The organism is Pantoea cypripedii, from assembly GCF_002095535.1.
Classification (GTDB): Bacteria; Pseudomonadota; Gammaproteobacteria; order Enterobacterales; family Enterobacteriaceae; genus Pantoea; species Pantoea cypripedii.
Window position 1 is genome coordinate 1,668,777 of sequence record NZ_MLJI01000001.1, and the last position, 56,314, is coordinate 1,725,090.

Sequence of the window (56,314 nt, forward strand, 5' to 3'; positions counted from 1 at the left end):
TTGAGAGCGTACTCGAGAAAGTTCGCGCGGAATTTGGCGAAGTGGACATTTTAGTCAATAATGCAGGCATTACGCGTGATAATTTGCTGATGCGCATGAAAGATGATGAATGGGCGGATATCCTGGATACCAACCTGACATCAGTTTTCCGTCTTTCTAAGGCGGTTATGCGTGCCATGATGAAAAAACGCGTGGGCCGAATCATCACCATTGGTTCTGTCGTTGGAACCATGGGTAACGCGGGTCAGGCAAACTATGCTGCAGCAAAAGCAGGTTTGATTGGCTTTAGCAAATCACTGGCGCGAGAAGTCGCGTCACGTGGTATTACCGTGAACGTCGTTGCACCGGGCTTTATTGAAACGGACATGACGCGCGCACTGAACGAAGATCAACGTTCGGGCATTTTGGCAGAAGTTCCGGCAGGTCGCTTAGGCAACCCGCAGGAAATCGCCAATGCAGTAGCATTCTTAGCCTCTGACGAAGCAGCCTACATCACAGGTGAAACGCTGCACGTTAATGGCGGCATGTATATGGTCTGATAATCACGAAATCATTTGCATTATTTGCGGCAAAAACCGCAGAATAGCGTAAAATCGTGGTGCGACCGGCCGGGATTTTGTTGCATCTTTTTCAACATTTTATACACTACGAAAACCATCGCATAAAGCGAGTTTTGATAGGAAATTGAATAGCATGAGCACTAAAACTATTGAAGAACGCGTTAAGGATATCATTATTGAGCAACTGGGATGCAAAGAGGAGCAAGTGAACGGTCCTGCTTCTTTTGTTGACGACCTGGGCGCTGATTCTCTTGACACGGTTGAACTGGTGATGGCTCTGGAAGAAGAGTTCGATACTGAGATTCCAGACGAAGAAGCTGAGAAAATCACTACCGTTCAGGCAGCGATCGACTACATCACTAGCCACCAAGGCTAATGAATATCTTCAGGCGGTCGCTCGACCGCCTGAGTTTTATTGTTTGCCCCACATAGTTTTTTTACCCCTCCCTGGAGGACGAACGTGTCTAAGCGTCGTGTAGTTGTGACCGGTCTTGGCATGTTGTCTCCTGTCGGCAATACCGTAGAGTCTACCTGGAGTACTCTCCTTGCCGGTCAGAGCGGCATTACCCTGATCGACCATTTTGATACTAGTGCCTATGCAACACGTTTTGCTGGTCTGGTAAAAGATTTCAATTGCGATGAATTCATCTCGCGCAAAGATCAGCGCAAGATGGATGATTTCATCCAATACGGCATTGTTGCCGGTATACAGGCTATGCATGACTCCGGTCTGGTAGTCACTGATGAAAACGCCAGTCGTGTTGGTGCGGCGATTGGTTCTGGCATCGGTGGACTGGGTTTAATTGAAGAAAACCATAGCTCGCTGGTGAATGGCGGTCCGCGCAAAATCAGCCCGTTCTTTGTGCCTTCCACCATTGTAAATATGGTCGCAGGTCACCTGACGATTATGTTTGGTCTGAAAGGTCCAAGCATTTCTATCGCTACAGCTTGTACTTCAGGTGTTCATAACATCGGCCATGCGGCACGCATCATTGCTTACAACGATGCTGATGTCATGCTTGCCGGTGGCGCAGAAAAAGCCAGTACGCCGCTGGGCGTGGGTGGATTTGGCGCGGCGCGTGCGCTCTCAACCCATAACGAAAACCCGCAGGCGGCAAGTCGTCCCTGGGATAAAGATCGTGATGGTTTTGTGCTGGGCGATGGCGCAGGTATCGTGGTACTGGAAGAGTATGAGCACGCGAAAAAACGCGGTGCGAAAATTTATGCTGAAGTGGTTGGCTTTGGCATGAGTAGCGATGCTTACCACATGACATCACCACCGGAAAACGGTGCAGGCGCGGCGCTGGCGATGGCTAACGCACTGCGCGATGCGCAGCTGAACCCGGAACAGATCGGCTATGTCAACGCGCATGGCACTTCAACGCCAGCCGGTGATAAAGCCGAAGCTCAGGCGGTGAAATCGATCTTTGGTGCTGCAGCCAGCTCCGTTATGGTCAGCTCAACCAAATCGATGACCGGCCACCTGCTCGGTGCAGCAGGCGCGGTTGAGTCGATCTACTCGATTCTGGCACTGCGCGACCAGGCGATTCCGCCGACTATCAACCTCGACAACCCGGATGAAGGTTGCGATCTGGATTTCGTGCCTCACACCGCACGCCAGGTCAGCGGCATGGAATATACGCTGTGTAACTCCTTCGGATTCGGTGGAACCAACGGTTCGCTGATCTTCCGCAAGGTGTAAATCGTTTTGCCCGGAACAGAGGCCCGCAATGCGGGCCTTTTTTTATATTTTGTCACGTAGTCGCGTGGAATCTTACGGCCTTCAATGGTATTCAAAGCAAGGTCAATTCATTGAGGTCGTTATGATGTGGATAAATGGAGCAGAACAGACGCAGCTTGCAGCGCGCGATCGTGCTGTACAGTTTGGCGATGGCTGTTTCACCACCGCTGCGGTGATAAACGGTCAGATTCAGTTGTTACCTGCTCACCTGCAACGTTTAAAACAGGGTTGTGAACGCCTGCTGATGGCGGAACCTGACTGGCAACAACTCGAAGCAGAAATGCTGACTGCCGCACAAGGGCAGGAGCGGACGGTGTTAAAAGTGATTCTGACGCCCGGTGCTGGCGGACGTGGCTACAGTCGGCATGGATGCAGTCACCCCACGCGCATTATCTCCCTCTCACCCTGGCCCCACCATTATCAGGCACTGCAACAACAAGGCGCACGACTGGTGACCAGCCCGGTACCGCTGGCACGCAACCCGCTGCTGGCCGGAATTAAACACCTCAACCGGCTGGAGCAGGTACTGATTCGCCACCATCTTGACCAGACGGAGGCCGACGAGGCGCTGGTGCTTGACACTGAGGGGACGGTGGTGGAATGCTGTGCGGCCAATTTATTCTGGCGTGAGGGCGATAAGATATTCACGCCATGTCTCGATCAGGCTGGCGTTGCTGGCATTATGCGGCGTTTTCTGATGGCGCAGATGGCGGCTACAGGCAAGGCTTGTCAGCTGATTGACGGTAACAGGGATCGCATCCTTGCCGCAGATGAAGTGGTGATATGCAATGCCCTGATGCCGGTTTTACCCGTGCGAAGTATTGACGACGTCTCGTTCACCGCACGTTCGCTGTACCAGCAACTGCTCGCCAGTTGCCAGAAAATGGAAGCACCATGACCCGAATGAAAAAAATTGTCGCTGGCGCCGTGGCGATCATTGGCCTCGCGGCGGCCTTTAGTTATTGGCAGATTGAACGTTTCGCCGATACACCTTTAACCCTGCATCAGGAAACCATTTTTACTCTGCCAGCAGGGACTGGCCGGGTGGCACTGGAAGCACAGCTGGAAAGTGAGCATGTGATTGCACCGAGCCTGTGGTTTGGTCCGTTGCTGAAACTGGAGCCAGAGCTGGCGCGTTTTAAAGCCGGTACTTATCGCCTCGAAAGCAATATGACGGTGCGTCAATTGCTCGAATTGCTGGCAAGTGGCAAGGAAGCGCAGTTCCCGTTGCGTTTTGTCGAAGGTTCCCGCCTGAAAGAGTGGCTGGAGCAACTGCGCGCGGCCCCTTATCTCAAGCACACCCTGCAAGATGATCAGTTTGCCACGGTGGCAGCAGCGCTGAAACTCGATGCCAGCCAGCTGGAAGGTGGCTTTTATCCTGATACTTATCTCTACACCGCCAACACCAGCGATGTGGCACTGCTGGAACGCGCCCATGCGCGCATGAACAAACTGGTGGATGAGATCTGGCAGAACCGCATGGATAACCTGCCTTATAAGAAAGAGCAGGACCTGGTGACGATGGCGTCGATCATCGAGAAAGAAACCGGCGTCAGCGAAGAGCGTGCGCGGGTGGCTTCGGTGTTTATCAACCGCTTGCGGATTGGCATGAAGTTGCAGACCGATCCGACGGTGATTTACGGCATGGGTGATAGCTATACAGGCACGCTAACACGTAAAGATCTCGACACGCCAACCGATTACAATACTTATACCATTAGCGGCATGCCACCGGGTCCGATTGCCATGCCTGGCCGGGCTTCTCTGGAAGCGGCGGCGCACCCGGAAAAAAGCAATTACCTCTATTTTGTGGCGGATGGCAAAGGTGGTCACACCTTTACCACCAATCTGGTCAGCCATAATAAAGCCGTGCAGGCGTATCGGCTGGCAATGAAGGAAAAAAATGAAAAGTAAGTTTATCGTCATCGAAGGTCTGGAAGGGGCGGGCAAAACCACGGCGCGTGATGCGGTGGTTGCAGTGCTACGCGAGCAGGGCATTGATGATCTGGTCTTCACGCGTGAACCGGGCGGTACACCGCTGGCGGAACAGCTGCGTGTGCTGGTCAAGCAAGGGATTGATGGCGAAACGCTCACCGATCAAGCGGAATTGCTGATGCTCTACGCTGCGCGTGTCCAGCTGGTGGAGAATGTGATCAAGCCTGCCCTGGCGCGGGGTGCCTGGGTGATTGGCGATCGTCATGATCTGTCATCGCAGGCCTATCAGGGCGGCGGACGCGGCCTGGATACTCAACTGATGAGTACCTTACGTGACGCGGTGCTGGGTGAATTCCGTCCGGATTGTACCCTGTATCTCGATGTCACCCCGGAAATTGGTTTGCAGCGGGCGCGGGCGCGTGGCGAGCTGGACCGTATCGAGCAGGAATCGCTGCGCTTTTTTGAACGCACCCGTGAGCGTTATCTGGTGCTGGCTGCGCAAGATCCCACCATCATCACTATTGATGCCACGCAGTCGTTGCCACAGGTGACGCAGTCAATCCAGTCCGCCGTACGTCACTGGCTGGCAGGTCAAACGGCATGAACTGGTATCCGTGGCTAAACCAGCCGTATCGGCAAATTATTGCCCGTCATCAGAGCAATCAGGCGCACCATGCGCTGTTAATTCAGGCTATTGATGGCATGGGGGACGATGCGCTGGTTTGGGGTGTCAGTCGCTGGCTGATGTGCCAGCAACCCGAGGGATTAAAAAGCTGTGGTCACTGCCACGGTTGCCATTTGATGCAGGCACATACCCATCCTGACTGGTATCGTCTTGAGGCCGAGAAGGGCAAATCCTCGCTGGGGATTGATGCGGTGCGTGATGTCACGGAAAAACTGTACCATTTTGCCCAGCAGGGTGGGGCGAAAGTGGTGTGGCTGCCTGACGCGGCACAGCTGACTGAAGCCGCTGCCAATGCGTTGCTGAAAACCCTGGAAGAACCGCCCGCCAATACGTGGTTTTTCCTGAGTACCCGCGAACCGTCACGTTTGCTCGCCACATTGCGCAGCCGCTGTATGACCTGGCATCTCTCACCTCCTGAGGAGGTTCATAGCCTGCAATGGTTGCAAAAACAGATTTCCCAGCCAGAAGAAACGCTGCGTGCGGCGTTGCGTTTGAGCAACGGGGCACCCGCAGCAGCGCTGGCGTTGTTGCAGCCTGAGCGCTGGCAGGTTCGTCAGGCGCTGTGTGATGCATTGCCTGGCGCATTATCGCAGGATGTGTTGCAACTGCTGCCATCGTTAAACAGTGATGATGTCGCCGACCGTCTGGCCTGGCTGCTCTCGCTGCTGGTGGATGCGATGAAAGTGCAGCAGGGGGCAAATCGCTGGTTAAGCAACGGTGATCGTCCGGATGTGGTGACGATGCTGGCACAACAGCTCAACAGCAGCGCCCTGAATGCCAGCGTGCAGATGTGGATGCAGTGCCGCGAGCAACTGCAGCAGGTGGCAGCGCTCAATCGTGAATTAATGTTGACCGATCGTTTGTTGAGCTGGAGCCGTCTGCTGACACCAGCGACGCTCGGCTAAGCGTAAAAAGAGAGAAGTATGTTTATTGTCGATTCCCATTGCCATCTTGATGGCCTGGATTACGAAAAGCAGCACCGCGATCTGGATGAGGTGATTACCAAAGCAGCGGCGCGTGATGTGAAGTTTATGCTGGCGATTGCCACCACGTTGCCAGATTACTACACGCTGAAAGCGCTGGTCGGCGAGCGTGAAAACATCGCGCTGGCTTGTGGTGTTCATCCACTGAATCAGGAAACGCCTTACGATGTTGAGGAATTCCGACGCCTGGCGGCGGAGGAGCGTGTGGTGGCGCTGGGTGAGACCGGGCTGGACTACTTTTACCAGCAGGAAACCAAAGCGCAGCAGCAGGCTTCGTTCCGTGAACATATCCGCACCGGAATAGCACTGAACAAGCCGATCATCGTACATACCCGTGATGCGCGGGAAGATACGCTGGCGATCCTGCGTGAGGAGCAGGTTGAGAAGTGTGGTGGTGTACTGCACTGCTTTACCGAAGATAAAGAAACCGCGGCAAAACTGCTGGATATGGGCTTTTATATCTCCTTCTCCGGTATTGTGACGTTCCGTAACGCGGAGCAAATCCGTGATGCGGCACGCTATGTCCCGCTGGATCGTATGCTGGTGGAGACCGATTCCCCCTATCTGGCACCTGTACCGCACCGCGGCAAAGAGAACCAGCCAGCGTTCACCCGTGACGTGGCCGATTATATGGCGGTGCTGAAGGGCGTCGATATTGAGACATTGGCGGCAACCACTACCGAGAATTTCTCCCGTCTGTTTCATATCCCGATGAGCCGTCTCGGCGGTTAACGCACTTTATTTCAAACTCTGTAATTAATCAGAAATCCATCCGATGTGTTGCGCCCTGAGGGGCGCAGCCAGTGCTTTTTTGCGGTAAATATCAGCAAGTCAGTGAGAATTAACTGAAAGCCAGACGGTGTGATGAGCGAAACGTGATAGCCGTCAAAGTAAGAAAATTCTATTTATTTTACTCTTCGTAATAAATCAAAAGACGCTCAGCGTCATCCCGGTAAAGGGTCCTCCCCCCGTTACCACGCGCACTGCGCGAAATGCACTCATACTCAGGAGCTTCAGGCTATGTTCAAAAACGCATTTGCGAACCTGCAAAAAGTAGGTAAGTCGCTGATGTTACCGGTATCGGTTTTGCCGATTGCCGGTATTTTATTAGGTGTGGGTTCAGCTAACTTTAGCTGGTTGCCTGCCGTGGTTTCGCATGTGATGGCTGAAGCAGGTGGTTCGGTATTTGCCAACATGCCGCTGATTTTTGCCATCGGTGTGGCGCTCGGCTTTACCAATAACGACGGTGTGTCCGCACTGGCGGCGGTGGTGGCTTACGGCATCATGGTGAAAACCATGGCGGTAGTTGCTCCGCTGGTGCTGCATCTGCCGGCTGCTGAGATCGATGCCAAACATCTGGCCGATACCGGGGTACTGGGCGGGATTATCGCCGGTTCCATCGCGGCGTATATGTTTAACCGCTTCTACCGTATCAAGTTGCCGGAATACCTTGGCTTCTTTGCCGGTAAGCGCTTTGTACCGATCATTTCAGGACTGGCGGCTATCGTGCTGGGTGTGCTGTTGTCCTTCATTTGGCCGCCGGTCGGTTCCGCCATTCAGGACTTCTCACAATGGGCAGCCTATCAGAACCCGGTTGTCGCCTTCGGTATCTACGGCGTGGTTGAGCGTTCACTGGTGCCGTTTGGTCTGCACCATATCTGGAACGTACCTTTCCAGATGCAGATTGGTGAATTCACTAACGCGGCTGGCCAGGTGTTCCACGGTGACATTCCGCGTTATATGGCGGGTGACCCAACCGCAGGTAAACTGTCAGGCGGCTTCCTGTTCAAAATGTACGGTCTGCCTGCTGCTGCCATCGCTATCTGGCACTCTGCAAAACCGGAAAACCGTGCCAAAGTGGGCGGTATCATGATCTCCGCTGCGCTGACCTCGTTCCTGACCGGTATCACCGAGCCGATCGAGTTCTCCTTCATGTTTGTTGCGCCGATCCTGTACGTGATCCACGCGATTCTGGCTGGCCTGGCATTCCCGATCTGTATCCTGCTCGGCATGCGTGATGGCACCAGCTTCTCACACGGTTTGATCGACTTTATCGTGCTGAGCGGCAACAGCAGCAAAATCTGGCTGTTCCCGATTGTGGGTATCATTTACGGCCTGATTTACTACACCGTGTTCCGTGTACTGATTGTCAAACTGAACCTGAAAACGCCGGGCCGTGAAGATAACGCCGTTGAGCAGAGCAGCGCGACCGGCAGTGAAATGGCGGGCAAACTGGTCACCGCATTCGGTGGTAAAGAAAACATCACCAACCTCGATGCCTGTATCACTCGTCTGCGCGTTAGCGTGGCGGACGTGGGTAAAGTGGACCAGAGTGAGCTGAAAAGCCTTGGTGCGCGTGGTGTGGTGGTAGCCGGTTCGGGTGTTCAGGCAATTTTCGGCACCAAGTCGGATAACCTGAAAACCGAGATGGACGATTACATTCGTAATATGTAAGTCACAGCGGCCCCTGACGGGGCCGTTTTTTTATAAATACACCCGCAAATACTCCGTCAGACATAGCAGCGCCATCGCCTGACCATAAGGCATTGAGGTCAACGGCACCTGGCGGTAATAATCCAGATCGCTGCCCATCGCGGTACCAAACGAAACCTGTTTCAGTTCCCCGTCCTCGTCAATGTTGGCAATCACCCCGCGCAGGGCTTTTTCTGCCAGCGGCAGATAGTCGCGCGACAAATAACGTTTACGTACCGCCTTCAGAATGCCGTAGGCAAAACCGGCAGTAGCCGAAGCCTCGGGGTAACTGTGCGGATCATCCAGCAGGGTATGCCACAGGCCGCTGCTGTGCTGGCAACCGGCCAGCGCTTTCACCTGATTCTCCAGCACCTGTTGCAGAAAACGGCGGGTAGCATGCTGTTCCGGCCAGTTCATCATTTCAAGGAAGTCGGGAATGACGATGGTGACCCAGCTGTTGCCACGCGCCCAGCGCGCATGGGCAAAGTTATGGCGACCATCGAAGTTCCAGCCGTGGAACCACAAGCCGCTGTGGCGATCCATCAGGTATTGGGTATGAAGCAGAAACTGATAGCTGGCCTCTTCCACAAACTCCGGGCGCTCCAGCAGTTGACCGATCTTCGCCAGCGCCATCACGCTCATCATCAGCGTATCGTCCCACAGCTGCTGGGTATTCTCGTTGTTATACACGATATGTTGCAGTCCGCCGCTTGCGGTGCGCGGCATGTCAAACATGACCCATTCTGCCCAGCGTTCCAGCACCGGTCGCCACGCCGGGTTGCGCGTTTCTTCATAGCGGTACGCCAGTGTCAGAAAAGGGCAGACGGTATTGACGTTTTTGGTTGGCGTCCCCTCGGCCAGCCGGGTGCTGAACCAGTCGTCAATGATCTGTAACGTGGCCTGATCCCCGGTCTGCTGGTAATAATGCAGCATGCCATACAGCCCGATGCCATGTGTCCACTCCCAGCCAGCCCAGCCTTTGGTATCAATAACGCGGCCATCATCGAGGCGCAGCAAAAACTCGCCGCTCTGGTCGGTAATATTCACCAGATTCTGCGTAAGTTGATGGATCAACTGCACCAGCTCCTTGCGCGGCAGCAGATACTCCGGCTGGCGTAACAGGTCACTATGCTTTACAGGGAATACCGTCATGATTCATTCCTATCGTTTTGAAGAGGCAGGCAGGGGATGCAAGGTGCCCTGCTTACGGGGTAAGGGTGGCGCAGCGGGGTGATGGCGATTGAGGTAGCCCACGTTGTTGTTGCCCCACAGATTCTCATACGGCATACCGGCAAGGGTTTCGACAATCTCGCGTGCTTCCGGGGTGATGCGTTCCGGTACCACGCGTCCGGCTTCGCGCATCTTCAGCGTCTCGGCGCGCAGCACCGTGTGGGTATGCAGATTGAGTTTAAAGCGCAGCGACACCAGAAAGCCGCAGGTGAGCACGCAGACGGTACCAATACTGAGGATCGCCAGGATGGTATGACCCACTGCCGGGACCTGGATGGCCTGACCGGAGACAAAACCCGCCAGTTGCAACACGATGCCGACCAGCATCACGGCACCGGCCTGGGACGCTTTACGCGTCAGGGTCATAATGCCGGCAAAAATACCTTCACGGCGCTGGCCGGTGATCACTTCATCCACGTCAGCGATATAGGTGTAGGTATTCCAGGGAACATAGTTGATGCCGCCACGCCCCAGCCCGGCCAGGCCGGAAATCAACACCAGCAGCGTCATGCTATTGTTCATCCCGGCATACCACAGCCCGGCGTAGGACAGGGCGCTAAGGCCGAACAGCACCACCACCAGACGGTAGGCCGGGGCCGGTCCCAGACGGATGCACAGCGGAATCATCCCCATCACCGCAATGAATTGCAGCACCGCCATGGTGCCCATCAGGCTGGAGGCGATTTGCGCGCTTTGCATCAGCACAAACACCACATACCAGGTAAAAACCGCGTTAAACACGTCCTGCGCGATATAGCCGCCGAGGTACATGCCGAGATGCTGACGGAAGATACGAATGCGCAGCGTTGAGGCAAGTTCGATATACAACCGCTTCAGACTTTGCAGCAGCGTAAGCTGGGATTTCTCCTGTTCGGCACGCAGTGATTCCGCGGAGAAGTCCTCCGGGTGCCGCTCCCAGGTAAAACGCCACACCAGCGTCAGTACCAGCGCGCAAATCACTGAAAACACCAGGCTGGCATAAAAGAATGATAGTGGATTCCCTTTGCCGAACCAGCCAATCAGGATGCCAGGCAGAAACGCCGCCAGAATGGCGGACAGCTGTGCCAAAGCGATACGTGCGCCAGAGAAACGGGTTTTCTGTTTAAAATCATCGGTCATCTCCGGTACCAGCGTCTCATAGGGCACCAGAATCATGGTGTAGACGATGTCGAACAGCAGATAGGTCAGCAGATACCACCAGAAATGCATATCGGCGATCCACATCAGGCTATAGCTGAAGACGCAAGGGATGCCCAACAGGATAAAAAACTTACGACGGCCAAAGCGTTTACCGAGCCATGTCGAAGCAAAATTGTCGGTCAGGAAGCCCATTAACGGGCTGACCAGCGCATCCAGCACCCGGGCAGCGGCAAAGATAAAGGTCGCTTCGATGGGTGTCAGCCCACAAAACGTGGTGTAGAAGTAAAGCAGCCAGGCGGCGGTTAACGCCGTGGTGCCAGCACCGAGGAAATCCCCGGAACCATAGGCCAGGTAGTGGCCCAGACCAATCTTACGAGAGCGCATTGCAGGTTCTCCCTGAGACAAATGTGGTGTACATCCCTCATCACTCCGGACAACTGACTCGGATTGGTTAGAAAGTAGAGCGGGAAGAGGTGCCAAACCTTCGTGATTTGGCAAGGTTGTCTGCACAAGTGGCAAAATCGCAAAGAAACAGCCGTGATAAATCTAATTTATAAAACAGCGTTTCATTTTTGTGGTGGAAAGGATGTCAGAAATGCGAAGCAGACCACATCGTGGTAAGCAGGAAGCAAAAAGTGGTGTAAACGCAGCCATTTAATGTAAGAAAAGTGGTCCTGAGGTTGAAAGAAGCAGAATTCCTCCCGCATACTGCCTGACTGAACTCCAGGCTTAAGGAAATGCATCATGGCTGAAGAAACCATTTTCAGTAAAATCATCCGTCGCGAAATTCCCGCCGACGTGGTTTATCAGGACGAACTGGTCACCGCCTTCCGCGATATCGCACCCAAAGCGCCCACGCATATTCTGATCATCCCTAACGTTTTGATTCCCACCGCCAACGATGCGCAGGCTGCTCACGAGCAGGCGCTGGGGCGCATGATTACCGTCGCGGCCAAAATTGCCCGTGACGAGGGGATCGCCGAAGATGGCTATCGCCTGATCATGAATTGCAACCGCCACGGCGGCCAGGAGGTTTACCACATCCATATGCATCTGCTGGGCGGCAAACCGCTTGGACCGATGCTGGCTGGCTAACCCTCAGGCGGACCTTGCTATGCGTCAATGGCTGAGCGGCCTGTTATTGCTGACCCTTGCGGGCTGCAGCAGTGACAAGCCGATGATCAATACTTCGCAGTCGCTGGTGATGGAAGCGTCGGTGCTGTCCGCAGGCATCATTACCGATGAGCCAACTCTGGCCTCGCGTGATGGGCAACTGCGTGCGTCGAGCGTGCTCTATAATCAACGCGAAACGCCGGTTACCCTGCACTATCGTTATTACTGGTATGACGACAAGGGGCTGGAAATTACTCCGCGCGAACCGGCGCAAACGCTGACGGTGCCCGCGCATGGCAGCATTGAAGCGGCTTCGCAAATCGGTAATCCGACCGCCAGCAAGGTGCGTCTCTATCTTTATCTCTGAGGAGTAATCCGTGATTCGCAGTTTACAACGTTCCGGCGCGCTGTTATTTGCGCTGATGCTGACCGGCTGTGTGATAAAACAGCAAACCCCGGCCCCGGTGGAACCCACCACACCGACCACGCCGACCCAACCTGTTCCGCCGCCGACGCCGCCGCAACAGCCACCTCAAACCGTGCCACAGCCGCCGAAGTTGAAAACCATCAACTGGAACGCCAGTGTGCAGCCGCTGGTTGCCAATATGGTGCAATCGGCCGGAGTCAATCCGGGTAGCGTGCTGCTGGTGGATCGGATGAAGAACAACACCAATGGTTCGCTGCAATCTGACAACGCCACCGATGCGATCCAGAATGCTCTGGCGAATAACGGCAAATTCACGCTGGTGACGCCGCAGCAGTTGACGCAGGCGAAGCAGGCGCTCGGGCTGTCGGCTGACGATAGCCTGAACTCACGCAGCAAGGCGATAGGCCTGGCGCGCAACGTTAATGCGCAATACGTGTTGTACAGCACCGCGCAGGGCGATGTGAAAACGCCGACGATTCAGATGCTGTTGATGCTGGTGCAGACCGGCGAAATTATCTGGTCAGGTAACGGTGTCGCACAACCCTGATCCACAGCTGCAATATCTGATTCAGCAACAATGGCCGACGGCGCAAGCTGCCGGTCATTTTTTCACGTTGCCAGGGCTGAGCGGACAGAGTGCGCGTATCACCAGCGAGCAGGGGACGTTACTGGCGCGACGTGCGCCACAGGCTCCGATTCCGTTTGTTGAGCGTCAGCGTGAGTACCGTCTGCTGCAAAAGTTACAGGCTTCGCAGCTGGCTCCGCGCACCTTCGGCTGGCGCGATCCCTGGTTGTTGCTGGAGTGGCTGCCGGGTGAGATGCTGCCGGTATCCGCCTTCAGCCAGCAGCGGGCGGCGGTGGTGGCGTTGCTGCAACGCCTGCACCAGCAACCGCTGACCGGGTATCGCCTGACCCTGACGCCGCTGTTGCAACGTTACTGGCAGCTGTGCCAGCACAAACACTGGCGCTGGCAGCGCCGTTTGCAACGCCTGATAGCGGCGGGTGAGCCGCATCCGTTGCGCCTCGCGCCGATTCATATGGATGTCCACGCGGGCAATCTGATTGTCACCACGGACGGCTTGCGCCTGATCGATTGGGAATATGCGGCGGATGGCGATGTGGCGCTGGAACTGGCGGCCATTTGCGCGGTCGATCCCCATCAACAGACGGAATGGGTCGCGGCCTATGCCCAGACCATGCAACTGACACCGGCCCGGTTGCAGCAGCAAATTCGTCGCTGGCAACCCTGGCTACACCTGCTGATGGCCAGCTGGTATCAACTGCGTGCCGAGCAGACCCAGGATGAAACCTTACAGCAACTGGCTCGCGCCAGCTGGCAAGACCTTTAATATCGCGCGCTTCATTCGCGCTACAGGATTGATGTTATGACGATGAATACACCCGGACCGCTGATGCTGGATGTCGAGAGCTATGAACTCGATGCCGAAGAACGGGAGATTCTGCAACATCCGCTGGTTGGCGGCCTGATTCTGTTTGCCCGTAACTACCATGATCCGGCACAGCTGGCTGAGCTGGTGCGCCAGATTCGCGCCGCATCCCATACCCGGCTGGTGGTGGCAGTGGATCAGGAAGGGGGGCGTGTGCAGCGTTTTCGTGATGGCTTCACCACCTTACCGGCGATGCAATCTTTTGCGGCGTTGCACGATCTGCCCGCCGCCGGTGAACTGGCGCAGCAGGCAGGCTGGCAAATGGCAGCTGAGATGATTGCGATGGATATCGACATCAGTTTTGCGCCGGTGCTGGACATTGGGCATATCAGCGCCGCTATTGGCGATCGTTCTTTCCATACCGATCCGGCGATTGCTTTGCAGGTCGCGCGGCGCTTTATCGCCGGGATGCACGAAGCGGGCATGAAAACCACCGGCAAACATTTTCCCGGCCATGGCGCGGTGAGTGCCGATTCGCACAAAGAGACACCGCGTGACCCGCGCGATGCCGCGACTCTGCGTCAGCATGATATGGAGATCTTTCAGCAACTGATTGACGAGCGCGCGCTGGATGCGGTGATGCCTGCCCACGTTATCTATACTCAGGTGGATCCACTGCCTGCCAGTGGCTCCCCTTACTGGCTCAAAACCGTGTTGCGTAACGAACTGGGTTTTGACGGGGTGATTTTCTCCGACGATCTGTCGATGGAAGGTGCCGCGGTGATGGGCAGCTATGCCGAGCGTGCGCAGCAGTCGCTCAACGCCGGATGCGATATGATTCTGGTGTGTAATCACCGCCAGGGTGCCATCAGTGTGCTGGATAATTTGACCCCGATCGGGGCGACACGGGTGGCACAGTTATACCATCAGGGACGATTCACGCGTCAAAGCCTGCAGGAAAGTACCCGCTGGCAGCAGAATCAGCGCCAGCTGAGCGAGCTTCAAAGCCGCTGGCTGGCACATAAAGCGTCGGGCAGATAACAACGCCACTGCCCGGAACGTTCACCACGCTGAGGATAATCATGATCATCTATTTGCACGGTTTCGATTCAAGCAGTCCGGGCAACCATGAAAAGGTGCTGCAACTGCAGTTTATTGACCCGGACGTCAGGCTGATCAGTTACAGCACGCTTCACCCGAAGCATGACATGCAGTTTCTGCTGAAGGAGTCTGACAAATTGTTGCAGCAGGCTGCCGATCCGCGACCGCTGATTTGTGGTGTCGGGTTAGGCGGCTACTGGGCCGAGCGCATCGGTTTTCTCTGTGGTATCCGGCAGGTGATCCTCAATCCCAACCTGTTTCCCGAAGAAAACATGGAGGGCAAAATTGATCGCCCGGAAGAGTATGTTGATATCGCCACCAAATGCGTGAGTAACTTTCGCGAAAAGAACCGCGACCATTGCCTGGCGATTCTGTCGCGCCACGATGAAGCGCTGGATAATCAACGCAGTGCCGCAGCGTTGCACCATTTCTATGAAATTGTCTGGGATGAAGAGGCCAGCCATAAATTCAGGAATATCGCACCGCATCTTCAGCGGATCAAAGCCTTCAAAACATTGGGTTAATCCTGCCTGCGCCGCGCTCTGCGGCGCAATGTTTATGTAACATTCTGATAATGCCGCTGAAAGATTGATGTACATCAATTTTGTTGTGATATCCCGATCTCACCATGATATTCTGCCCTCAGCTCGCGATTTAACTTCGCCAACCCTATGTTTATTAAGGTTTTTAGTAACCATTAATTAACTTTTGGTTTACAACTTTGAGGGGGTCTTTGTTGACTACATCTATGAAAAAAATCGTTATTGTCGGCGGTGGTGCCGGCGGCTTAGAGCTGGCCACCCAGCTCGGACATAAGCTGGGCCGGAAAAAGAAAGCCGAGATCATTTTGGTTGATCGTAACCACAGCCATTTGTGGAAACCGCTGCTGCATGAAGTTGCCACCGGTTCGATGGACGAAGGGATTGATGCGCTCAGCTATCTGGCGCATGCACGTAACCACGGTTTCCAGTTCCAGCTGGGTTCACTGACCCAAATTGACCGCGATAACAAAACCATCGGGCTGGCCGAGATTCTCGACGCCGAAGGAGAAGTTTTAGTCCCGCAGCGCGAGCTGGCGTATGACACGCTGGTGATGGCGCTGGGCAGCACCTCGAATGATTTCGGCACGCCAGGCGTGAAAGATCACTGCATCTTCCTCGATAACCCGCACCAGGCGCGTCGTTTCCACAATGAAATGCTCAACCTGTTCCTGAAATTCTCCGCCAGCGAAGGCCGTCTGGATAAAGTAAACATCGCGATTGTCGGTGGTGGCGCGACCGGCGTTGAACTGTCGGCAGAGCTGCACAACGCGGTGAAACAGCTGCACAGCTACGGTTACAAAGGGCTGGATAACTCGGCGCTGAACGTGACGCTGGTGGAAGCGGGCGAGCGTATTTTGCCTGCGTTGCCCCCGCGCATCTCGGCGGCCGCGCATAATGAGCTTACCAAGCTTGGCGTACGTGTGCTGACCCAGACCATGGTGACCAGCGCCGATGCCAATGGCCTGAATACCAAAGGTGGCGAATTTATTGCCGCCGATTTGATGGTGTGGGCTGCTGGTATCAAAGCGCCAGACTTTATGAAAGAGATTGGCGGGCTGGAAACCAACCGTATCAATCAGCTGGTGGTGAAAGATACGCTGCAAACCTCGCGTGATGAGGACATCTACGCCATCGGTGACTGCGCGTCCTGTGCACTGCCGTCTGGTGGCTTCGTACCACCGCGCGCGCAGTCGGCACATCAGATGGCGTCGCTGGCGCTGGAAAATATCCTTGCCCAGATGAAAGGCAAGCCGCTGAAGGCTTATGTCTATAAAGATCATGGTTCACTGGTGTCGCTGTCGCGCTTCAGTACTGTCGGCAGCCTGATGGGTAACCTGATGCGTGGATCGATGATGGTGGAAGGGCGTATTGCCCGTTTCGTCTACATTTCCCTGTATCGCATGCACCAGATTGCGCTCCACGGTTATTTCAAAACCGGTCTGATGATGCTGGTGGGTAGCCTTAACCGCGTACTGCGCCCACGCCTCAAGCTGCACTGATGTATTTCGGGCGGCACTTGCCGCCCAATCCTCGTAGTATCCGCCTTAACCCATTGAAAATCATAAGCCTGTCTGATGGGAAAGGGCGGTTCCCGCTACTCTCAGAACTCTCCGAAAAGCTGGCCCTGGCGGCTTTGCGCTGCGTTTCCTCCATTAATCTGATGTTGCAAAATCGGGCCATCTGTAAAACTTATCTCAACAGACACGGCGCGTCGCGCACGCCGGTTATGTCCCAGCTGCACAGGATGCTGTGCGCGGCAGGATTGCGCGGTAACAACTTTTCAGGAGGACATTCCTGTGAACAAATCAATGTTAGCGGGTATCGGTATCGGCGTAGCGGCGGCCTTAGGTGTTGCAGCTGTCGCCAGCATGGATGTCTTTGACCGTGGCCCGCAATATGCTCAGGTGCTTTCAGCGACGCCGATCAAAGAAAGTATCAAGCAGCCGCGACAGGAATGTCGCAACGTGACCCTCACCCATCGTCGTCCGGTACAGGATGAGAACCGTCTGACCGGTTCGGTGCTGGGCGCGGTAGCGGGTGGTGTGCTGGGTCACCAGTTTGGTGGCGGACGTGGCCGCAGTGTGGCGACGGTGGCGGGTGCTCTGGCCGGTGGTTACGCCGGTAACCAGGTGCAGGCAGGTATGCAGGATCGTGATACCTACACCACCACGGAACAGCGTTGTAAAACGGTGTATGACAAACAGGATAAAATGCTGGGTTATGATGTGACCTATAAAATAGGTGACCAGCAGGGCAAAATCCGTATGGAAAAAGACCCTGGCACCCGTATTCCGCTCGACCGTAATGGTCAGCTGATCCTGAATTCGAATCAGGCCTGATTGGGCAAAGACATATCACAGCGTAAAGGCAGCCTTTAAGGCTGCCTTTTTCATATTCTGTCTCGCCTGATGGCGGGAATGAATAAATATTATTGACGCCTTTTGTCAAATGATGGCTTAAAAAACAGATTGGTTTTTATCGACGTTCTGGTGCTATGGGTGTTTTTATTATCCGGGGTGGTGGTGGGGGCGTTTTAAATATTTAATGTCGGGGGTTTCATATATTTACGCCTCATCCCTGAGGCTCAGACAGATAATCGATTTTATTATAAATCAGATACCTGAATTATTGGTTAACCCACTCAGGGTTGCGCCAAGACCACTAACCACTCCGCCAACGGTACTCAGGACAGAGCCAAGCAGGCCAGTAAGCGTCGTGGTGAGGCCACCTATGGTGCCACTCACATCAGCGACTCCAGGAATAGAAAGTGCTCCGCCACTAACTTGTGAAATTTCCTGTTCAGATAGCTCACGCATTGATTCGTTCATAGTCAGACTCCAGATTGTCAAAATGGTGGACTGGATAATAACGATCTTCAGGAATCGGCTTTCATATTTAAAAGCCTCATATTCAGGATAGACGGCATTCTCTGGATTAAAAGATGGTACTGAAAAATAGTTGTTACGACATATAACTCTTTGCTGCATGGAAGAAAATAAATTTTAATTCAGGCCCAACCGTTTCGATATAAGTGGCGCTGAGGAAACAACTATTCAGGGAGAAACTCAGAGATCACCTAAATAATTTATTTCCCCGCTGGCCACGTCGCCATATCAATCACCCGGTCTGCCGAAGCTATCGTGGATGGCCGATGGGCAATCATCACGCGGGTAATATTCAATGCCCGAATGGCGGCATTTATTCGCGTCTCATTATCCACATCAAGGTGGCTGGTGGCTTCATCGAGGAATAACACCTGGGGCCGACGATATAACGCGCGGGCAATCAGCAGCCGCTGCTTCTGCCCCCCGGAGAGGCTGCTGCCCAGCTCACTGATCAGTGTCTGATAGCCCATCGGCATCGCCAGAATATCCTCATGGATTTGGCTGAGGCTGGCACACTTCTTGATCCACTCATCGTCTGGCTGCGTATCAAACGCGCAGATATTTTCCGCTACGGACCCGGCCAGCAGCGTGTCCTCCTGCAAGACACAAGCGATACAGGCCTGCCAGTTCGCTACGCCACTGGTGCGGATATTGATGCCATTGACATAAATTTCCCCGGTGCTGGGTTTGAGCAGACCGGCCATCATTTTGAGAAGCGTGGTTTTCCCTCTGCCGGAAGGACCCGTGATGGCCACGCACTCCCCGGCATCAATCGCCAGATTGACGTCGCTGAACAGCAGGGGGGTGAAAGGATCATATTGAAAAGACAGCCCTTTAACCGCGAGCGCGGCGGGTTCACCGTGGCTGAGCAACGGATGGACAGGCTCACCGACCGGGGTTTCCGGCTCGGCCAGCACAATATCCGCCACGCGATCCTTATGCAGTGACAGCATGCGCAACTGGAGCAAGGTTTCCAGCAGGCTGGCGGTGCGGTCAGAAAATTGCCCGCGATAGGTGCTGAACGCGACAAACATCCCCAGCGTCATATCTCCGGCGATCACCGCGCTGGCCCCGAGCCACAACAGGGCAATTTGCTGCAACGTGGCGATCAGGTTGTTACCACCGGCAAACAGCATTTCATAGCGCGTCTTGCTTATCGTGGCATTGGCGTTTTCGATATTCAGATTAAGCCAGTGCTGCGCCCGGAGCGCAGGCAATCCCAGCGCCTTAATGGTGTGGATACCGTAAAGCGACTCCATAAAATGCGAGCCGGAGCGGGCATTGCGGACGATCTGCTCCTCTGAGGCCTGTCGCCAGGCCCGATAGGTACTCAGCCGGAACAGGCACCACAGCAGGGTGAAGGCCAGCACCACCCATAACAAGCTCCCGCCATACAGCAGCATCATAATCATCAATCCCACGGTCATGATGCCGTCCATGATGCCGCTGACCACATTGCTGGTCAGGGTGGTTTGCAACGTCTCCAGTGAGGTGAAACGCGACTGAACATCCCCCAGTTTGCGCTTTTCAAACCATTCGGTGGGCAGCGCCAGCAAATGGTCAAATAACCGCGCTTTGCCCTGCACACTGATCAGCGTGCTCATTACCAGCGATGTCCAGCCGCGCAGCGCACTGACGGCGGTGCGGAATAGCACAATAAACAACAGCCCCAGGCAAATCAGCGTCAGCAAGCCGGTATCACTGGCCGGAATGGCATGATCCAGCACCATTTGCATGCCGACGGGTAGCAGCAGGCTGGTGGATTCCACCAGAATGGAAAAGCAAAACAGCTTGATGAGGGTGGTGCTCAGACCGGCAATGCGTCCGGTCAGCGACCAGAGGGAAAGGCGGGGGCGGGGTGGCGCGCCTTGTGGCACATCCCCTGTCGGCCACAGTTCCAGCGCCACACCGGTAAAATGCAGGGAGACCTCCTGCATGCCGAGCACGCGGCGACCGGCTGCCGGATCGTGAATCACCACGCGATGACGACGCACCGCCACCAGTACCACAAAATGGTTGAGGTCCCAGTGCAGAATACAGGGCAGCTTGAGCGCACGGAGATTATCCATTTCCAGACGCAAGGCCCGCGATTTCATGCCAGCAGCTGCCGCGGTGTCGATCACCGTACGCAGGGTGGCCCCTCGCGAGGAGATGCCCGAGTGCTGACGTAACAAGCGCAGGTCTGCGGGCAATCGATACCAGCTGGCGATCATTGCCAGGCTTGCCAGGCCGCATTCAGCGGCTTCAGTTTGCAGGATCACCGGCATGCGACGCCGCAGGCTGATATGCAGACGGGAGAACAGCTCCTTCATTTCACCGTTGGTCACTGACAGGCCCCGTTATGCTGTTTTTCAGGAAGTAATAGGGAGAAAGCATCCACTGGTACAGCGGACGCTTTTCGAGGAAGACCGTGGCCTGCAATTGCATACCGCTGGCCAGCGGTAGATTTTCGCCCTGCCAGCGCAAACCCCGTTGATTCAGGGCCACACTGGCTTTAAACCATGCGCCTTCAAGCTGCCCGTTTGCTAAGCGGGGCGCGCTGCCGTAGCTGTTGAGTTCCCGCAGTGGTACTGGCGCGGCGGACACGGACAGCACCTTGCCCGGAAACTGGCCATATTTTTCCGCTGGGTACGCGGCATAGCTGATGTTTATCGTGTCGCCCGGTTTGATATAGGGCACGCTGTCGTTGGGGAGCCAGATAATGAGGCTCGGTGTGTCGTCTCCGGCTGGCACCAGCTGCGCCAGGCTATCGCCATCGCTGACCATTTGTCCCGCCGTCACGCTCAGAGATGAGATGCGTCCCGCTGCGGGGGCGGTAATCAGGCGTTCGCTACCGGCATCGGCTTCTGCCAGCTGACGTGCGATGTCGGCCTGGCGAATGTGGTACTGCGCCAGCTGTCCATCAAAATCAGCGGCACGGGTGACCTGCTGACTGAGAAGATCGGCGATCTGCATATCCTGTTGCACCCGCTGAGAATTCAGGCTGTGCCACACGCTAAGCTGTTGGTAAAAAAGATAACGTTGATTGTTCTGCTGATCGGTGGTGATCAGTCCCTTGCGGATAAACCGGCTATAGTCGTTCATGCTGCTGCGCATCACGTCGAGCCCTTCTGTGGCCGACTCCACCATCTTCTGGGTTTGCTGCCGGGCGCTGCGCAGCTGGTCAAGCTGCTGCTGAACGGTGGTGAGTGTCGCACGGCGGTTTTGCTCCAGCTGACGCACCATGTCGTCCATTTGTTGTTGCTGTTTGCTCAGCAATGCCCGGGTGGTGGTGCTGAGATTGCCGGAAGGAGAGACACGGCTGATATCCAGCGCATACAGGGGAGTACCGGCGCTGACCACCTGGCCGGTGGAGACCAGCAGGCGGGAAACCACGCCCTGTTCCGGGGCGAAAAGGTTGATGGTGTGTGGCCAGGTGATCACTTCACCGCTGACACTGGCCCGTCGCGTATAGCTGCCCAGCCACAGGAAAAGCAGCAGGCTGGCGAGCAGCAGCGTGGTGACGAATAACGTTATCCACACCGGCCAGCCGGTTAACAGCAGAACAGGTCCGGCGTAGCGTGACTGTAAATGTTCGCTGACTTCCTTGCGAAAAAGCATAAACCCACTCTGGTAAAAAATGGACTCATGCAAAGATAGTCAGGAACCGAATAATTATCCAACAACGGGGATGATTTTAATATAACTATCTAAATAGCATCAGGTTAATTCGATTTTTGTAGCGGCGCGATTTATCGCGCAGGTTTTTGGTAGCAGATGTTCCGTACCAAAGGGCGCGTGATAAATCACGCCGCTACGAAGGGTGCCAAAATCGGTTACACGCGATGATTCGCCAGATCGCCAACGAATTTTTGCACCCAGTCCATGCGCGACTTACGTTCGGTTAAATCGCGGGTGAATTTCAGGCGCGTTGGACCATCCAGCTTCCATTGTTTCGGGTCTTTTTGCAGCAGACCAATCAGCCAGCCAGGATCGACATGATTCTGCGGAGCGAATTCAAAGAAGCCGCCTTTTTCGCTGGCCTCAATGCGTCGTACCCCCAGCTCGCGCGCCACTAAGCGCAGCGCGGCGATATCCAGCAGGTTACGCGCCGCATCTGGCAGCGTGCCGAAGCGATCAATCATCTCCACTTTCAGCTCGGCCAGTTCGCCGTCATCACCGGCGCTGGCGATGCGTTTGTACAACGACAGGCGGGTATTCACATCGGGGATAAAGTCATCCGGCAGCAGGGCGGGCATACGCATCTCGATCTCCGTCTGGTTGCTGGTAAGATCTTCCAGCGACGGCTCGCGTCCGGCCTTCAGCGCGTCAACCGCGCTTTCCAGCAGCTCCATATACAGCGTGAAGCCGATGGTTTCCATCTGGCCGCTCTGATCTTCGCCCAACAACTCCCCGGCACCACGGATCTCCAGGTCATGAGTGGCGAGGGCAAAACCGGCACCCAAATCTTCCAGAGAAGCGATGGCTTCCAGTCGCTTCTGCGCATCGGTGGTCATGGCTTTAGGATGTGGCGTCAGCAGCCAGGCGTAAGCCTGATGGTGCGAACGACCCACACGACCACGCAACTGGTGCAGCTGCGCCAGACCAAAATGGTCGGCGCGTTCGATGATGATGGTATTGGCGCTCGGCACGTCGATACCGGTCTCGATGATGGTGGTACACACCAGCACGTTAAAACGCTGGTGGTGGAAATCATTCATCACCCGTTCCAGGTCGCGCTCACGCATTTGACCGTGACCAATGGCGATACGCGCTTCCGGTACCAGTTCCGCCAGCCGCTGGGCGGCTTTTTCAATGTTTTCAACGTCGTTGAACAGGTAATAAACCTGGCCGCCGCGCAGCACTTCACGCAGAATCGCCTCACGCACCACCAGGCTGTCAAACTCACGTACAAAGGTTTTCACCGCCAGACGGCGTGCCGGTGGCGTGGCGATAATTGACAGATCGCGCATGCCGCTCATCGCCATATTCAGGGTACGCGGGATCGGGGTGGCGGTGAGGGTCAGAATATCGACATCGGAACGCATCGCTTTGATACGCTCCTTATGGCGCACACCGAAACGGTGTTCTTCATCGACAATCAACAGGCCGAGATCGTGCCATTTCAGGTCACTCATCAACAGCTTATGGGTGCCGATCAGAATATCCACTTTGCCTTCAGACGCCTGTTCGAGGATCTGATTTTGTTCTTTAGCGCTGCGGAAGCGGGACAGCATTTCAATGCGCACCGGCCAGTTGGCGAAGCGGTCACGGAAGTTGTCGTAATGCTGTTGTGCCAGCAGGGTGGTGGGCACCAGCACCGCCACCTGTTTGCCGTTTTCCACCGCCAGAAACGCAGCGCGCATCGCCACTTCGGTTTTACCGAAGCCAACATCACCGCACACCAGGCGGTCCATCGCCAGCGGCTGGCACATATCGCTCAGTACCGCATTGATGGCCTGCGCCTGGTCTGGCGTGGTTTCAAACGGGAAACCTTCACAGAACAACTGATATTGATCGCGGTCGTGCTTAAAGGCGTAACCGGCTTTGGCGGCGCGCTGTGCGTAGATATCCAGCAATTCAGCCGCCACATCGCGTACTTTTTCTGCTGCCTTCTGACGCGCGCGTGACCAGGCATCGCTGCCCAATTTGTGCAGCGGCGCGTTCTCATCGGCACCCCCGGCATAGCGGCTGATCAGATGCAGTGATGACACCGGCACATAAAGTTTGGCGTCACCGGCGTAGGACAACATCAGGTATTCCGCCTCGATACCACCAGCCTCAAGGGTGGTGAGGCCGATATAGCGTCCCACGCCGTGTTCCAGATGCACCACCGGCTGGCCGGGATGCAACTCCGCCAGGTTGCGGATCAGCACATCCGGGTTGATGGTGCGACGATTATCCTGACGACGGCGGCTGACGCGCTCGCCCAGCAAATCGCTTTCGCAGATAAAAGCCAGCTGACGTTCGCTATCGATAAAGCCCCGCTCGCTGGCACCAATCATCAGGCTGTGCGCGTGCTGGCTGGCGTCCGCCAGACGGGTGATCGGCTGCGGGCGTAATTTAATGCGCGCCAGCAATTCCTGCAGACTTTCGCGGCGGCCCTCGCTCTCCACCGAAAACACCACCGGACCGGCAAATTGTTCAAGGAACTGGCGCAGCAGGTCGAGCGGCGCTTTCGCCTGTGCCTGCACCGTCAACTCCGGCAGCGCCTGATAGCCGAGATTGGTGTTGGCGGCTTTTTCCGGCAGCGTATCACTGCTTAACTGGATACGTGGCCAGGCTTTCAGCTCGCCGAGCAGTGCATCCGGGCGCAGCCACAGCTCAACCGGCTCCAGCAGCGGACGCATCGGGTCGATACGGCGATTTTCGAAACGGGCGTTGACGTCCTGCCAGAAACGCTGTGCGCTGCTTTCCAGATCACCGCTGTTGATAATCAGCGTGTTAGCGGGCAGGTAGCTAAACAGCGTTGACAGTGATTGTTCGAAAAACAGCGGTTGCCAGTACTCAATCCCGGCGGGCAGGGTGCCTTTGCTCACCTGCTGATAAACGTGTTCCGGTTCGCGGCGCACATCAAAGGTTTCGCGCCAGCGGCTGCGGAACTGTTCAATGGCGGCTTTATCGGTGGGAAACTCGTGCGCTGGCAACAGATTGATGGCATCAACCGCTTCCAGCGTGCGCTGCGTATCGACATCAAACAGGCGCAGGCTGTCGATCTCGTCATCAAAAAAATCAATGCGGTATGGCTGGTCGCTGCCCATCGGGAACAGGTCGAGCAGTGCGCCGCGCGTGGCGTATTCGCCGTGCTCCATCACCTGATCAACATGGCGATAACCGGCCTGCTCCAGCTGGTCACGCAGGGCATCCCGCGATAATCGTTGGCCTTTTTGCATCACCAGCGCATGGCCGTGCAAAAAGCTGTGCGGACAAACGCGCTGCATCAAGGTATTCACCGGCATGATCAGCATGCCATGCGTCAGCGTCGGCAATTGGTATAAGGTGGAAAGACGGGCGGAGATAATATCCTGATGGGGCGAGAAGCTGTCGTAGGGCAGCGTTTCCCAGTCGGCGAGGTTACTGACCGGCAGATCGGTGAACTGGCGAATCTCCTCCTGCAGACGCAGGGCAGATTGCATATCCGGGGTAATCATCAGCACCGGACCTTTATGGCGTTCGGTGATGCTGGCACATTCCACCGCCTGAGCGGCACCTGGCAGTTGACCGAGTTGACGATGGTCACCGGCTTTCGCTGGCAGGGTATAACGACTCTGTTCGGACATGGGGTCTCGACATTCTCTCCTTTTATTCCAGGGCGTCATCATTCCATAATCCGCCCTGAGGATCACCTGTCGCGGTGCTTTTTTCCGGTTGCGTTACTTAATCGATTGCTGTGTATAGTGCATACGCGGGCGGTCAATGTTGGCCCAGGACAGTTCCTGCTCCAGATGGTAGCTGTGATTACCATCGTCCCACTTCACGTAATAACCGGTTGGCGCATCTCCCTGTTCAAAAACGTTAACAACCTCGCCTTTTATTTCTCCCGATTTGTGTTTCACAATACTGCCTTTGGGAAACTTAAACATATGTTGTACCCCCACAATCAACATTACTACATCATTCAGTCTACCCCAGCGGCTGGTCAATAAACGCACAATTAACGTCATTATTTTGTCACTATTTTGTGCAATGACCTGCAGGGTGACGTATTTTGACGCAACTTTGCCGCAGACTCAGAGGGTTAGAGGTTTCATAAAGCAGGCAGCTCCTTTATCATCCCTGTACTTATTTTCAGGCTACTGCCAAGACGGATCTCATGTATCAACCAGTCGCGTTATTCATCGGCCTGCGCTACATGCGTGGACGTGCTTCAGACCGCTTCGGTCGCTTCGTCTCCTGGCTCTCGACCATCGGCATCACGCTGGGCGTGCTGGCGCTGGTGACGGTGCTCTCGGTGATGAACGGCTTTGAGCGCGAGCTGGAAGGCAACATCCTCGGCCTGATGCCGCAGGCGCTGGTCACCAGCGACAAAGGCAGCATCAATCCGCAACAGCTGACGCCGCAAAGCCTTAATTTGCAAGGCGTGACACGCATCGCGCCGCTCACCACTGCCGATGTGGTGTTGCAGAGCGCCCACAGTGTCTCCGTTGGCGTGATGCTCGGCATCAATCCGGATGAGAAAGATCCGCTTACCCCGTATCTGGTCAATACCCAGCAGAGCGTACTCCAGGCAGGCCAATATAACGTCATCCTCGGTGAGCAGTTGGCGGGGCAACTGGGCGTTAAACGCGGCGATCAATTGCGCCTGATGGTGCCCTCTGTCAGCCAGTTCACCCCGGTTGGCCGTGTGCCCAGCCAGCGTATCTTTACCGTTGCGGGAACTTACGCTGCCAATAGCGAGGTCGATGGCTACCAGATCCTCGTCAACCAACAGGATGCCTCACGCGTGATGCGCTATCCGCTTGGCAACATCACCGGCTGGCGTCTGTGGCTGGATAAACCGCTCAGCGTGGATGCACTGAGCCAGCAGAAGCTGGCCGATGGGCTGGTATGGAAAGACTGGCGTGAACGCAAGGGTGACCTGTTCCAGGCGGTGCGCATGGAGAAAAACATGATGGGGCTGCTGCTTAGTCTGATCATTGCCGTCGCCGCCTTTAACATCATTACGTCGCTCGGGCTGCTGATCATGGAAAAGCAGGCCGAAGTGGCGATTCTGCAAACCCAGGGCTTAACCCGCCGTCAGATCGTGGCGGTGTTTATGGTGCAAGGGGCCAGCGCGGGCATTATCGGTGCGCTGCTCGGCACGCTGCTCGGGGTACTGCTTGCCAGCCAATTAAATCATCTGCTGCCGGTGATTGGCCTGTTCCTTGATGGTGCCGCCTTGCCGGTGGATATCAATGTCTGGCAGGTGGTCACCATTGCGCTGGTGTCGATGGCCGTAGCGCTGCTTTCCACTCTTTATCCGTCATGGCGCGCTGCCGCCGTTCAACCCGCTGAGGCTTTACGTTATGAGTAACACCCCTTTGTTGCAGTGTCGTGACCTGTGTAAACGCTATCAGGAAGGCAGCGTGCAGACCGATGTGCTGCGCAACGTGGCCTTCAGTCTCCAGCCTGGTGAACTGACGGCGATTGTCGGCAGCTCCGGTTCCGGCAAAAGTACCTTGCTGCACCTGCTGGGCGGTCTGGATGCGCCGACCTCCGGTGATGTGGTGTTCGACGGCAAATCGCTGAATGCCATGTCCTCCTCCGCCAAGGCCGAGCTGCGTAACCGCGAGCTGGGCTTTATCTATCAGTTCCACCATCTGCTGCCGGATTTCACCGCGCTGGAAAATGTGGCGATGCCGCTGCTGATTGGCAAAAGTGCCAAAGGCGAAGCGGAGGCCCGCGCCCGTGAGATGCTGGCGGCGGTGGGGCTGGAAAAACGCGCGGCGCATCGTCCCTCGGAGCTGTCCGGTGGTGAACGCCAGCGTGTGGCGATTGCCCGTGCGCTGGTGAATCGTCCGCGTCTGGTGATGGCCGATGAGCCGACCGGTAACCTCGATGCACGCAACGCCGATGCCATCTTTGAGCTGCTGGGTGAACTGAACACCCGCCAGGGCACCGCCTTCCTGGTGGTAACCCATGATTTGCAGCTGGCAAAACGTCTCAGCCGTCAGATGGAAATGCGTGACGGCCAGCTGAGCGAACATTTAACGCTGGGAGCGCTGTAATGAGGCCTTCGTTATCCCTGCTGCTGGGGTTACGTTTTAGCCGTGGCCGTCGGCGTGGCGGCATGGTTTCGCTGATCTCGATTATCTCAACGGTGGGTATCGCGCTGGGCGTGGCGGTGCTGATCATCGGCTTAAGTGCGATGAACGGCTTCGAACGTGAACTCAACAGCCGCATTCTGGCGGTGGTGCCGCATGGGGAAATCGAGCCGGTTAATCAGCCGTTCCGTAACTGGCAGCCGATGATTGCCCCGATTGAGCAGGTGCCGGGTATCGCCGCCGCCGCGCCTTATGTGAACTTCACCGGACTGATTGAGAGCGGGGCGAAGTTACAGGCTTTGCAGGTCAAAGGGGTCGATCCACAACAGGAACCACGTCTGAGCGCACTGCCGCATTTTGTCGCTGATAACGCCTGGTCACAATTCGCGGCCGGTAAACAGCAGATTATTCTCGGTGGCGGTATCGCGACATCGCTGAATGTGAAGCAGGGCGACTGGATCACCATCATGATCCCCAACAATGATGGTCAGAATAAGCTGCTGGAACCCAAACGGATTCGTTTGCAGGTGAGCGGTATTCTGCAACTGAGCGGTATGCTCGATCACAGCCTGGCGCTGGTGCCGCTGGCCGATGCGCAGAATTATCTGGATATGGGTGACAGCGTCAGCGGTATCGCGCTGAAAATGAACGATCCGTTCAAAGCGCAGAAGCTGGTGCGTGATGCCGGTGAAGTGACGCATTCTTACGTCTATATCCGCAGCTGGATTGGCACCTACGGTTATATGTATCGTGATATCCAGATGATTCGCGCCATTATGTATCTGGCGATGGTGCTGGTGATTGGTGTGGCCTGCTTCAATATCGTGTCAACGCTGGTGATGGCGGTGAAGGATAAAAGCAGCGATATCGCGGTGCTGCGTACCCTCGGTGCCAAAGATGGTCTGATTCGTGCCATCTTCATCTGGTACGGCCTGCTGGCCGGATTGCTGGGTAGCGTCAGCGGTGTGGTGGTTGGCGTGGTGGTGGCACTGAATTTGACGCCGATTATGCGCGGACTGGAGCATCTCACCGGCCATCAGCTGCTGGCAGGGGATATTTATTTTATTGATTTCCTGCCGTCGGAACTGCACTGGCTGGATGTGATTTCGGTGCTGGCGACAGCGATAATTTTGAGCCTGCTTGCCAGCTGGTACCCGGCGCGGCGCGCCAGCCGCATCGATCCAGCCCGCGTATTAAGCGGGCAATAACTGCAAACCAGCGCAACTGCGGCACAGCGGTTGCGCAGATTAAGGAGCCTTTATGCGCACTCTCCGTCGCCGCGTACGACTCGCCCGCTATAAAAAGACTCGCCGTAAAGTGCATCAGCGTTTTCGCCAGCGTATTTTCGAGCGCGACCGGAAAGCGGAGCTGGCAGCACATCCATTGCCGCATGTGGTGGTGCTGACCGGGGCGGGGATCTCGGCGGAGTCGGGTATTCGTACCTTTCGTGCTGCTGATGGTTTATGGGAAGAACACCGGGTGGAAGATGTGGCGACCCCGGAAGGCTTCCGGCGCGATCCGGCGCTGGTGCAGGCGTTCTACAATGCGCGCCGCCGCCAGCTGCAACAACCGGAGATCCAGCCGAATGCGGCACACCGGGCGCTGGCAGAGCTGGAGCAGGTGCTGGGGGATAATTTCCTGCTGGTGACGCAGAATATTGATGATTTGCACGAACGTGCCGGGAGCCAGCGTGTGCTGCATATGCACGGTGAGCTGCTGAAGGTGCGTTGCGTCAATAGCGGCCAGGTGATTGACTGGCAAGAGGATCTCACCCCGGACGATCGCTGCACCTGTTGTCAGTTCCCGTCACTGCTGCGTCCGCATGTGGTGTGGTTTGGCGAAATGCCGCTGGGCATGGAAGAGATTTATCAGGCGCTGGATCGCGCGAATCTGTTTATTGCCATCGGCACCTCCGGCCACGTCTATCCGGCTGCCGGTTTTGTCCATGAGGCGAAGGTGCAGGGCGCGCATACCGTGGAACTGAATCTGGAACCGAGCCAGGTAGGTAACGAGTTTGCTGAGAGCCAGTATGGTCTGGCAAGCGAAGTGGTCCCGGCGTTTGTGCACACCTTTCTGCGCGGGCTGTATAAATAAGCGTTATACCGTAGCGGCGCGATTTATCGCGCGGTTGTTTGGGTGCCGATGCCCAAAGGCGCGCGATAAATCGCGCCGCTACGGAGAAAGATGGACTATTGCCCTGCTTTTAATTTCTGGAACAACGTCTCGTACTGCACGCTGGCATCGCCGACATCATTCTGCCACTCACCATTTTTAATCACCTCAGCCGACGGATACAGCGACGGGTCATTGGAGACGCCCTGCGGCAGCAGTTTTTTCGCCGCCAGATTCGGCGTCGGGTAGCCGATGGTTTCCGCCACTTTTGCTGCCACTTCCGGACGCAGCAGGAAGTTAATTAACTTCAGCGCGCCGGCTTTGTTTTTCGCATTGGCCGGGATCGCCAGATTATCCATCCAGAAAATGCCGCCTTCTTTCGGCCATACCACCTGCAATGGCGTACCGGCCTGACGGGCCACATAGGCTGAACCGTTCCAGATCATGCCGAGATTCACCTCGCCTTCCATATACGGATTGCCAGGGTTATCGGAGTTAAATGCCAGCACGTTCGGCATCAGCTTCTTCAGCTCCTCGTAAGCGGCTTCGATCTCTTTCGGATCGCGCGTGTTGCCCGAATAGCCCAGCTTGCGCAGCGCCATCTGGAAGACTTCGCGCGCGTCATCGGTCAACAGCAGGCTTTGCTTGTATTCGGGTTTCCACAAATCCGCCCAGCTGGTGATGCTTTTCGGGTCGATCGCATCGGTATTGACGCCAATGGCGGTCGCCCCCCAGATATAGGGAATCGAATAGTCATTATTGGGATCAAACGGCTTATTCAGCAGGTTGGGATCGAGGTTGTGAAAATTGCTCAGCTGCGACTTATCAATCTTTTGCAGCATGCCTTCATTGCGCATTTTGGCGATGAAATAGGTGGAGGGCACCACCAGGTCGTAAGCGCCGTCTTTCCAGGTTTTCAGCTTGGCATACATGCTTTCATTGGATTCGTAGGTGGAATAAATCACCTTGATGCCGGTTTCTTTGGTGAACTGCTCCAGCAGGCCCGGTGGGACATATTCGGTCCAGTTGTAGAAATAGAGCGTGTTGCTGTCATCAGCCTGCGCGCTCTGCATCCCCAGTGCCAGCGCCCCAGCCGCCAGCCAGTGAGACCATTTTTTCATTGGTTGTCCTCTATTTGGTTTTATCCCGCAATAACAACTGGCTGGCTGCCACCAGCAGCAGCGACAGCAGCAGTAAAATGGTAGCCAGTGCATTCACCTCGGGTGATACGCCGACTTTCACCATCGAATAAATTTTCAATGGCAGAATCTCAAACGTCGGGCCGGTGACGAAGGAGGAGACCACTACATCGTCCATCGACAGGGTAAAGCTCAGCAGCCAGCCCGCCGCCACCGCAGGTAACGCCAGCGGCAGCAGAATCTTGCGCAAAATGGTGATTTCACTGGCACCGAGGTCTTTTGCTGCTTCCAGCATCCGCACATCAAAGCCTTTCAGGCGTGAGTAGACGGTAATCACCACAAACGGCAGGCAGAAGGTGATGTGAGAAAACAGCAGCGACCAGAATCCCAGTGAGATACCCAGCAGCATAAACAGCACCAGCAGCGAAATCGCCATCACAATATCCGGCGACATCATCACCACAAACAACATGCCGCTGACGAAGGGTTTACCACGGAAACGGTAGCGATACAGCGCCACTGCCGTCAGCGAGCCAATCAGCGTTGCACAGCTGGCAGACAACACCCCCATCAGCAACGAATGCTGCGCCGCCTGTAACAGGCTGTCGTTGTTTACCAGCAAGGCATACCACTGGGTACTGAAACCCTGCCAGTTGATGCCGAAGCGTGAGGCGTTAAACGAATTGACGATCAGGATGATGATCGGAATATAAAACCAGGCGTAAATCACCGCCATAAAGCTAGCGCGTAACCAGCGAGCCATCATTGCAGCTCCATTTTGTTATTCAGCAGGCGGGCGGCGCGCCAGTAAAACAGCAACATCAGCCCCATCAGTAGCGTCATCACGATGCTGGTGGCGGCACCAAAGGGCCAGTCGCGAATATTGAGGAACTGGTTCTTGATCACGTTACCAATCAACAGATTTTTCGCGCCCCCCATCAAATCGGAGACGTAAAACAGGCCCATCGCCGGGATCAATACCAGCAGGCAACCGGCGACGATACCGGGCATAGTGAGCGGCAGAATGATGCGTATAAAACGTTGCAGCGTATTGGCTCCGAGGTCGCGCGCGGCCTCCAGACAGGCTTTATCCAGTTTTTCCAGGCTGGAGTAGAGCGGCAGCACCATAAACGGCAGCAGGATGTAGATCAGCCCGAGGATCACCGCTTCTGGCGTGTACATGATGCGAAAGGGTTGGTCGATGACGCCCAGCCACAGCAGAAACTCGTTCAGCCAGCCGCGGGTGCTGAGAAAAATTTTCAGGCCGTAGATGCGGATCAGTGAATTGGTCCAGAACGGCACAATCAGCAGAAACAGCATCAGCGGGCGCAGGCGCTCGGGCAATTTTGTCAGGCACCAGGCAAAGGGATAACCGAGCAGCAGGCAGCACAGGGTGGCGATGACCGCCATATTCAGCGAGTGCAACAACACTTCGGCGTAGAGCGGGTCGAGCAGGCGGCTGTAGTTGCTGAGGGTAAACACCATGCTGACAAAATGTGCATCGTCGCGAGTCAGAAAACTGGTGACAAAGATCATCAGATTGGGCAGCAGTACAAATAGCGTCAGCCAGCTGACAATCATCACCACGATGGCGTTTTGCAGGCGATTACGCATCAGCTTCATACGGCAGCACCACCTCCCAGCTCTGTACCCAACTCACCGCCATTTTCTGGTTCAGCGAATGGTCAAAATCGGGGTCATCCTCATTGAAAAATTCGCTCACCGTCAGAAGCTTGCCATTTTCCAGTTCAACGGTGGATTCCAGCGTCATCCCTTTATAGTTCCGCTCACGCACGTAGCCCACCAGGTGCTCGCTGCGGCTGTCATGGTCGATCTCTTCCACGCGCAAATCTTCCGGGCGCAACAGGACATGCAATTTATCACCAGGCACCACCGGGAAAGGGCAGTGGATATCACATTCCCGTCCTTCCACCCGGGCGCGCACGCTGGGGGCGTTGTCACTGCTTACTACCTCAGCGTCAAACACGTTGATTTCACCGATAAAGCGCGCGACAAACAAATTGGCCGGTTCTTCGTAGATTTCGCGTGGCGTACCGTCCTGCTCGATACGACCATCACGCATCACCACGATGCGATCGGACATGGTCAGCGCTTCTTCCTGGTCGTGAGTGACGAACACAAAGGTGATGCCGAGCTTGCGCTGCAATGCTTTCAGTTCGTTCTGCATCTGCTTACGCAGCTTGTAATCCAGCGCGGAGAGGGACTCGTCCAGCAGCAATACTTTGGGCCGATTCACCACCGCACGGGCAATGGCGACACGCTGTTGCTGGCCGCCTGACAGCTGATGAGGACGGCGGTCAGCAAAACTTTCCAGTTGCACCATCGCCAGCGCGTCATTGACGCGACGGGTAATTTCTGCCGCCGGGGTTTTCTGCATCCGCAAGCCAAACGCCACGTTTTCAAATACCGACATATGCGGGAACAACGCATAGCTCTGGAACACCGTATTGATATGACGGTGCTCGGCAGGTGTGTCGGTGATGTCATTGCCATCGAGGATGATGCGACCCTGATCGGCATCTTCCAGTCCGGCGATCAGACGCAGAATGGTGGTTTTACCGCAGCCGGAAGGACCGAGCAGGGTGATAAATTCACCATGACGGATAGTCAGCTGGAAATCGGAAATGATGGATTTACCATCGAAGGCTTTACTGATGCCAGAAAGCGTAACCAGCGCCTGTTGCGCGCGTGTTTGCGTCATTTTAGTCACTCAGTCTGAAAATGATCTGATTACAGCATAGTCGCACGCAGCGGCCAGCCGTGATGAAGGGCGGGATAATACCTGAAAAATGCGCCAATGCCATGTTTCCACGTGGAATTACCTTGAAAAGTCTGAAAAAGAACGGAGTATGCTGTAGCGACACGCAGCGGCACGGAAAATCTTTCTGCATCCGATGATTGAGCAAATCATCATGACGGGACTAACCTGATGGATAATGATTTGACGCAACAACGCGTCGCCAGTGACCAATGATAATAAATGCAGGTTCTTTAGAGGGATGACCGATGGATCAATTACTTGAGCGCTTTCTCAGTTATGTGGCGATAGAAACCCAATCCAAGCCACAGGCACGGCAGGTACCAAGCAGCGAAGGGCAGTGGACGCTGGCGCGTCAGCTCCAGGAAGAGCTGCTGGCTTTAGGTTTTGTGGATGTGACGTTAAGTGACCATTGCTGTGTTATGGGCACCTTACCGGCGAATGTTGACTGGCCGACCCCGGTGATCGGCTTTATTTCGCATATGGATACCTCGCCGGATTTCACGGCGAAAAACGTTAATCCGCAGATTATTGAAAATTACCGCGGCGGGGATATTGCTCTCGGCAACGGTGATGAAATTCTTTCACCGGTAATGTTCCCGGTGTTGCACAAATTGATCGGCCATACGCTGGTCACCACCGATGGTAAAACCTTGCTCGGGGCGGATGATAAAGCCGGGGTGGCGGAAATCATGACCGCCATGGCACGCCTCGCGCAGGGGGACATTCCGCATGGTGCGATTCGTGTCGCCTTTACGCCGGATGAAGAGATTGGCCGTGGTCCGTCATACTTTGATATCGAAGAGTTTGCCGCCGACTGGGCTTATACCGTGGATGGTAGCGATCTGGGTGAGTTTGAGTTTGAGAACTTCAATGCGGCATCGGCGACGGTCAAAATTGTCGGTAACAACGTGCATCCGGGTACCGCCAAAGGGGTGATGGTGAACGCGCTGGAACTGGCGATGCGTTTCCACGCCGAAGTGCCAGCCAACGAAAAGCCGCAATTCACCGAAGGCTACGAAGGCTTTTACCATCTGCATACTATGAAGGGGACCGTGGAGCACGCGGAGATGATGTATATCATCCGTGACTTCGATGCGGATAACTACGCCAAACGTAAGCAACTGCTGGAAGATATCGGGCGTCGGATCAGCAAGGGCCTGCATGCGGAGTGCACGATAAAAGTCGAGATCAGCGACAGCTACCGTAATATGCGCGAGAAAGTGGAACCGCATCCGCACATTATCGAACTGGCGTTACAGGCGATGCATGACTGCGGCATTGAACCCAACGTGAAACCGATTCGCGGTGGCACCGACGGTTCAGCGTTGTCGTGGAAAGGACTGCCGTGTCCGAACCTGTTTACCGGTGGCTACAACTATCACGGCAAACACGAGTTCGCTTCACTGAACGTGATGGCGCAGGCGGTGGATGTGATTGTGCGCATTGCGGCGCTGGTGGCTGAGAAAAAGTAAACCAGGTCGGCAATCGACCTGATGCAGAACCGTAGCGGCACGATTTATCGTGCGGGTTTTAAACGGTGCGCGATAAATCGCGCCGCTACGCATTCATACAAGCCTCAACTTAATCAGCGAAGTACCAATAACCGCTGTTCACCAGCGCGGCGACCTGCGCCAGAAGTGAAGGATCGTTCAGCGCTTCACCAAAGTCTTCCAGCGTCAGTACCTGACGATGAGCCAGCGCCGCCAGCACTTCCGGGTGGCTACAGTCCACGCGCTCGCCGTTAACAAACACTGCATCACCCAGCGTCAGCACGCGTAACCCACCGAGGCGCGTCAGGGCATCACCCTGTTGCAGCGCATCATAGATTTCATCTGGCTGGTACGGTGGTTCTGGCGGAGCGATATCCAGCTCGTGGCGTGACTGCGAAATAAATTCGCCAAACCACTGGTTAAACTGCTCGGGCTGATTGATCACATCCAGCATCGCGGCACGGATACCCTCCACCTCGGAAGGCAGAATTTGTGACGGACATTCACGCGTCGGCACATCGGGATCGCTATAGCGATAGCTGCCCAGCTCGTGAGCCAGCACGTAGTCGGCAAAACCGCTGATCAGCTCGCGACCGCTTGGCGCACGGAAACCCACTGAGTAGTTCAGCGCGTTTTCCAGTGAGTAGCCTTCGTGCGGGAATCCCGGCGGGATATAGAGGATGTCACCCGGTTCCATCTCTTCATCAATGATGGCGTCAAAGGGTTCCACCTGGAGCAGGTCGGGATGTGGGCAGTGCTGCTTCATCGGCACTTTCTCGCCGACGCGCCAGCGACGGCGACCGGTGCCCTGAATGATAAACACATCGTACTGGTCGAAATGCGGGCCCACACCGCCGCCAGGCACGGCAAAAGAGATCATCAGATCGTCAATGCGCCAGTCGGGCAGGAAGCGGAACGGACGCATCAGCGCGGCAGAAGGCTCATGCCAGTGGTTAACCGCCTGCACCAGCAACGACCAGTTGTTTTCACCGAGATGATCGTAGCTTTCAAACGGACCATGGCTTACCTGCCATTTACCGTTGTCATGGCTCACCAGGCGGCTGTCCACCTCGTTTTCCATTGCCAGACCGGCCAGCTCATCAGGAGAAATTGGGTCAATAAAGTTTTTAAAACCACGTTTAAGCACCACCGGACGTTTTTGCCAGTAACGCTGAATAAAGTCGGGCCAGTTAAGATCGAGCTGATAATCCATAGAAGGGTTCCGGTTAGGGCCATGAATGCCTGCAAGTATAACAGCCCGCGCGCCTTTCTACTCGCGACGATGTTCAACTTCCTGACGCTGGAAAATGACTTCCATACGCGCGCCGCCAAGCGGGCTGGTGGTGGCGATAACCTGACCGGCATACTGCTCCAGAATGTCGCGAACCACCGCCAAACCTAAGCCCTGGCCGGGGCGCAGGGTGTCGGCGCGTTGACCGCGAACAAAGATTAAATCGCGCTTACTTTCGGGGATACCGGGGCCATCATCGTCGATAAACAGGTGTAACGCTTTATCGGTTTGCCGTGCACTGACTTCAATAAACTCCAGACAATATTTGCAGGCGTTATCCAGCACATTACCCAGCACTTCCATAAAGTCATTCTGATCGCCGATAAAGGTCAGTTCGGGAGAGATATCGAGGGTGATTTCCACCCCTTTACGCTGATAAACCTTATTCAGAGCCGAACACAGGCTATCGAGTAGCGCTGAGACGGAATGCAAATCGCGCTGCAACGGGTTGTGATCGGCCTGCATACTGGCGCGATGCAGGTAATAACCGATCTGCTGCGAGATGCGGCTGATTTGCTCCAGCATCACCGGCTCCGCCTGTTCCACAGTCAGGTCTTTACCGCTGCGCAGCGAACGCAACGTACTTTGCAACACCGCCAGCGGCGTCTTCAGGCTGTGAGTCAGGTCTGAAAGGGTGGTGCGATAGCGGGTATAACGCTGGCGCTCATTGGTGAGCAGTAAATTCAGGTTGCGTACCAGGCTGCGCAGTTCCTGGGGAGGATTATCATCCAGATTCTCCCGCTGACCGGTTTCCAGCTCGCGCACCTGTGAGGTGAGATGCCCAATTGGCCGCAGACTCCAGTGCGCGGCCAGCCACAGCAGTGGGATCACCAGCAGCAGGTTTGCTGCCAGCACGTAGCTGAACCATGACCACACCACATCGGAATGCTGGAGTTCCTGTGGGATCGAATCGACCACCACAATGGTCAGCGCCGGTAAGTTGGTGGTGGCGTCATAGCGGTTGACCGCGACCGAGTGGGTAAAGGTATCGTTGCTGTTAGTGTCCAGGGCGTGAAGCTGTTTCTGCGCCACCAGGTTGTTACCCATCGCCGCCAGGCTGGTGCGGTTGCTGGTATCTATTTCGTAGAAGTCAGGCTTGAGTAGCCACTCGCGCCGAATTTTGCGGCGGATTTCCGGTACATCACGCTGTTGCCACAGCAGTTTGCCGTGTTCATCGTAGATAAACACCAGCGTCGGGAAGTTGAGCGTCATACGCTCTGGCTGGGCAATGGTCAGCCGGTTGTCCTGCCACTGCGCAAGGGTAAAGAACAGGTTGCTTTCGCCACGCATCACGCGATAGGTGTTTTTGTCGAAACTCACCACATAACCCACCACGGCTACCATGCCGTAAGAGAGCGACAGAAACAGCACAATGGCTGCCGTCGCCAGCAGAAAGCGGGCGCGCAGGGAAAAGGGGCGCAGGCGATGAAACCAGTTCATTTTTTAGAGATCGAAACGATAGCCCTGACCGCGTACCGTGTTGATCACTTCCGTCGGGTGTAGGGCGAGAATTTTTTTACGTAAACGACCCATCAGCACATCAATAGTGTGGCTTTCACGTAATTCAGCATCGGGATAGAGTTGCAGCATCAGCGAATCTTTACTGACCACTTTTCCGGCGTTGCGGATCAGGGTTTCGACGATGGTGTATTCAAAGGCCGTCAGTTTAACAGGCTCCTCATTCACCGTCAGCTCGCGACGCGAGAGATCAACCTGGAACGGCGGCATCGAGATAATCTGCGAAGCATGGCCGCTGTTACGACGCATTAACGCCTGCAAACGGGCAGCCACTTCTTCGATATGGAACGGTTTGGTGACGTAGTCGTCGGCACCGGCTTCCAGCGCTTCAACTTTTGCCTGCCAGCCTTCACGGGCGGTAAGCACCAGAATCGGCTGACGAATGGCTTCGCCACGCCAGCGGCGGATCAGTGACATACCATCTTCGTCCGGCAGGCCCAGATCAACCAGCGCGATGTCCGGTATATGCTCCTGGAGGAAATAATCAGCTTCTTTCGCATCTTCTGCGGCATCCACCTGGTGACCCATTTCGCGCAATTGCACGGCAAGGTGATGACGCAGCAGCGCATTATCTTCCACAACCAGAACACGCATAGCTTTTCCTTACTTTCAACTCATTGATGGAGCAAAGTATATGCGAAGTCAGCTAAACCGCAGATTAACACAGGCGAGCCGCAGCCCGCCTGTGTTCGCAGGGGATTATTTCAGATCATCAACCATCTGAATCGCACGGCCGAGGTAGTTGGCTGGCGTCATTTGCTTCAGACGCACTTTTTCCTCTTCCGGCAGTTCAAGGCCATCAATAAACGCCTGCATACCGGCGGCATCGACGCGTTTGCCACGGGTCAGCTCTTTCAGTTTCTCGTACGGTTTCTCGATGCCGTAACGACGCATCACGGTCTGAATCGGCTCAGCCAGCACTTCCCAGTTGTGATCCAGCTCGTCAAGCAGACGGTCGCGGTTCACTTCCAGCTTGGAGATACCTTTCAGGGTGGCCTGGTAGGCGATCAGCGCATAACCGACGCCAACACCGAGGTTACGCAGCACGGTGGAGTCGGTCAAATCACGCTGCCAGCGCGACACCGGCAGTTTGCTTGCCAGATGCTGCATCACCGCATTCGCCAGACCGAGGTTGCCTTCGGAGTTTTCGAAGTCAATCGGGTTAACTTTGTGCGGCATGGTGGAAGAACCGATTTCACCGGCGATGGTTTTCTGTTTGAAGTGATTCAGGGCAACGTAGCCCCAGATATCACGGTCAAAATCGATCAGAATGGTGTTGAAACGCGCCATGCAATCAAACATTTCAGCGATGTAGTCATGCGGTTCGATCTGCGTGGTGTACGGGTTCCAGGTAATGCCCAGTGAGGTGACAAAGGCTTCGCTCAGCTGGTGCCAGTCCACTTCCGGGTAGGCGGCAATGTGGGCGTTATAGTTACCGACCGCGCCGTTGATTTTACCCAGCACTTCGATGTTGCCGAGCTGACGCAGCTGACGCTCCATGCGGTAAGCGACGTTAGCCATCTCTTTACCCATGGTGGAAGGGGTAGCGGGCTGACCGTGGGTGCGTGACAGCAGCGGAATGTCGCGATATTCCTGCGCCAGGCCTTTCACTGCCGCAATGATTTTGCTCCAGTAAGGCAGGATCACCTCTCGGCGTGCCGTTTCCAGCATCAGCGCATGCGACAGGTTGTTGATATCTTCAGAGGTGCAGGCAAAGTGGATAAATTCAGATACCGCGTGCAGTGCCGGTACGTCTGCCACTTTCTCTTTCAGAAAGTATTCCACCGCTTTTACGTCGTGGTTGGTGGTGCGCTCGATGGTTTTAATGCGTGCGGCGTCGGTTTCGTTGAAATTAGCAACAATCGCATCAAGGAAAGCGTTTGCGTCAGCATCAAATGCAGGAACTTCCTTGATCTCTGCGGTCGCGGCCAGTTTCTGTAACCAGCGAACTTCAACCTCAACACGGAATTTCAGCAAACCGTATTCGCTGAAAATCGCGCGCAGTGGGCTGACTTTATCGCCGTAACGACCATCGACAGGTGAGACGGCGGTCAGAGAGGATAATTCCATCAGTGCAACTCCTGAATCGTTTAACAAAGCGTGATGCCGGAAAGGCGCTTAATACGCCGTTCCCAGCCGGGATAAAATGGTTTTTGCCTCGCGCAGTAAACGCTGACGCGAGAACATCAGCTGCAGGCGGCCACCGCCAACCTGCTGCCATAATACGGCAGAACGGATGCCCGCCAGCAAGGTGGCACGTACCCGGTTCTGGATCTGGCTGCTCTGCAATACCTGTGGCGAGCCGGTCACCTGAATACGCGGGCCGAGTGGGCTTATCACATCAACATAAATGGCGGCCATTGCACTGGTGATGGTGTCGGATTCCAGCTCGTAGTGCGCCAGTTGACGATCAAGCTGGCTGATGCGCTGGGCCAGGGTGTTGAGTGCTTGTTTATTGCTGTGCAGCTTGCGCTCCAGCACCACCAGACTCAGGGTATAGCGCATCAACTCCGCGCCTGCACCCTGACGGCTGCTGCTGTTCAGCACCGCCATCATGGTTTCCAGGCCGAGCCGCAGATTGGCTTCATCGTTGCCATACACCGCCAGCGTGGAGCCAGGATTGAGATCCAGCAGGCTGCGCAGCGAGACATTCAGTGCGGCGTTATTACAATTGCCCTGATGCGCCAGCTGCTGCACCAGATGGGCCGCCTGGCAAACACCTGCCAGCGCCAGCGTAATCTCATAATAGTTCTTAGCCACGGTTACTCCTGTATACGCGTCGGCAACGCCGACCTCAGGCAGCTGCCCAGGGCAGACGCTGTTCGATAATGCCGCCACCAAGGCACACTTCACCCAGGTAGAACACGGCAGATTGTCCCGGCGTAACAGCAGCAACCGGCTCATCAAAACGGACTTCAATACGGTCATCACCCAGCGGGATAATTTCGCAGGGGATGTCGGTCTGGCGGTAACGGGTTTTCACCGTACAGCGCAGTGGGGCGGTGATCGGCTGACGATCAACCCAATGCAGCTGCTGGGCAATCAGGCCCACGGACATCAGACGCGGATGATCACCGCCCTGCGCCACAATCAGGCGATTGCGCTCGACATCTTTATCGACTACATACCAGGGATCGTCATTGCTTTCTTTGCGTCCGCCAATCCCCAGCCCCTTACGCTGACCGAGGGTGTGATACATCAGGCCCTGATGTTCACCGACGATCTCGCCATCAACGGTTTCAATGGCACCCGGCTGGGCAGGCAGATAACGGCCAAGGAAATCGCGGAATTTGCGTTCGCCAATAAAGCAGATGCCGGTGGAGTCTTTTTTCTTTGCGGTGATCAGATCAAGCTGCTCGGCAATGCGGCGGACTTCCGGTTTTTCCAGCTCGCCGACCGGGAACAGGCTTTGTGCGACCTGCTGGTGGCTGAGGGTGTAGAGGAAGTAGCTTTGATCTTTGTTGCCATCAAGGCCGCGCAGCAGGCGGCTCTGACCATCAACATCCTGACGGCGGACATAATGGCCAGTGGCGATAAAGTCAGCACCGAGATCTTCTGCGGCGAATTCAAGAAACGCTTTAAACTTGATCTCTTTATTACACAGAATGTCGGGATTCGGCGTACGGCCCGCTTTGTACTCTTCGAGGAAATGTTCAAAAACATTGTCCCAGTATTCAGCGGCGAAGTTGACCTTATGCAGTTTGATACCGAGTTTGTCGCAGACGGCCTGCGCATCAGCCAGGTCTTCAGCGGCAGTACAATACTCCTCGCCGTCGTCTTCCTCCCAGTTCTTCATGAACAGGCCCTCCACCTTATAGCCCTGCTGTTGCAGTAACCAGGCGGAAACGGAAGAATCGACGCCGCCGGACATACCGACGATCACTTTTTTCTGGCTGTTGTCAGACATGACACACTCTTCATTACGATAAAAACAGGCGGCGCATTCTAGCACGCGGAAGCCGGGTGCGCACCCTCGTGAAACGGCCACTGGAACGGTGCGACCAGTTGTAAGGGGTAGCGCGCACCCTGTTGCCACAATCGTACACTTTCAGCCACCAGCGGTGAACGCAGGTTATCCGCAGTGAGAATCTGCTCTGGCGTCAGCCACCAGCAGCAATCGATGTCATCATCATGCGGGGTGGTAGCGGCACGTTGTGCCAAATCCAGGCCAAACAGAAACCGCACAAAAGGCGTATTATCCGGGGCGATCCATTGCTGTACGCCAAGAAAATAGTGCGGTGCGGCATCAATACCGGTTTCTTCGAATAACTCGCGTTGCGCGGCTTCCAGCAGGGTCTCATCGGCCTCCAGATGACCGGCGGGTTGGTTCCAGGTGGCACGCCCGCGAATGCGTTCTTCCACCACCAGTAACTGACCTTCCGCCTGCACGATGCAGGCGACGGTGACATGAGGTTTAAACATCGATCCTCCCGGATTGTTAACCTGAAGTTATAAAATTCGGACTGATATCACGCCACTCACCCGGTGCCAGATTATCCAGCTGATGTTCCCCCATGGCGAAACGGATCAAGCGCAGGGTAGGAAAACCAATGTGTGCCGTCATGCGCCGCACCTGACGGTTACGGCCTTCATATAAGGTCATTTTCAGCCAGCTAACCGGAATGGCTTTGCGTTCGCGGATTGGCGGCTGGCGCGGCCAGAGCCACTCCGGCTCTGGCACCCGCTCGACGCCTGCGGGCAGGGTCGGGCCATCATTTAAGGTCACGCCGCTGCGCAGGCGGGATAAATCTGATTCCTGCGGTTCGCCTTCCACCTGCACAAAATAGACTTTTCCGGTGCGCTTGCCAGGCTGGGTCAGCTGCGCCTGTAGCGCGCCATCGTTGGTTAAAATCATCAGCCCTTCGCTGTCGCGATCGAGGCGCCCCGCGGCGTAGACGTCAGTCACGGGCACAAAATCCTTTAGGGTCTGGCGTCCGGCCTCATCGCTGAATTGCGGTAAAACATCGAAAGGTTTGTTAAAGAGTATGACGCGCACTGGACCCCGAGGCCGCGTATCACGGCGGACAGGCTTGCGTGACGGGGCGCTGAATCGTTTATCCTGGTGAATTCGTTGGGAAGTTTTTCGCATGGGCTTTGCAGTTGGTGACAATCAGCGCATTATAACGCGAAACTGCGGTGATTGGCGCGGCGGAAATATTCAAGTAGTATTGACGCGCATCTTACAAATCATTAACAAAAAATCGCTCGAAGGAGAGGTTAATGGAAAGCAAAGTAGTTGTTCCGGCGGAAGGTCAGAAAATCACCCTGGATCAGGGCAAACTGGTAGTGCCAAATAACCCGGTCATCCCTTACATTGAAGGTGACGGTATCGGTGTTGACGTTTCCCCCGTGATGCTGAAGGTGGTTGATGCCGCTGTGAAGAAAGCCTACAACGGCGAGCGAAAAATTTCCTGGATGGAAATTTACACCGGTGAGAAGTCAGTAGAACTCTATGGCCAGGATGTCTGGCTGCCGCAGGAAACCCTCGATTTAATCAAAGAATACCGCGTTGCCATCAAAGGCCCGCTGACCACTCCGGTTGGTGGCGGTATTCGTTCTCTGAACGTTGCGCTGCGTCAGGAGCTGGATCTGTACGTGTGTCTGCGTCCGGTTCGCTACTACAAAGGCACCCCAAGCCCGGTAAAACGTCCTGAAGATACCGATATGGTGATCTTCCGTGAAAACTCCGAAGATATCTATGCGGGTATCGAGTGGAAAGCCGGTACGCCTGAAGCTGACAAAGTGATCAAATTCCTGCGTGAAGAGATGGGCGTGAAGAAAATTCGCTTCCCGCAGCAGTGTGGTATCGGCGTGAAGCCGTGTTCAGAAGAAGGTACCAAACGTCTGGTGCGTGCTGCCGTGGAATACACCATCACTAACGATCGTGATTCCCTGACGCTGGTTCACAAAGGCAACATCATGAAGTTCACCGAAGGTTCTTTCAAAGACTGGGGCTACCAGCTGGTGAAAGAAGAATTCGGCGGCGAGCTGATCGATGGCGGCCCGTGGATGAAGTTCAAAAACCCGAACACCGGCAAAGAGATCATCGTGAAAGACGTGATCGCTGACGCCTTCCTGCAGCAGATCCTGCTGCGTCCGGCTGAGTATGATGTTATCGCCTGTATGAACCTGAACGGTGACTACATTTCTGACGCCCTGGCGGCGCAGGTTGGCGGCATTGGTATCGCACCGGGTGCAAACATCGGTGATGAATGTGCACTGTTCGAAGCAACTCACGGTACTGCACCGAAGTATGCAGGCCAGGATAAAGTGAACCCAGGTTCCGTCATCCTGTCCGCAGAAATGATGCTGCGTCATCTGGAGTGGTTCGAAGCCGCAGACCTGATCGTTAAAGGCATGGAAGGCGCCATCGCCAACAAAACCGTGACCTATGACTTCGAACGTCTGATGGAAGGCGCTAAACTGCTGAAATGTTCAGAGTTTGGCGACGCGATTATCGCGAATATGTAAGCTGCCTTTTTGGGCGGAATACAGAACGGGAGCCGATGGCTCCCGTTTTTTTGTGGTGGACTTGCTCTAGCGCCAGATGAGGTCAGTATTTTAAATTTTTTGGCGTTAATTGTTACCTGAGCCTGGTTTCAATTGAGGGAAACAGAATCCACACCAATAAAAAGAATATTCTTAGTTAGCTAAGGACATTTTCTTAAGTACAGAAGCCTAATTTTTAATGTTACAATGCCTGTGCTTTAGTATTGGTAAGTGATGGTTGTCATAACAATTCATAAAATTTACTATATCAAATAGTCTATACTTTATGAATATGTTAAATATGAGCTACAGAAGAGAGAAACATCCTGGGGCAAAGAGAGACTATGTCAAAATTTTATGCAAATGAAGATATAAATGAAAAAGTTAAACTATTTCTGGAAGAGGCTTTTCCTGGGATAAAAGACTATAAATATGGATATTTCATTATAAGCAAAAAGGATTTAAATGAAATTCGCATTATAAATAATTTCCCTGAGTGGTTTGATTTATATGTAGAAAATGTGCATCAAATGGTAGACCCGGTAGTCATGAAGGCACTAACCAGAGTGGAAGGTTTTAACTGGAACGAGGAGATTATTATTTCTTCAAAGTTAGCTTTGCCGAAGGTAATGCTTCATGCGAAAGAGTATGACATCAATAACGGGCATACATATATAATTCATGACTACAAAAACAATCTGGCACTGCTATCAATTTTTAATGATCAGATAGTTGGTATGGCAGAAGAAAACTCACGAAATATTGATATTGAACTATCTGTTTTTGTGAAAGTTCATCAAAAATTATTGTCTTTGTATGATTTTTTCAAAATAGATAACAATGATCACAGCATTACATTCACTTCCAGAGAGAATGAAATTCTTTATTGGGCCGCTGTGGGTGAAACTTATAGGGAAATTGCATCACATTTGGATATCACAGTATCTACAGTAAAATTTCATATGGCAAAGATTGTGCAGAAGTTAGAGGCTGTCAATGCAAAACATGCAATTAGATTAGCCTCTGACTTAAAGTTAATCACTGTTCCCACTGGTGATTAATAAAGTGAGGTAGTTGTCAATGATACCTGTGCATACTATGCATGTTTATTATTTAAAGCATCGTATAGACAAAATACTGCGTTGTCCTTAGTTGGCATAATAATCAGATAGATGTATTCTTTTTTTTCAGATGTCCCAATTTTTTGAACTTCTATGTTCCATCCGGCTTTAATTAAACTGCACAGTAGCTGCTCGGATGCGACGGCATAAATGCCATCGTAACCAGATTCTTTTGCAAAAGAATGAATATTAAGGAAGAAACGAAGTTTTAAATCTCTTGCGAATTCGTATTCTATATCTCGCTCATTATCAATAAATAGGCGCGTAACTTCTACATAATTCCCTTCAGGTAATGTTATCTTGTCGAAATATTTATAGAAAACCCCAGTAAACATGTTATCAAAATGCATGTCAATAAATCGGCATCCACATATTATTTTTCCTTCCTGTTTGCCTATAAGGTAATGAGCGTTTTCATTGTCATATTCATCAAACTCCATGCCACCTTTACATTTCACTAACCAGTCTAATCTATCTTTAAATATTTTTTTTCTTATGAAATAAAATTCGGTGAGATCTTTTTTTAGCATATTGCGGTAATTACATGATACAAATGTAATCGTCATGACGATTCTCGGCTATTTGAGTTTATTGAAATGAATTTTAAAGACCAGAACTGAATGAGTTACAATGGATGATTTTGTGCGTTTATTAGAAATTATGGCAACAAAAATTTTCTGTGATTTGCCTGAAGTTTTTATCAGTTATTGGCTTAAGTTTAGATGCTGAATTTCAAAAGAATAATTAACGGAATCTTCGTGAATGGTAAGGTAGTCAGGTTTTATTTTTTTAATATTCGGTCCGTACTAGATTTATCCACAGGCATGAAAATATAATGCACTGCCTCTCCTTTTTCAGAATGACCTGATTCTAACACTTCCACATTCCAGCCTGTCCTCCGATATATTGTTAACATGGCCTCGCTTGCTATAGAGTAAATTCCGTCATAATTATTCTTTCGAGTGAAATTTATCATTGCGACAAAAATCAGTGCGCAGATAGGGTGATGAGATAAATTTAATTTATTTATACGATCTTTATCAATAAATAGTCTGCTAGCTTCCAGATAATTTCCGGATGAAATCTTAATGTTGTTAAAAAATGAGTTGAAAACACCACATTTCAGCATGTTGGGTTTGTCAATTTCTATAAATCGTAAGCCACAGATTACTTCACTACAGAATTTTCCTAGTATATAATTGGCATCATGCGTGTCATATGCATCAATCTCCTTCTCATCAGTGCAATTTACTGCCCAATCAAGCCTGTCTTTAAAAAACCCTTTTTCTAAGATGGAACAGACTGTTTGCTTCAGTTTTGTGTGAGAAAAGAAAATGGAACAACATTTAGTGTGAGCATGTAAAATTCCCTTTTGACTTTATGGTTTAACCTTAGAATGGATATACAATTTAAAAAACATGACTATACCAAAGTCAATAAATAATACTTTGGTGAATAGTTTTTGTATTGGAAGTTAAAAGCAAAGTTTAAAAAATTGAACTGACATCACAACTTGATAGTCACGATTGTGATAAATTAAATAGTTTTCCTCGCGTCCTTTTTTAAAAAACACGCTTAAGTAACGTAGTGAATATTGATCGTAATTTATCGCTCTTTTTGAAAGTTCATTAAAATTACTGTCTTTTTGTGAGCCGTTTAAAAAAGATAACGATAATCACCGTTGCACAGTATCTAAGGGATAGTTTGCATGATTTACAGCTTCTAATCTGAATATTCTGCCTGTCAATTTGATAAATCGTGAGCGCTCATAGGATCACTGAAAATAACGAATAAAAGCCTCCCACATAAATCTGAGAGGCTTTGGATTTTATTTACTGTTAAACCAGTCGTAAAACCGAAATAGCCCGGAATAAAATGCGTAAACACCGATTAGCATAAAAATCCAGGATAATACTCCCAGCCAGCCATGTGTGTTCATTGGGCTACATGGTCCGGCCTGATTCGAAAGTGGAAATATCGTAAATAACCAGATTAAATATACTAAAAACCGGCGCTTGGGCGTGCCTGGTCCGAAGCCATTCATAGTGTATTCCTGTCACCAGTGGCACTGTCCACCAATATTGTTAGAAGAACTATTGCCGCTGCTATTACCGCCATTATTACCGTTGCCGCCATATGGACTGTTATTGCAACCAAGACCTCCGGTAAGTGCTCCCATACCGGCTCCTGCTGCTACAGCTCCCATACCCACGGGTCCCATAGCAATGGCCCCAATGGTGCCAAGAATGGCCCCCATACCTACCTGGTTGGCGCAGCTGCTTGGGGCTCCACCTCCACGACCACCCCGGGAATCATTGTCAACACGGCCTCCCGTTGATTTGTCCGCAAAATTTCCAGCACCGGATACCATGTCCATTTCCTGAATATTCAACGTTTTCATACAATCTCCTTATTGATGCCCGTTCTTAGGATCATGAAATGTAGCTAAAGATGAACGAAACTTAAATAATAGAACTCGTAACAACTACTGGGAATTATGATGGGGTAAGGTGTTTATAATTGTAGTTGCTCAGGCTGTTATGTCGATTTTTAGAGCTTTTGCCAATAAAAATAACGTATAAACCTATTATTATTGGTTTTCATCTAAACTTTAGGTAAACTGGTTGAGGTTTTTAGATGAAAGTGATTAAAAAAAAGAAATTAAAGTTAGCTGAAATTAATTGAATTTGTGACGAGCATTCAATAAATACATTTAATGCAGATTCTATTGCTATAGGTTAATCTGGGAATGGTTCAATTTGTAAAAACATGCGAAATTATTCAATGGATTGTCAGATTTAAACGGTGTCTACAGCAGTGTTTAGATCATGTTACGACTACTACAAACAATCGTTAGACAGAGTGCAAAACGGGAGCCAGCTGCCCCCGTTTTTATTTGTACCAATATTGCAAACCACCATCAGCAGTGGGTTCCCGTTACCCCCGTCCTTCAAAACCATCCATATAGGTTTCCGATATCGCCTTAGCCATATTTTCTCGCCAGCGGGGTGATACATTTTCCTTGTATTCTTTTCCGGCGAACTGGGAGGTGCCATGAATGGATTTTATGAATTCATCACTACGGAAATAATTAACACGTTGTTGTACATCCGTTGCTGTCAGTCCGGCCTCACGATCTTTTTTCCCTTGTTGCCAGAACTGTTCGAAAAAAGGGGTCATCAGGCGGATTGAATCCGCTTTATTCATTCTGAAATTAGGATCATTGTCATCAACAGTATGAACAAAATGAATAGCATGGCGCTTTGCACTGTTATCTGGCTGGGCACAACTACTAAGAAAAACCAGTGATAGCGCGATGACGCTTAACGTCAGGGTATTTTTAAGCATATTATATTCCATTATTTAGATAAATATCAGGCAAAAGTTTGTGATTATTGCCGTTATTCCATCTGGGGTATTTGATATCTGGCTGTAATGCCGCAAAAAGGGTGCCTGTTTACTGACCAGATTGTCAATCTTTTCCCTCAGAAAATAATCCAGGGTGATGCAGATAACATTCCCGACAGTTGAACGGTGTTTTTTGGCGGGTAAACCGTTATCGTCAGCGCTCAATGACAGGAGGGGTTATGCAGGGTGTGATGAAATTCATTAAGGGCTGGCTGGTGTTTTCTCTGCTATGGGGCATTTTTATGTGGTTCGTTTCCTGGCAGGCTCAGGGAAAAGAACCCGGCCTGGCGATAGTGATGAGCCTGTATGCTGGCCTGATTTATCAGGCGTTAATGACCATGGTGGCGCGCTACAAAACCCGTAAATCACAGGCCTGATTTTTCGCATCTGCTCAAGGCTCAACACGCAGCTTTGCGCGCCACTGACACTAATTTGCAAAGCCTCAGGCAAGCTAGGCGCACTTTTGGATCATTTTGTGGGTGAGTGGATAATGAGGAAGATGCCGCTAGCTGCCTGGTTTTTTCTGTTGCTGTCATTTGGATCCTGTGCGCAGCCTGTACCCGCGCCCCCCAGTATGCATGTGTACAGCGGTCGTCACTTCAATGCCGGCAACAACGGTATGGCGGATGTGGCGGAAACGCCGGATGAACATATTCAGGAAAGGCGTGATGATGTGGGATACCATCAGTAATCCTGCCTGCAACTGAAATGTTGATGAATAAAAAAGCTGCGATCGCAATGATCGCAGCGAAGATGAGTGGTTAACTCTGTCGTCTTACTTGTTGTAGTACTTCCAGGCCTGGGTCCAGCTGATACCTGTTTCTGGCTCGTAGTGTAACTGAGACCATTCGCCGGTCTGGCTACACCAACCTGCGATGACACATTGGAACAGCTTGCCTTTGTGTTTCACCACATCACCGGCTTTATAGTCGCTACCGTAAACCCATTCAGGATAACCCGTGGAATCAGAGAGCGCCGGTACGGTGAACTCTTTCACCAGTGTGCGGGATTCCTTACCTGCAGCGACGGACACAGTGACTTTCAGGTTCTGTACCTGATTGGTTTTGTTAACCGTAAAACTCTGTGTCGCCAGCCCATTGCTGCCACCCTGGGCACCTGATGGAAGTGTCCATTGATAGGTCGGCATGCTGGTCGCTGCAGTGGAAGAAGACACGCCACCGGCGAAAGTGATGCTGCTGCCGTTGTCTGTGGGGAGGATGACTAATCCCAGCGCATCAATAAATGCCTGATCGTGGTTTTGTGCCTCCTGAGTGACTTCAATCTGATGCGTTTGCGTGGCAGAGCGCGCACCTTTCACACTCGAAGCATTGACTTCGACAAGGTAGTTTCCAGCAGTCAGACCCGCTTTAATCTGTCCATTCTGGTCAATACCATTAGCCACAATCTGGGAGCCCTGTTTCAGAGTCCATTGATAACTGGCCTGGTCAAAATTCGCCATGGCCTGCATTTGGGCCAGATTGGCGGATGGCATGCTGTCTGCCCCGGTAATCGCAACGGCGGGTTTCGCGACCTGAATGGTCACGAAGGCTTCGCCGGATTTTTGCTTGCTGTTAGTGGCGGTCAAACGGAATTTTGCTGAGACATCAAACAGACCCTTGGGTACCACAATTTCAGCGGATTCTTTATCGTAGGATTTAAGCGTAATTTCGCTATTGCCCTCGATACGTTCCCACTTCCAGCTCACATCCTGCTGATTACTGCTGCCGGTAACCGTATAGCCAAAACCCATATCATTGGTACCGACGACGGAGAGTGTCGTGGTATTCAGCGATACCACCGGGGCCAGACTTTCATCGGCGCTGGAAGTGCAGAAGTCTTCACCGTTAAAGTTGTAACTGGCCGGCCCGGAGAGGATCTCATTAACTTTGGTCGGGATACCCTGCTGCGAATCGAGGATGCTGGTATCAACAACACCGTTATAGTCTTCGGTAAAGTTATAGTAGCTGCCGTTCGCCAGCTTATTACAAACGGCCGCGTTCATACTATTCAGAATCAAACCATTATCGTTACTGGCCGCCCAGACAAACATGCCACCTAATTTATATTTTTTAAGCAGGTCACCTTTGGCAATAACTGAGCGCTGCGAGTCAAAGGTTTCAACCTGAGCCGTTGGATTACCATTGACCGAGGCAATAGGTTTCCAGATATAGGCAGCTTCAGCCTGTTTATCGTAATAGGTATCCTGCTTTTTGCTGATAAAGGTATCGTACAATTCGCGATAGTCAGTCACACCATTTTCAAAGGTTCCATTACTGCCAAGTCCTTTACGGCTGACCTCTTCACCATTGGCAATCCCATGCCAGAAAAGTTTGTCATGCTGCGGTTTGACGCTGACACTATGCCAGCCCCGGCTATAGGCAGCGGCACCGACCACCAGTTTTTCGGAGGGGAAGTCCGGGTTATTATCGAGAATGGCTTTCACTGCGCCTTCGGCACTGAAACCGCGTTGCGCCTGTTCGCCTGTCATATCGTTACCCTGACCATCAATAACGATATTGCCCGCTTCGTCTTTGATTTTGTTCTGATTACCTTGTTGGTAATAGGTTCCGGCGATCGGTTTGGCATAGACTCCCGCATGATGGCCCGGGTTACGGGCAAAGGCACCGTACATGTCGTAAGTCATGATATTGATAAAATCAAAATCATCTTTCAGGCTGTTAAAGTCGATTGCGGCGAGTTTAGCGGGTGAGGCGCTGACGGCGGCACTCAGTTGTTTACGTTGCGCGCCGCTATATTGGGCATCCATAGCGGAACGAAGTTGTTTGACCAGCGCCGTATAGTGTTCTCTTTCATTCTGATAACCATCAATTGCCAGGTCGCCCATGGCTGACGTTCCGGTAAAACCAATGAATTCCCAGTCAAGATCGATACCGTCCACGAAAGGATATTCGCTCAGGAAATTCATAATGGATTTAACGAAAATATCACGTCCTTCTTTAGTTTCTACCATGGCGTGGAACGGCGCACTCATTGACCAGCCGCCGACGGAGACCATCACTTTCAGCTGCGGGTTCGCTTTCTTCATTCTTTCCAGCGCTTTCAAACCAAAATATGAGGCCTGAGGATCGTAACGCGAGACGGAAAAATCACCCTGTTGTTTAGCCGGTGTATCATTACCCTCCCAGCTGGTTTCTCCGTTTTCCACCGGGAAATTACCCTGGCCGCACATGGCTTTAAGGATTTTTTGCCCGCGCTCGTTGCCTTCAGCAATCAGCCCGGTATTGTTGGTCACGGGCAAGGTAACATTACCCGGACGTTGTGCACCAAAATCACAAAGACCGAGGAAGCTCCAGAATATATGCGTAAGGTTTTTCGCCGGAACTAAATCGGCGGTATATGAGCGTTCCCAATAAGCCCATTCATCGAAATACATGCCGACGATCTTATTGCTGTTGAGCTGAAAGGGGACATTTTTTTCCAGATTCGCTGCAAATCCATTCTCATTTTCACTGAGAATCAGATTACTACTATTCCCTGATGAAGGATAAATATCACCTGGGTTAGCATATTCCACTTTGTAAACCTGGTAATTTTTGGGGCTGTGCGGATGCAGCCCCTCCATATCACTGCTCCATGCTTTCCATTGTATTTTTGTTTTCAGTCGGTCACCACGATGGCGGCTTACATCACCTGCGCTACCACTATGATTCTCTGCAATGGTGCCACTTTCGTCAGGTGTGACTTCGACCGCAAATGCATTACCACCATAAATAGCTGATAATGTCGCTATTGCAATTACTGATAACTTCTTCATCCCTAAATCTCCAGTGTTTAATTCCGTAACAAGAATAAACAAAATATGTCAAAAGGAGGTTGAGGAAGTTCTTTGCAATAATAAGAATGAGAGAAGTGGCAGGAGAAATTTCTAAGTCAGGCAGAATAATAAAAAACAGGGACAGTCAGCAGGATGATATTTGCGCCTCCGTGCGCAACCTAAAATGCTTATTTCCTTCCCAGCAGAAAACCGACGACTATGCCGACGCTGGCTGCCAGCGCTAATCCGGTCACCGGATTTTCACGTACGCTTTTAATGACGCAATCAGCAGCATCCTGGGCCGCATAACTGGCCTTTGCTGGATAACGTCGGGCCGCACCTTTAAGCTGATGACGGCGTGAGCCAGTGACTTCGCCCACTTTCTCTTCTACTGCCCCTGCTGCTTCATTCAATTTTGCTTCCGCTTTTCCAGTCATAAATGACTCCCTGATGGTTGTGAATCTCTCTTTCAGCGTAGTCAGGGAATACGTCACCAGCAACCGTGAGGAACAACGGGTTGTAACAGGGGTTTGCAGGAAAGCGGAATTCTGTCCAGGCTTGGTACAGGTAACCAGCGTCAGGAGGAGCGATGAAACGTGACGTATTGAATGAGGACGATTATGACGAAGTTTGCCGGGTGATTGGTGATGCGGTGGTTGTGCTGGCGGAATGCGGGCACGAAACCAAAAGAGAAGAAATCACTGACCTGCTGAAGCGTACCCGTCACCATCGCGCCCATGATGAGCGCGATGAGCAACGCATGCTGGAACATGCTATCCGGCTGATCAAGCCATGATAAAAATACCGGACGTCAGGCGCGACGTCCGGCCTGATTTATTCCAGCAGCACACCCTGAATCAGGCTGGCTTTCACCACCGTGACGTCCTTAATTTCCAGAGCGCGCATATATCCTTCGACCAGCAGCAAATTGCTCACGTCGGTGGCGCGATAATCGCCAGCCAGTTCGCTATCGCCTTTCCAGACCTGTTGCTTTGACGCCTGCTCAAGCGCCGCCAGATCGTATTGGTTGCCCCTGATTTTCAGCTGATTCTTAATAGAGAAACCGTGTACACCGCCGATACCGATCACCCGACGGCTGCTGAGGTCCTGTTTAATTTGCGCCGGAACATCGTTGTGGGCATAAAACTCGACAAAACGCAGTACGGAAGGGCGCCAGGAGCCGATGGGATTCGGAGAGGTCGCGGACGGCTGGTTTTTCAACACATCAACGATGAAGTTTTTCAGCGTCACCGAAGCCAGCTTGCCCTGATACACATCGGATACCGCTTTCCCCTGCTGTTCGCGCCAGGCGGTCATCTGCATCGAGCCGCCACCAATATCCCACACCAGCAGATCTTCATCGCGGAGTTGAGGGTCATTGAGGGCCGCTTTAGCGGAGCGGAAACCCAGCTCAGCTTCCTGCTGTTGGCTGATAATTTTCAGCTGCACGCCCGCCTGCCGATTGAAGCGATCAATCACTGCCTGGCCGTTACCGGCAGATCGAAAAACGGCAGTCGCCACGCCGCTGATGCGTTGTGGATGATAGCGTTGCGCCTGCGTCACCAGTTGTTGCAAAGCGTTCAATCCCTGCTGCTGGATCGCCTCATCCAGTTGATTGTTGCCGGAGTGGGCCAGGGCGTCGTTGAAACCAATCGGGCGCTGGTCCTCAAACAAGACTTTCCCCAGTTGATGCTGGCAGATATTGACTTCAGTGACGGCAATTTTGGTGGTGCCAGAACCCATATCGATACCGGCTCGCGTTTGCCAGCAATCGTCGGCGAAGGCGAGAGACGGCAAGGTGATAACAAATAACAGCGATACAATACGCACAGCAAATCTCATGGTGACTCCTGTCAGAGAAAAGAAAAAAAGAACGTTAACCTGCGACGCACGGCTTACGGGCATGTCCAGGTGATCATGGTGTTTTGATAAGGATTGATCAGACGAAATTGTTTATCCGATAACCGCTGGGCGTAATACCCTTCGGGCGTCACTGCCGAGGGGACATACTGAAAACGGTCAGAGGAGTGCAATCTGCCGCTTTGCACGGTGACATCATCTTTGGTGACGGAAAACGCGTTAACCAGGTCAAAAATACGCGCTTCGGTGTTGCCCATCGCCTGTCCATAAATCGTGGCGACCTCGCCGGGACAATCCACGCCTTTTGGGGTGGAACTGCAGCCAGCCAGTAACAATAAGGTGAGAATTACGGTAATTCGCAACATGGTCCTGTTCCTGATTCGATCCCTGGTTTGCCGTGGTAGCAAAGTCTGCACAATGACCACGATATGCTGATCATAGCAGGTCTGGTGCCGCTTCCCATTTGCTATTTGTGTAATCGTTAAGCGAGGGGAATGTTAAAGGGTGACTTTGCTAGCAGATAAACGGTATTCTTGCCAGCATTGCGCATCAGCTTAGCAGAACAAGGGAGAAGTAATGAAAGAAGAACAAGCCAGTCTAATGATTCTGCAGCACGCCATTGACAAACTCGAAGCCGATCAAAAACAGCAGGTGATGAATTGTGTTGCGGCGCTGCGCGAGGTGATGCAGCAGTTCAATCCTGATGACGCCGGTCTGGCGCTGATGCTGGTGGCGGCCGAGGTCGCCGCCGAAGAGTAGGACCAGCAGCGCGCCGTCAGGTCCACACGGCGCGAGTTTCTTCACTGATTCATTTCTCCCACCAGCCAGCGGTGGATCACCCGCACGATATAATGCTGCTGCTCCACGGAAAGTGGCTGGTGTGCGGCAATACCGTGCCATTTCGCCAGGCAGCCGCGACAACAGGTTGCGGTTGCATGCTGGGCGATAAACACCGGGTGGCCGCGCATCGGCGTCTGCTTGCCATCGTTGTGCGGTTCGGCTTCCGCCAGACGACGCGCGATAAAATCCGCAGCGTGCTGGTCGATGATATCCGGTCCCTTATCCAGACAATATTGACGTTCTTTCGCGCCCAGATGGAAGCGACGGCGAAAGGGCGATTGTGCCAGGCGAGCAAACAGCGCGTTTTCATCTCTCATAACAACATCCTCCGGCGGCGATCATAACGCATTCGCGCTTGTGCTACCCCGTGTGTTTGCCAGAGCCGGGCATTTCTGTGGTGAACGCTTCAGGCCAGATTAGTCCTTGTCCTGGTTTGCCGGGCCTGATGCTGTGCTAAACCTGACTATGAGTCCAAAAGGAGGATGAGATGAAAAAGACACTGTTTCTGATTGGTACTTTTAGTCTGGGTCTGCTGCTGGCAGGCTGTGCTTCTGATCATGTTATG

The 56,314-nt window shown here is 53.3% G+C and carries 57 protein-coding genes (2 of these 57 only partly in view); 29 read left to right on the forward strand and 28 right to left on the reverse strand.

Going from position 1 to position 56,314, the window contains the following annotated elements:
• The 9 genes from fabG to ptsG all read left to right on the forward strand — a co-directional run.
• On the forward strand, positions 1 to 539 hold the 3' portion of the coding sequence (gene fabG / locus HA50_RS07780) for a 3-oxoacyl-ACP reductase FabG (protein ID WP_084873887.1). 196 nt of this gene lie to the left of the window's left edge; 539 of the gene's 735 nt are visible here — the last part of the coding sequence; the start codon falls outside the window, past its left edge; the stop codon is at positions 537 to 539.
• A 154-nt stretch (positions 540 to 693) separates the two neighbouring features.
• Positions 694 to 936 (forward strand): acyl carrier protein, encoded by a 243-nt coding sequence (acpP, locus tag HA50_RS07785; protein WP_084873888.1) that lies wholly within the window; start codon positions 694 to 696, stop codon positions 934 to 936.
• Positions 937 to 1,020: 84 nt separating this feature from the next.
• Positions 1,021 to 2,262, forward strand: a complete 1,242-nt coding sequence (fabF, locus tag HA50_RS07790) for a beta-ketoacyl-ACP synthase II (RefSeq protein ID WP_084873889.1) — start codon at positions 1,021 to 1,023, stop codon at positions 2,260 to 2,262.
• Positions 2,263 to 2,386: 124 nt separating this feature from the next.
• A complete protein-coding gene (gene pabC, locus HA50_RS07795) occupies positions 2,387 to 3,199 on the forward strand; it encodes an aminodeoxychorismate lyase (protein WP_084878413.1) in 813 nt (270 codons plus the stop codon).
• Positions 3,196 to 4,215 carry an endolytic transglycosylase MltG gene (gene mltG / locus HA50_RS07800; protein WP_084873890.1) on the forward strand — a complete coding sequence of 340 codons (1,020 nt, stop codon included), beginning with the start codon at positions 3,196 to 3,198 and terminating at the stop codon, positions 4,213 to 4,215. Before pabC ends, mltG begins: the two co-directional genes overlap by 4 nt.
• Positions 4,205 to 4,840, forward strand: a complete 636-nt coding sequence (gene tmk / locus HA50_RS07805; protein WP_084873891.1) for a dTMP kinase — start codon at positions 4,205 to 4,207, stop codon at positions 4,838 to 4,840. Before mltG ends, tmk begins: the two co-directional genes overlap by 11 nt.
• On the forward strand, positions 4,837 to 5,826 hold the full coding sequence (holB, locus tag HA50_RS07810; protein ID WP_084873892.1) for a DNA polymerase III subunit delta': 990 nt from the start codon (positions 4,837 to 4,839) through the stop codon (positions 5,824 to 5,826). Before tmk ends, holB begins: the two co-directional genes overlap by 4 nt.
• A gap of 18 nt (positions 5,827 to 5,844) precedes the next feature.
• Positions 5,845 to 6,636: a metal-dependent hydrolase gene (locus HA50_RS07815; RefSeq protein ID WP_084873893.1), complete on the forward strand. Its 792-nt coding sequence runs from the start codon at positions 5,845 to 5,847 to the stop codon at positions 6,634 to 6,636.
• A 288-nt stretch (positions 6,637 to 6,924) separates the two neighbouring features.
• A complete protein-coding gene (gene ptsG / locus HA50_RS07820; protein WP_084873894.1) occupies positions 6,925 to 8,358 on the forward strand; it encodes a PTS glucose transporter subunit IIBC in 1,434 nt (477 codons plus the stop codon).
• A 30-nt stretch (positions 8,359 to 8,388) separates the two neighbouring features.
• Here the strand turns inward: ptsG and bglB are convergent, their stop codons facing one another.
• Together bglB and HA50_RS07830 are read right to left on the reverse strand one after the other, a co-directional pair.
• Positions 8,389 to 9,528 carry a beta-galactosidase BglB gene (gene bglB / locus HA50_RS07825; RefSeq protein ID WP_084873895.1) on the reverse strand — a complete coding sequence of 380 codons (1,140 nt, stop codon included), beginning with the start codon at positions 9,526 to 9,528 and terminating at the stop codon, positions 8,389 to 8,391.
• Between the two features lie 9 nt (positions 9,529 to 9,537).
• Positions 9,538 to 11,130 carry an MFS transporter gene (locus HA50_RS07830; protein WP_084873896.1) on the reverse strand — a complete coding sequence of 531 codons (1,593 nt, stop codon included), beginning with the start codon at positions 11,128 to 11,130 and terminating at the stop codon, positions 9,538 to 9,540.
• 360 nt (positions 11,131 to 11,490) lie between these two features.
• On the opposite strand from HA50_RS07830, the gene hinT reads away from it, so the two are divergent.
• The 8 genes from hinT to HA50_RS07870 all read left to right on the forward strand — a co-directional run bounded on the left by hinT (position 11,491) and on the right by HA50_RS07870 (position 17,656).
• Positions 11,491 to 11,841, forward strand: coding sequence for a purine nucleoside phosphoramidase (gene hinT, locus HA50_RS07835; RefSeq protein WP_084873897.1), 351 nt, complete (start codon positions 11,491 to 11,493; stop codon positions 11,839 to 11,841).
• A 19-nt stretch (positions 11,842 to 11,860) separates the two neighbouring features.
• Complete coding sequence (locus HA50_RS07840) at positions 11,861 to 12,226, forward strand: YcfL family putative periplasmic lipoprotein (RefSeq protein WP_084873898.1); 366 nt, start codon at positions 11,861 to 11,863, stop codon at positions 12,224 to 12,226.
• Between the two features lie 10 nt (positions 12,227 to 12,236).
• The gene (gene lpoB / locus HA50_RS07845; protein WP_084873899.1) at positions 12,237 to 12,833 is read left to right on the forward strand and encodes a penicillin-binding protein activator LpoB; all 597 of its coding nucleotides are present in this window, start codon (positions 12,237 to 12,239) and stop codon (positions 12,831 to 12,833) included.
• On the forward strand, positions 12,817 to 13,635 hold the full coding sequence (thiK, locus tag HA50_RS07850) for a thiamine kinase (protein WP_084873900.1): 819 nt from the start codon (positions 12,817 to 12,819) through the stop codon (positions 13,633 to 13,635). Before lpoB ends, thiK begins: the two co-directional genes overlap by 17 nt.
• Positions 13,636 to 13,671: 36 nt before the next feature.
• Positions 13,672 to 14,715: a beta-N-acetylhexosaminidase gene (gene nagZ / locus HA50_RS07855; RefSeq protein ID WP_084873901.1), complete on the forward strand. Its 1,044-nt coding sequence runs from the start codon at positions 13,672 to 13,674 to the stop codon at positions 14,713 to 14,715.
• 41 nt (positions 14,716 to 14,756) lie between these two features.
• The gene (ycfP, locus tag HA50_RS07860) at positions 14,757 to 15,299 is read left to right on the forward strand and encodes an alpha/beta hydrolase YcfP (RefSeq protein ID WP_084873902.1); all 543 of its coding nucleotides are present in this window, start codon (positions 14,757 to 14,759) and stop codon (positions 15,297 to 15,299) included.
• A gap of 212 nt (positions 15,300 to 15,511) precedes the next feature.
• The gene (locus HA50_RS07865) at positions 15,512 to 16,816 is read left to right on the forward strand and encodes an NAD(P)/FAD-dependent oxidoreductase (protein WP_084873903.1); all 1,305 of its coding nucleotides are present in this window, start codon (positions 15,512 to 15,514) and stop codon (positions 16,814 to 16,816) included.
• Between the two features lie 297 nt (positions 16,817 to 17,113).
• Positions 17,114 to 17,656 (forward strand): glycine zipper 2TM domain-containing protein, encoded by a 543-nt coding sequence (locus HA50_RS07870; protein ID WP_084873904.1) that lies wholly within the window; start codon positions 17,114 to 17,116, stop codon positions 17,654 to 17,656.
• A 273-nt stretch (positions 17,657 to 17,929) separates the two neighbouring features.
• On the opposite strand, the gene HA50_RS31015 is transcribed toward HA50_RS07870, so the two are convergent.
• The 5 genes from HA50_RS31015 to HA50_RS07890 all read right to left on the reverse strand — a co-directional run bounded on the left by HA50_RS31015 (position 17,930) and on the right by HA50_RS07890 (position 25,764).
• Complete coding sequence (locus tag HA50_RS31015; protein WP_139810908.1) at positions 17,930 to 18,145, reverse strand: hypothetical protein; 216 nt, start codon at positions 18,143 to 18,145, stop codon at positions 17,930 to 17,932.
• 257 nt (positions 18,146 to 18,402) lie between these two features.
• Positions 18,403 to 20,529: a peptidase domain-containing ABC transporter gene (locus HA50_RS07875; protein WP_276329369.1), complete on the reverse strand. Its 2,127-nt coding sequence runs from the start codon at positions 20,527 to 20,529 to the stop codon at positions 18,403 to 18,405.
• Entirely contained in the window at positions 20,516 to 21,802 is a 1,287-nt protein-coding gene (locus HA50_RS07880) for an HlyD family secretion protein (RefSeq protein WP_084873905.1), read from the reverse strand. The genes HA50_RS07875 and HA50_RS07880 overlap by 14 nt, the downstream gene beginning before the upstream one ends.
• A 215-nt stretch (positions 21,803 to 22,017) precedes the next feature.
• The gene (gene mfd, locus HA50_RS07885; RefSeq protein ID WP_084873906.1) at positions 22,018 to 25,461 is read right to left on the reverse strand and encodes a transcription-repair coupling factor; all 3,444 of its coding nucleotides are present in this window, start codon (positions 25,459 to 25,461) and stop codon (positions 22,018 to 22,020) included.
• A gap of 93 nt (positions 25,462 to 25,554) precedes the next feature.
• The gene (locus HA50_RS07890; RefSeq protein ID WP_084878417.1) at positions 25,555 to 25,764 is read right to left on the reverse strand and encodes a hypothetical protein; all 210 of its coding nucleotides are present in this window, start codon (positions 25,762 to 25,764) and stop codon (positions 25,555 to 25,557) included.
• Positions 25,765 to 25,994: 230 nt separating this feature from the next.
• Here HA50_RS07890 and lolC point away from each other — a divergent pair, with 230 nt between their 5' ends.
• The 4 genes from lolC to cobB are packed head-to-tail and all read left to right on the forward strand — an operon-like array spanning position 25,995 to position 30,018.
• Positions 25,995 to 27,194 (forward strand): lipoprotein-releasing ABC transporter permease subunit LolC, encoded by a 1,200-nt coding sequence (lolC, locus tag HA50_RS07895; RefSeq protein WP_084873907.1) that lies wholly within the window; start codon positions 25,995 to 25,997, stop codon positions 27,192 to 27,194.
• Positions 27,187 to 27,888 (forward strand): lipoprotein-releasing ABC transporter ATP-binding protein LolD, encoded by a 702-nt coding sequence (gene lolD / locus HA50_RS07900; RefSeq protein WP_084873908.1) that lies wholly within the window; start codon positions 27,187 to 27,189, stop codon positions 27,886 to 27,888. The genes lolC and lolD overlap by 8 nt, the downstream gene beginning before the upstream one ends.
• On the forward strand, positions 27,888 to 29,132 hold the full coding sequence (gene lolE / locus HA50_RS07905; RefSeq protein WP_084873909.1) for a lipoprotein-releasing ABC transporter permease subunit LolE: 1,245 nt from the start codon (positions 27,888 to 27,890) through the stop codon (positions 29,130 to 29,132). The genes lolD and lolE overlap by 1 nt, the downstream gene beginning before the upstream one ends.
• A gap of 52 nt (positions 29,133 to 29,184) precedes the next feature.
• Entirely contained in the window at positions 29,185 to 30,018 is an 834-nt protein-coding gene (gene cobB / locus HA50_RS07910) for a Sir2 family NAD+-dependent deacetylase (protein WP_084873910.1), read from the forward strand.
• A 95-nt stretch (positions 30,019 to 30,113) separates the two neighbouring features.
• Here cobB and potD read toward each other — a convergent pair whose 3' ends face one another.
• From potD to potA, 4 genes are read right to left on the reverse strand one after another with little or no spacing between them, the layout of a single operon-like run.
• Entirely contained in the window at positions 30,114 to 31,157 is a 1,044-nt protein-coding gene (potD, locus tag HA50_RS07915) for a spermidine/putrescine ABC transporter substrate-binding protein PotD (protein WP_084873911.1), read from the reverse strand.
• Between the two features lie 10 nt (positions 31,158 to 31,167).
• Positions 31,168 to 31,941: a spermidine/putrescine ABC transporter permease PotC gene (gene potC, locus HA50_RS07920; RefSeq protein ID WP_084873912.1), complete on the reverse strand. Its 774-nt coding sequence runs from the start codon at positions 31,939 to 31,941 to the stop codon at positions 31,168 to 31,170.
• Positions 31,938 to 32,798, reverse strand: coding sequence for a spermidine/putrescine ABC transporter permease PotB (gene potB / locus HA50_RS07925; protein ID WP_084873913.1), 861 nt, complete (start codon positions 32,796 to 32,798; stop codon positions 31,938 to 31,940). Before potB ends, potC begins: the two co-directional genes overlap by 4 nt.
• Positions 32,782 to 33,897 (reverse strand): spermidine/putrescine ABC transporter ATP-binding protein PotA, encoded by a 1,116-nt coding sequence (gene potA, locus HA50_RS07930; protein ID WP_084873914.1) that lies wholly within the window; start codon positions 33,895 to 33,897, stop codon positions 32,782 to 32,784. The genes potB and potA overlap by 17 nt, the downstream gene beginning before the upstream one ends.
• Positions 33,898 to 34,202: 305 nt before the next feature.
• On the opposite strand from potA, the gene pepT reads away from it, so the two are divergent.
• Positions 34,203 to 35,429 carry a peptidase T gene (gene pepT / locus HA50_RS07935; RefSeq protein WP_084873915.1) on the forward strand — a complete coding sequence of 409 codons (1,227 nt, stop codon included), beginning with the start codon at positions 34,203 to 34,205 and terminating at the stop codon, positions 35,427 to 35,429.
• 109 nt (positions 35,430 to 35,538) lie between these two features.
• Here the strand turns inward: pepT and HA50_RS07940 are convergent, their stop codons facing one another.
• The 8 genes from HA50_RS07940 to rluE form a co-directional block, all read right to left on the reverse strand.
• A complete protein-coding gene (locus HA50_RS07940) occupies positions 35,539 to 36,660 on the reverse strand; it encodes a ribosomal protein uL16 3-hydroxylase (protein ID WP_084873916.1) in 1,122 nt (373 codons plus the stop codon).
• Between the two features lie 57 nt (positions 36,661 to 36,717).
• Complete coding sequence (phoQ, locus tag HA50_RS07945; RefSeq protein WP_084873917.1) at positions 36,718 to 38,178, reverse strand: two-component system sensor histidine kinase PhoQ; 1,461 nt, start codon at positions 38,176 to 38,178, stop codon at positions 36,718 to 36,720.
• A 3-nt stretch (positions 38,179 to 38,181) separates the two neighbouring features.
• Positions 38,182 to 38,850, reverse strand: coding sequence for a two-component system response regulator PhoP (gene phoP, locus HA50_RS07950; RefSeq protein WP_084873918.1), 669 nt, complete (start codon positions 38,848 to 38,850; stop codon positions 38,182 to 38,184).
• A gap of 105 nt (positions 38,851 to 38,955) precedes the next feature.
• Positions 38,956 to 40,326, reverse strand: coding sequence for an adenylosuccinate lyase (gene purB / locus HA50_RS07955; protein ID WP_084873919.1), 1,371 nt, complete (start codon positions 40,324 to 40,326; stop codon positions 38,956 to 38,958).
• Between the two features lie 48 nt (positions 40,327 to 40,374).
• On the reverse strand, positions 40,375 to 41,016 hold the full coding sequence (hflD, locus tag HA50_RS07960; protein WP_084873920.1) for a high frequency lysogenization protein HflD: 642 nt from the start codon (positions 41,014 to 41,016) through the stop codon (positions 40,375 to 40,377).
• A 34-nt stretch (positions 41,017 to 41,050) separates the two neighbouring features.
• Positions 41,051 to 42,163: a tRNA 2-thiouridine(34) synthase MnmA gene (gene mnmA, locus HA50_RS07965; protein ID WP_084873921.1), complete on the reverse strand. Its 1,113-nt coding sequence runs from the start codon at positions 42,161 to 42,163 to the stop codon at positions 41,051 to 41,053.
• A gap of 38 nt (positions 42,164 to 42,201) precedes the next feature.
• On the reverse strand, positions 42,202 to 42,678 hold the full coding sequence (locus HA50_RS07970; protein ID WP_084873922.1) for an NUDIX domain-containing protein: 477 nt from the start codon (positions 42,676 to 42,678) through the stop codon (positions 42,202 to 42,204).
• Between the two features lie 16 nt (positions 42,679 to 42,694).
• A complete protein-coding gene (gene rluE / locus HA50_RS07975) occupies positions 42,695 to 43,345 on the reverse strand; it encodes a 23S rRNA pseudouridine(2457) synthase RluE (RefSeq protein WP_084873923.1) in 651 nt (216 codons plus the stop codon).
• Between the two features lie 131 nt (positions 43,346 to 43,476).
• Here rluE and icd point away from each other — a divergent pair, with 131 nt between their 5' ends.
• Both icd and HA50_RS07985 read left to right on the forward strand, forming a co-directional pair.
• A complete protein-coding gene (gene icd, locus HA50_RS07980; protein ID WP_084873924.1) occupies positions 43,477 to 44,727 on the forward strand; it encodes an NADP-dependent isocitrate dehydrogenase in 1,251 nt (416 codons plus the stop codon).
• A 362-nt stretch (positions 44,728 to 45,089) separates the two neighbouring features.
• On the forward strand, positions 45,090 to 45,806 hold the full coding sequence (locus HA50_RS07985) for a helix-turn-helix transcriptional regulator (protein WP_084873925.1): 717 nt from the start codon (positions 45,090 to 45,092) through the stop codon (positions 45,804 to 45,806).
• Positions 45,807 to 45,841: 35 nt separating this feature from the next.
• Here the strand turns inward: HA50_RS07985 and HA50_RS07990 are convergent, their stop codons facing one another.
• The 4 genes from HA50_RS07990 to HA50_RS08010 all read right to left on the reverse strand — a co-directional run bounded on the left by HA50_RS07990 (position 45,842) and on the right by HA50_RS08010 (position 49,214).
• Positions 45,842 to 46,432, reverse strand: coding sequence for an acyl-homoserine-lactone synthase (locus tag HA50_RS07990; RefSeq protein WP_084873926.1), 591 nt, complete (start codon positions 46,430 to 46,432; stop codon positions 45,842 to 45,844).
• 215 nt (positions 46,433 to 46,647) lie between these two features.
• Positions 46,648 to 47,232: an acyl-homoserine-lactone synthase gene (locus HA50_RS32125; RefSeq protein ID WP_084873927.1), complete on the reverse strand. Its 585-nt coding sequence runs from the start codon at positions 47,230 to 47,232 to the stop codon at positions 46,648 to 46,650.
• 690 nt (positions 47,233 to 47,922) lie between these two features.
• Positions 47,923 to 48,267 (reverse strand): hypothetical protein, encoded by a 345-nt coding sequence (locus tag HA50_RS08005; protein ID WP_084873929.1) that lies wholly within the window; start codon positions 48,265 to 48,267, stop codon positions 47,923 to 47,925.
• 536 nt (positions 48,268 to 48,803) lie between these two features.
• On the reverse strand, positions 48,804 to 49,214 hold the full coding sequence (locus HA50_RS08010; protein WP_084873930.1) for an Exc2 family lipoprotein: 411 nt from the start codon (positions 49,212 to 49,214) through the stop codon (positions 48,804 to 48,806).
• A 239-nt stretch (positions 49,215 to 49,453) separates the two neighbouring features.
• On the opposite strand from HA50_RS08010, the gene HA50_RS08015 reads away from it, so the two are divergent.
• Complete coding sequence (locus HA50_RS08015) at positions 49,454 to 49,651, forward strand: DUF6404 family protein (RefSeq protein ID WP_084873931.1); 198 nt, start codon at positions 49,454 to 49,456, stop codon at positions 49,649 to 49,651.
• A 122-nt stretch (positions 49,652 to 49,773) separates the two neighbouring features.
• The gene (locus HA50_RS08020; RefSeq protein ID WP_084873932.1) at positions 49,774 to 49,965 is read left to right on the forward strand and encodes a hypothetical protein; all 192 of its coding nucleotides are present in this window, start codon (positions 49,774 to 49,776) and stop codon (positions 49,963 to 49,965) included.
• An 84-nt stretch (positions 49,966 to 50,049) separates the two neighbouring features.
• On the opposite strand, the gene HA50_RS08025 is transcribed toward HA50_RS08020, so the two are convergent.
• Complete coding sequence (locus tag HA50_RS08025; protein WP_084873933.1) at positions 50,050 to 53,049, reverse strand: glycoside hydrolase family 18 protein; 3,000 nt, start codon at positions 53,047 to 53,049, stop codon at positions 50,050 to 50,052.
• Between the two features lie 188 nt (positions 53,050 to 53,237).
• A complete protein-coding gene (locus HA50_RS08030) occupies positions 53,238 to 53,486 on the reverse strand; it encodes a DUF883 family protein (protein WP_084873934.1) in 249 nt (82 codons plus the stop codon).
• A 152-nt stretch (positions 53,487 to 53,638) separates the two neighbouring features.
• Between HA50_RS08030 and HA50_RS08035 the strand changes: the two genes are divergently transcribed.
• Complete coding sequence (locus HA50_RS08035; protein ID WP_084873935.1) at positions 53,639 to 53,845, forward strand: DUF2767 family protein; 207 nt, start codon at positions 53,639 to 53,641, stop codon at positions 53,843 to 53,845.
• 38 nt (positions 53,846 to 53,883) lie between these two features.
• Here HA50_RS08035 and HA50_RS08040 read toward each other — a convergent pair whose 3' ends face one another.
• The gene (locus HA50_RS08040; protein WP_084873936.1) at positions 53,884 to 54,891 is read right to left on the reverse strand and encodes a Ppx/GppA phosphatase family protein; all 1,008 of its coding nucleotides are present in this window, start codon (positions 54,889 to 54,891) and stop codon (positions 53,884 to 53,886) included.
• A 53-nt stretch (positions 54,892 to 54,944) separates the two neighbouring features.
• A complete protein-coding gene (locus tag HA50_RS08045; protein WP_084873937.1) occupies positions 54,945 to 55,274 on the reverse strand; it encodes a hypothetical protein in 330 nt (109 codons plus the stop codon).
• Between the two features lie 211 nt (positions 55,275 to 55,485).
• Between HA50_RS08045 and HA50_RS08050 the strand changes: the two genes are divergently transcribed.
• Positions 55,486 to 55,668, forward strand: a complete 183-nt coding sequence (locus tag HA50_RS08050; protein WP_084873938.1) for a hypothetical protein — start codon at positions 55,486 to 55,488, stop codon at positions 55,666 to 55,668.
• Between the two features lie 41 nt (positions 55,669 to 55,709).
• Here HA50_RS08050 and HA50_RS08055 read toward each other — a convergent pair whose 3' ends face one another.
• Positions 55,710 to 56,066, reverse strand: coding sequence for a DUF4186 domain-containing protein (locus HA50_RS08055; RefSeq protein WP_084873939.1), 357 nt, complete (start codon positions 56,064 to 56,066; stop codon positions 55,710 to 55,712).
• Positions 56,067 to 56,236: 170 nt separating this feature from the next.
• Here HA50_RS08055 and HA50_RS08060 point away from each other — a divergent pair, with 170 nt between their 5' ends.
• Positions 56,237 to 56,314 carry the beginning of a YgdI/YgdR family lipoprotein gene (locus HA50_RS08060; protein WP_084873940.1) on the forward strand. It continues 147 nt past the right edge of the window, so 78 of the gene's 225 nt are visible here — the first part of the coding sequence; the start codon lies at positions 56,237 to 56,239; the stop codon falls past the right edge of the window.

What these genes read in the sequence shown, in the direction of transcription:
- tmk (WP_084873891.1), top strand. Translation starts at nt 4,205, where the DNA reads ATGAAAAGTAAGTTTATCGTCATCGAAGGTCTGGAAGGGGCGGGCAAA.
- HA50_RS08035 (WP_084873935.1), top strand. Translation starts at nt 53,639, where the DNA reads ATGAAACGTGACGTATTGAATGAGGACGATTATGACGAAGTTTGCCGG.
- HA50_RS08010 (WP_084873930.1), bottom strand. Translation starts at nt 49,214, where the DNA reads ATGCTTAAAAATACCCTGACGTTAAGCGTCATCGCGCTATCACTGGTT.
- potB (WP_084873913.1), bottom strand. Translation starts at nt 32,798, where the DNA reads ATGAAGCTGATGCGTAATCGCCTGCAAAACGCCATCGTGGTGATGATT.
- HA50_RS08005 (WP_084873929.1), bottom strand. Translation starts at nt 48,267, where the DNA reads ATGAAAACGTTGAATATTCAGGAAATGGACATGGTATCCGGTGCTGGA.
- potA (WP_084873914.1), bottom strand. Translation starts at nt 33,897, where the DNA reads ATGACGCAAACACGCGCGCAACAGGCGCTGGTTACGCTTTCTGGCATC.
- HA50_RS07970 (WP_084873922.1), bottom strand. Translation starts at nt 42,678, where the DNA reads ATGTTTAAACCTCATGTCACCGTCGCCTGCATCGTGCAGGCGGAAGGT.
- ptsG (WP_084873894.1), top strand. Translation starts at nt 6,925, where the DNA reads ATGTTCAAAAACGCATTTGCGAACCTGCAAAAAGTAGGTAAGTCGCTG.
- HA50_RS08055 (WP_084873939.1), bottom strand. Translation starts at nt 56,066, where the DNA reads ATGAGAGATGAAAACGCGCTGTTTGCTCGCCTGGCACAATCGCCCTTT.
- HA50_RS07940 (WP_084873916.1), bottom strand. Translation starts at nt 36,660, where the DNA reads ATGGATTATCAGCTCGATCTTAACTGGCCCGACTTTATTCAGCGTTAC.
- ycfP (WP_084873902.1), top strand. Translation starts at nt 14,757, where the DNA reads ATGATCATCTATTTGCACGGTTTCGATTCAAGCAGTCCGGGCAACCAT.
- phoQ (WP_084873917.1), bottom strand. Translation starts at nt 38,178, where the DNA reads ATGAACTGGTTTCATCGCCTGCGCCCCTTTTCCCTGCGCGCCCGCTTT.
- rluE (WP_084873923.1), bottom strand. Translation starts at nt 43,345, where the DNA reads ATGCGAAAAACTTCCCAACGAATTCACCAGGATAAACGATTCAGCGCC.
- lolD (WP_084873908.1), top strand. Translation starts at nt 27,187, where the DNA reads ATGAGTAACACCCCTTTGTTGCAGTGTCGTGACCTGTGTAAACGCTAT.
- purB (WP_084873919.1), bottom strand. Translation starts at nt 40,326, where the DNA reads ATGGAATTATCCTCTCTGACCGCCGTCTCACCTGTCGATGGTCGTTAC.
- cobB (WP_084873910.1), top strand. Translation starts at nt 29,185, where the DNA reads ATGCGCACTCTCCGTCGCCGCGTACGACTCGCCCGCTATAAAAAGACT.
- HA50_RS07815 (WP_084873893.1), top strand. Translation starts at nt 5,845, where the DNA reads ATGTTTATTGTCGATTCCCATTGCCATCTTGATGGCCTGGATTACGAA.
- bglB (WP_084873895.1), bottom strand. Translation starts at nt 9,528, where the DNA reads ATGACGGTATTCCCTGTAAAGCATAGTGACCTGTTACGCCAGCCGGAG.
- hinT (WP_084873897.1), top strand. Translation starts at nt 11,491, where the DNA reads ATGGCTGAAGAAACCATTTTCAGTAAAATCATCCGTCGCGAAATTCCC.
- HA50_RS08030 (WP_084873934.1), bottom strand. Translation starts at nt 53,486, where the DNA reads ATGACTGGAAAAGCGGAAGCAAAATTGAATGAAGCAGCAGGGGCAGTA.
- pabC (WP_084878413.1), top strand. Translation starts at nt 2,387, where the DNA reads ATGTGGATAAATGGAGCAGAACAGACGCAGCTTGCAGCGCGCGATCGT.
- nagZ (WP_084873901.1), top strand. Translation starts at nt 13,672, where the DNA reads ATGACGATGAATACACCCGGACCGCTGATGCTGGATGTCGAGAGCTAT.
- lolC (WP_084873907.1), top strand. Translation starts at nt 25,995, where the DNA reads ATGTATCAACCAGTCGCGTTATTCATCGGCCTGCGCTACATGCGTGGA.
- HA50_RS08020 (WP_084873932.1), top strand. Translation starts at nt 49,774, where the DNA reads ATGCCGCTAGCTGCCTGGTTTTTTCTGTTGCTGTCATTTGGATCCTGT.
- icd (WP_084873924.1), top strand. Translation starts at nt 43,477, where the DNA reads ATGGAAAGCAAAGTAGTTGTTCCGGCGGAAGGTCAGAAAATCACCCTG.
- HA50_RS07880 (WP_084873905.1), bottom strand. Translation starts at nt 21,802, where the DNA reads ATGCTTTTTCGCAAGGAAGTCAGCGAACATTTACAGTCACGCTACGCC.
- HA50_RS07830 (WP_084873896.1), bottom strand. Translation starts at nt 11,130, where the DNA reads ATGCGCTCTCGTAAGATTGGTCTGGGCCACTACCTGGCCTATGGTTCC.
- mfd (WP_084873906.1), bottom strand. Translation starts at nt 25,461, where the DNA reads ATGTCCGAACAGAGTCGTTATACCCTGCCAGCGAAAGCCGGTGACCAT.
- HA50_RS08025 (WP_084873933.1), bottom strand. Translation starts at nt 53,049, where the DNA reads ATGAAGAAGTTATCAGTAATTGCAATAGCGACATTATCAGCTATTTAT.
- HA50_RS08050 (WP_084873938.1), top strand. Translation starts at nt 55,486, where the DNA reads ATGAAAGAAGAACAAGCCAGTCTAATGATTCTGCAGCACGCCATTGAC.
- potD (WP_084873911.1), bottom strand. Translation starts at nt 31,157, where the DNA reads ATGAAAAAATGGTCTCACTGGCTGGCGGCTGGGGCGCTGGCACTGGGG.
- lolE (WP_084873909.1), top strand. Translation starts at nt 27,888, where the DNA reads ATGAGGCCTTCGTTATCCCTGCTGCTGGGGTTACGTTTTAGCCGTGGC.
- HA50_RS07990 (WP_084873926.1), bottom strand. Translation starts at nt 46,432, where the DNA reads ATGACGATTACATTTGTATCATGTAATTACCGCAATATGCTAAAAAAA.
- HA50_RS07840 (WP_084873898.1), top strand. Translation starts at nt 11,861, where the DNA reads ATGCGTCAATGGCTGAGCGGCCTGTTATTGCTGACCCTTGCGGGCTGC.
- potC (WP_084873912.1), bottom strand. Translation starts at nt 31,941, where the DNA reads ATGATGGCTCGCTGGTTACGCGCTAGCTTTATGGCGGTGATTTACGCC.
- mltG (WP_084873890.1), top strand. Translation starts at nt 3,196, where the DNA reads ATGACCCGAATGAAAAAAATTGTCGCTGGCGCCGTGGCGATCATTGGC.
- HA50_RS07985 (WP_084873925.1), top strand. Translation starts at nt 45,090, where the DNA reads ATGTCAAAATTTTATGCAAATGAAGATATAAATGAAAAAGTTAAACTA.
- HA50_RS31015 (WP_139810908.1), bottom strand. Translation starts at nt 18,145, where the DNA reads ATGAACGAATCAATGCGTGAGCTATCTGAACAGGAAATTTCACAAGTT.
- holB (WP_084873892.1), top strand. Translation starts at nt 4,837, where the DNA reads ATGAACTGGTATCCGTGGCTAAACCAGCCGTATCGGCAAATTATTGCC.
- HA50_RS08015 (WP_084873931.1), top strand. Translation starts at nt 49,454, where the DNA reads ATGCAGGGTGTGATGAAATTCATTAAGGGCTGGCTGGTGTTTTCTCTG.
- acpP (WP_084873888.1), top strand. Translation starts at nt 694, where the DNA reads ATGAGCACTAAAACTATTGAAGAACGCGTTAAGGATATCATTATTGAG.
- phoP (WP_084873918.1), bottom strand. Translation starts at nt 38,850, where the DNA reads ATGCGTGTTCTGGTTGTGGAAGATAATGCGCTGCTGCGTCATCACCTT.
- mnmA (WP_084873921.1), bottom strand. Translation starts at nt 42,163, where the DNA reads ATGTCTGACAACAGCCAGAAAAAAGTGATCGTCGGTATGTCCGGCGGC.
- HA50_RS08040 (WP_084873936.1), bottom strand. Translation starts at nt 54,891, where the DNA reads ATGAGATTTGCTGTGCGTATTGTATCGCTGTTATTTGTTATCACCTTG.
- HA50_RS08045 (WP_084873937.1), bottom strand. Translation starts at nt 55,274, where the DNA reads ATGTTGCGAATTACCGTAATTCTCACCTTATTGTTACTGGCTGGCTGC.
- pepT (WP_084873915.1), top strand. Translation starts at nt 34,203, where the DNA reads ATGGATCAATTACTTGAGCGCTTTCTCAGTTATGTGGCGATAGAAACC.
- HA50_RS07890 (WP_084878417.1), bottom strand. Translation starts at nt 25,764, where the DNA reads ATGTTTAAGTTTCCCAAAGGCAGTATTGTGAAACACAAATCGGGAGAA.